This window comes from Rhodospirillales bacterium, assembly GCA_018666775.1.
Classification (GTDB): domain Bacteria; phylum Pseudomonadota; class Alphaproteobacteria; order SMXQ01; family SMXQ01; genus JABIXC01.
The window spans coordinates 1-56,153 of record JABIXC010000011.1; the positions used below are offsets into that span (position 1 = coordinate 1).

The 56,153-nt window shown below is 54.1% G+C and carries 57 protein-coding genes, 4 tRNA genes and 1 pseudogene (1 of these 62 running past the window's edge); 20 read left to right on the forward strand and 42 right to left on the reverse strand.

The genetic code is table 11. The features are described 5' to 3' along the window. Positions 1–127: 127 nt before the first annotated feature. The 3 genes from glmS to HOJ08_06410 all read right to left on the reverse strand — a co-directional run bounded on the left by glmS (position 128) and on the right by HOJ08_06410 (position 4,304). Positions 128–1,951, reverse strand: coding sequence for a glutamine--fructose-6-phosphate transaminase (isomerizing) (gene glmS / locus HOJ08_06400; protein MBT5673064.1), 1,824 nt, complete (start codon positions 1,949–1,951; stop codon positions 128–130). 6 nt (positions 1,952–1,957) lie between these two features. Continuing rightward, a complete protein-coding gene (gene glmU / locus HOJ08_06405; protein MBT5673065.1) occupies positions 1,958–3,310 on the reverse strand; it encodes a bifunctional UDP-N-acetylglucosamine diphosphorylase/glucosamine-1-phosphate N-acetyltransferase GlmU in 1,353 nt (450 codons plus the stop codon). A 124-nt stretch (positions 3,311–3,434) separates the two neighbouring features. Then, positions 3,435–4,304 carry a DUF3108 domain-containing protein gene (locus HOJ08_06410; protein MBT5673066.1) on the reverse strand — a complete coding sequence of 290 codons (870 nt, stop codon included), beginning with the start codon at positions 4,302–4,304 and terminating at the stop codon, positions 3,435–3,437. A gap of 155 nt (positions 4,305–4,459) precedes the next feature. Between HOJ08_06410 and HOJ08_06415 the strand changes: the two genes are divergently transcribed. The 5 genes and pseudogenes from HOJ08_06415 to HOJ08_06435 all read left to right on the forward strand — a co-directional run bounded on the left by HOJ08_06415 (position 4,460) and on the right by HOJ08_06435 (position 7,824). Further along, positions 4,460–4,534, forward strand: a tRNA-Val gene (locus HOJ08_06415). A gap of 429 nt (positions 4,535–4,963) precedes the next feature. Then, positions 4,964–6,196, forward strand: coding sequence for a cache and HAMP domain-containing protein (locus tag HOJ08_06420; GenBank protein ID MBT5673067.1), 1,233 nt, complete (start codon positions 4,964–4,966; stop codon positions 6,194–6,196). Positions 6,197–6,211: 15 nt separating this feature from the next. Further along, positions 6,212–7,261, forward strand: coding sequence for a chemotaxis protein (locus tag HOJ08_06425; protein ID MBT5673068.1), 1,050 nt, complete (start codon positions 6,212–6,214; stop codon positions 7,259–7,261). Positions 7,262–7,377: 116 nt separating this feature from the next. Next, a complete protein-coding gene (locus tag HOJ08_06430) occupies positions 7,378–7,515 on the forward strand; it encodes a redoxin domain-containing protein (GenBank protein MBT5673069.1) in 138 nt (45 codons plus the stop codon). A 3-nt stretch (positions 7,516–7,518) separates the two neighbouring features. Beyond that, positions 7,519–7,824, forward strand: a pseudogene (locus tag HOJ08_06435) (redoxin domain-containing protein). On the opposite strand, the gene HOJ08_06440 reads toward HOJ08_06435, so the two are convergent. The 3 genes from HOJ08_06440 to HOJ08_06450 all read right to left on the reverse strand — a co-directional run bounded on the left by HOJ08_06440 (position 7,808) and on the right by HOJ08_06450 (position 10,251). After that, positions 7,808–8,770 carry a DMT family transporter gene (locus tag HOJ08_06440; protein ID MBT5673070.1) on the reverse strand — a complete coding sequence of 321 codons (963 nt, stop codon included), beginning with the start codon at positions 8,768–8,770 and terminating at the stop codon, positions 7,808–7,810. The pseudogene HOJ08_06435 and the gene HOJ08_06440 sit on opposite strands and share 17 nt — an antisense overlap. Positions 8,771–8,884: 114 nt before the next feature. Then, positions 8,885–9,301, reverse strand: coding sequence for a response regulator (locus HOJ08_06445; protein MBT5673071.1), 417 nt, complete (start codon positions 9,299–9,301; stop codon positions 8,885–8,887). A gap of 119 nt (positions 9,302–9,420) precedes the next feature. Further along, on the reverse strand, positions 9,421–10,251 hold the full coding sequence (locus tag HOJ08_06450; GenBank protein MBT5673072.1) for an NAD(P)-dependent oxidoreductase: 831 nt from the start codon (positions 10,249–10,251) through the stop codon (positions 9,421–9,423). Between the two features lie 185 nt (positions 10,252–10,436). Here HOJ08_06450 and HOJ08_06455 point away from each other — a divergent pair, with 185 nt between their 5' ends. From HOJ08_06455 to HOJ08_06480, 6 genes are all read left to right on the forward strand, one after another. Further along, positions 10,437–11,501, forward strand: a complete 1,065-nt coding sequence (locus HOJ08_06455; protein ID MBT5673073.1) for an amidohydrolase family protein — start codon at positions 10,437–10,439, stop codon at positions 11,499–11,501. Positions 11,502–11,582: 81 nt separating this feature from the next. Continuing rightward, the gene (gene cysQ / locus HOJ08_06460; protein ID MBT5673074.1) at positions 11,583–12,377 is read left to right on the forward strand and encodes a 3'(2'),5'-bisphosphate nucleotidase CysQ; all 795 of its coding nucleotides are present in this window, start codon (positions 11,583–11,585) and stop codon (positions 12,375–12,377) included. Then, a complete protein-coding gene (locus tag HOJ08_06465) occupies positions 12,374–13,333 on the forward strand; it encodes a threonylcarbamoyl-AMP synthase (protein ID MBT5673075.1) in 960 nt (319 codons plus the stop codon). The genes cysQ and HOJ08_06465 overlap by 4 nt, the downstream gene beginning before the upstream one ends. A gap of 91 nt (positions 13,334–13,424) precedes the next feature. Further along, positions 13,425–14,852, forward strand: a complete 1,428-nt coding sequence (locus HOJ08_06470; protein ID MBT5673076.1) for an FAD-binding oxidoreductase — start codon at positions 13,425–13,427, stop codon at positions 14,850–14,852. Positions 14,853–15,006: 154 nt separating this feature from the next. Continuing rightward, positions 15,007–15,297 carry a VanZ family protein gene (vanZ, locus tag HOJ08_06475; protein ID MBT5673077.1) on the forward strand — a complete coding sequence of 97 codons (291 nt, stop codon included), beginning with the start codon at positions 15,007–15,009 and terminating at the stop codon, positions 15,295–15,297. 235 nt (positions 15,298–15,532) lie between these two features. Then, positions 15,533–16,252, forward strand: coding sequence for a response regulator transcription factor (locus HOJ08_06480; protein ID MBT5673078.1), 720 nt, complete (start codon positions 15,533–15,535; stop codon positions 16,250–16,252). Positions 16,253–16,328: 76 nt separating this feature from the next. Here the strand turns inward: HOJ08_06480 and HOJ08_06485 are convergent, their stop codons facing one another. Further along, entirely contained in the window at positions 16,329–16,694 is a 366-nt protein-coding gene (locus HOJ08_06485) for a response regulator (GenBank protein ID MBT5673079.1), read from the reverse strand. Between the two features lie 217 nt (positions 16,695–16,911). Here HOJ08_06485 and HOJ08_06490 point away from each other — a divergent pair, with 217 nt between their 5' ends. From HOJ08_06490 to HOJ08_06500, 3 genes are all read left to right on the forward strand, one after another. Then, positions 16,912–17,976 carry an amidohydrolase family protein gene (locus HOJ08_06490; GenBank protein MBT5673080.1) on the forward strand — a complete coding sequence of 355 codons (1,065 nt, stop codon included), beginning with the start codon at positions 16,912–16,914 and terminating at the stop codon, positions 17,974–17,976. Positions 17,977–18,111: 135 nt separating this feature from the next. Further along, a complete protein-coding gene (locus tag HOJ08_06495; GenBank protein MBT5673081.1) occupies positions 18,112–18,813 on the forward strand; it encodes a hypothetical protein in 702 nt (233 codons plus the stop codon). Between the two features lie 48 nt (positions 18,814–18,861). After that, positions 18,862–19,314 carry a VOC family protein gene (locus HOJ08_06500; protein ID MBT5673082.1) on the forward strand — a complete coding sequence of 151 codons (453 nt, stop codon included), beginning with the start codon at positions 18,862–18,864 and terminating at the stop codon, positions 19,312–19,314. A gap of 6 nt (positions 19,315–19,320) precedes the next feature. Here HOJ08_06500 and gluQRS read toward each other — a convergent pair whose 3' ends face one another. Further along, positions 19,321–20,181 (reverse strand): tRNA glutamyl-Q(34) synthetase GluQRS, encoded by an 861-nt coding sequence (gene gluQRS, locus HOJ08_06505; GenBank protein MBT5673083.1) that lies wholly within the window; start codon positions 20,179–20,181, stop codon positions 19,321–19,323. A 100-nt stretch (positions 20,182–20,281) separates the two neighbouring features. Here gluQRS and HOJ08_06510 point away from each other — a divergent pair, with 100 nt between their 5' ends. After that, positions 20,282–21,169 (forward strand): alpha/beta fold hydrolase, encoded by an 888-nt coding sequence (locus HOJ08_06510; protein ID MBT5673084.1) that lies wholly within the window; start codon positions 20,282–20,284, stop codon positions 21,167–21,169. A 5-nt stretch (positions 21,170–21,174) separates the two neighbouring features. Here HOJ08_06510 and HOJ08_06515 read toward each other — a convergent pair whose 3' ends face one another. The 14 genes from HOJ08_06515 to HOJ08_06580 all read right to left on the reverse strand — a co-directional run bounded on the left by HOJ08_06515 (position 21,175) and on the right by HOJ08_06580 (position 32,128). Next, entirely contained in the window at positions 21,175–23,025 is a 1,851-nt protein-coding gene (locus HOJ08_06515; GenBank protein ID MBT5673085.1) for an SLC13 family permease, read from the reverse strand. An 82-nt stretch (positions 23,026–23,107) separates the two neighbouring features. Further along, positions 23,108–23,644 (reverse strand): class I SAM-dependent methyltransferase, encoded by a 537-nt coding sequence (locus tag HOJ08_06520; GenBank protein ID MBT5673086.1) that lies wholly within the window; start codon positions 23,642–23,644, stop codon positions 23,108–23,110. Beyond that, positions 23,641–24,717 carry a PQQ-dependent sugar dehydrogenase gene (locus HOJ08_06525; GenBank protein ID MBT5673087.1) on the reverse strand — a complete coding sequence of 359 codons (1,077 nt, stop codon included), beginning with the start codon at positions 24,715–24,717 and terminating at the stop codon, positions 23,641–23,643. The genes HOJ08_06520 and HOJ08_06525 overlap by 4 nt, the downstream gene beginning before the upstream one ends. A 68-nt stretch (positions 24,718–24,785) precedes the next feature. Beyond that, positions 24,786–24,861, reverse strand: a tRNA-Phe gene (locus HOJ08_06530). 67 nt (positions 24,862–24,928) lie between these two features. Then, entirely contained in the window at positions 24,929–25,186 is a 258-nt protein-coding gene (gene yacG, locus HOJ08_06535; GenBank protein ID MBT5673088.1) for a DNA gyrase inhibitor YacG, read from the reverse strand. 78 nt (positions 25,187–25,264) lie between these two features. Continuing rightward, positions 25,265–26,473, reverse strand: a complete 1,209-nt coding sequence (locus HOJ08_06540) for an Rne/Rng family ribonuclease (GenBank protein ID MBT5673089.1) — start codon at positions 26,471–26,473, stop codon at positions 25,265–25,267. A gap of 3 nt (positions 26,474–26,476) precedes the next feature. Then, a complete protein-coding gene (maf, locus tag HOJ08_06545; protein MBT5673090.1) occupies positions 26,477–27,103 on the reverse strand; it encodes a septum formation protein Maf in 627 nt (208 codons plus the stop codon). A gap of 19 nt (positions 27,104–27,122) precedes the next feature. Further along, entirely contained in the window at positions 27,123–27,347 is a 225-nt protein-coding gene (infA, locus tag HOJ08_06550) for a translation initiation factor IF-1 (protein ID MBT5673091.1), read from the reverse strand. A gap of 86 nt (positions 27,348–27,433) precedes the next feature. Next, on the reverse strand, positions 27,434–28,738 hold the full coding sequence (gene hisD / locus HOJ08_06555) for a histidinol dehydrogenase (protein ID MBT5673092.1): 1,305 nt from the start codon (positions 28,736–28,738) through the stop codon (positions 27,434–27,436). Further along, a complete protein-coding gene (locus HOJ08_06560; protein ID MBT5673093.1) occupies positions 28,728–29,414 on the reverse strand; it encodes an ATP phosphoribosyltransferase in 687 nt (228 codons plus the stop codon). The genes hisD and HOJ08_06560 overlap by 11 nt, the downstream gene beginning before the upstream one ends. Before the next feature lie 101 nt (positions 29,415–29,515). Further along, a complete protein-coding gene (locus HOJ08_06565; GenBank protein MBT5673094.1) occupies positions 29,516–30,004 on the reverse strand; it encodes a DUF2948 family protein in 489 nt (162 codons plus the stop codon). A 44-nt stretch (positions 30,005–30,048) separates the two neighbouring features. Next, positions 30,049–31,335: a UDP-N-acetylglucosamine 1-carboxyvinyltransferase gene (gene murA, locus HOJ08_06570; protein MBT5673095.1), complete on the reverse strand. Its 1,287-nt coding sequence runs from the start codon at positions 31,333–31,335 to the stop codon at positions 30,049–30,051. 13 nt (positions 31,336–31,348) lie between these two features. Then, on the reverse strand, positions 31,349–31,903 hold the full coding sequence (locus HOJ08_06575) for a dCTP deaminase (protein MBT5673096.1): 555 nt from the start codon (positions 31,901–31,903) through the stop codon (positions 31,349–31,351). 36 nt (positions 31,904–31,939) lie between these two features. Continuing rightward, complete coding sequence (locus HOJ08_06580) at positions 31,940–32,128, reverse strand: hypothetical protein (GenBank protein MBT5673097.1); 189 nt, start codon at positions 32,126–32,128, stop codon at positions 31,940–31,942. A gap of 206 nt (positions 32,129–32,334) precedes the next feature. Here HOJ08_06580 and HOJ08_06585 point away from each other — a divergent pair. Continuing rightward, positions 32,335–32,409, forward strand: a tRNA-Thr gene (locus HOJ08_06585). Between the two features lie 35 nt (positions 32,410–32,444). Here the strand turns inward: HOJ08_06585 and HOJ08_06590 are convergent. From HOJ08_06590 to HOJ08_06625, 8 genes are all read right to left on the reverse strand, one after another. Then, positions 32,445–32,768 carry a DUF952 domain-containing protein gene (locus HOJ08_06590; protein ID MBT5673098.1) on the reverse strand — a complete coding sequence of 108 codons (324 nt, stop codon included), beginning with the start codon at positions 32,766–32,768 and terminating at the stop codon, positions 32,445–32,447. Positions 32,769–33,003: 235 nt separating this feature from the next. Beyond that, positions 33,004–33,876 carry a squalene/phytoene synthase family protein gene (locus HOJ08_06595; protein MBT5673099.1) on the reverse strand — a complete coding sequence of 291 codons (873 nt, stop codon included), beginning with the start codon at positions 33,874–33,876 and terminating at the stop codon, positions 33,004–33,006. A 24-nt stretch (positions 33,877–33,900) separates the two neighbouring features. Beyond that, a complete protein-coding gene (dxs, locus tag HOJ08_06600; protein MBT5673100.1) occupies positions 33,901–35,823 on the reverse strand; it encodes a 1-deoxy-D-xylulose-5-phosphate synthase in 1,923 nt (640 codons plus the stop codon). A 107-nt stretch (positions 35,824–35,930) separates the two neighbouring features. After that, positions 35,931–36,719 (reverse strand): squalene/phytoene synthase family protein, encoded by a 789-nt coding sequence (locus tag HOJ08_06605; GenBank protein MBT5673101.1) that lies wholly within the window; start codon positions 36,717–36,719, stop codon positions 35,931–35,933. A 10-nt stretch (positions 36,720–36,729) separates the two neighbouring features. Beyond that, a complete protein-coding gene (locus tag HOJ08_06610) occupies positions 36,730–37,731 on the reverse strand; it encodes an oxidoreductase (protein ID MBT5673102.1) in 1,002 nt (333 codons plus the stop codon). Next, entirely contained in the window at positions 37,728–38,798 is a 1,071-nt protein-coding gene (gene pyrC, locus HOJ08_06615) for a dihydroorotase (protein MBT5673103.1), read from the reverse strand. Before pyrC ends, HOJ08_06610 begins: the two co-directional genes overlap by 4 nt. Positions 38,799–38,871: 73 nt before the next feature. Further along, entirely contained in the window at positions 38,872–39,903 is a 1,032-nt protein-coding gene (locus HOJ08_06620) for a glycosyltransferase (protein ID MBT5673104.1), read from the reverse strand. Further along, on the reverse strand, positions 39,903–40,865 hold the full coding sequence (locus HOJ08_06625) for a glycosyltransferase family 9 protein (protein ID MBT5673105.1): 963 nt from the start codon (positions 40,863–40,865) through the stop codon (positions 39,903–39,905). Before HOJ08_06625 ends, HOJ08_06620 begins: the two co-directional genes overlap by 1 nt. Before the next feature lie 96 nt (positions 40,866–40,961). Here HOJ08_06625 and HOJ08_06630 point away from each other — a divergent pair, with 96 nt between their 5' ends. After that, positions 40,962–41,885, forward strand: coding sequence for a folate-binding protein YgfZ (locus HOJ08_06630; protein ID MBT5673106.1), 924 nt, complete (start codon positions 40,962–40,964; stop codon positions 41,883–41,885). On the opposite strand, the gene HOJ08_06635 is transcribed toward HOJ08_06630, so the two are convergent. Genes HOJ08_06635 through HOJ08_06655 form a run of 5 tightly spaced genes read right to left on the reverse strand, consistent with a single transcriptional unit; the run spans position 41,882 to position 46,142 of the window. Further along, positions 41,882–43,954, reverse strand: a complete 2,073-nt coding sequence (locus tag HOJ08_06635) for a glycine--tRNA ligase subunit beta (GenBank protein MBT5673107.1) — start codon at positions 43,952–43,954, stop codon at positions 41,882–41,884. The genes HOJ08_06630 and HOJ08_06635 overlap by 4 nt on opposite strands. Next, positions 43,947–44,813 carry a glycine--tRNA ligase subunit alpha gene (locus HOJ08_06640; protein MBT5673108.1) on the reverse strand — a complete coding sequence of 289 codons (867 nt, stop codon included), beginning with the start codon at positions 44,811–44,813 and terminating at the stop codon, positions 43,947–43,949. Before HOJ08_06640 ends, HOJ08_06635 begins: the two co-directional genes overlap by 8 nt. A gap of 37 nt (positions 44,814–44,850) precedes the next feature. Beyond that, positions 44,851–45,072: a hypothetical protein gene (locus HOJ08_06645; protein ID MBT5673109.1), complete on the reverse strand. Its 222-nt coding sequence runs from the start codon at positions 45,070–45,072 to the stop codon at positions 44,851–44,853. A gap of 57 nt (positions 45,073–45,129) precedes the next feature. Continuing rightward, a complete protein-coding gene (locus HOJ08_06650) occupies positions 45,130–45,891 on the reverse strand; it encodes a methyltransferase (GenBank protein MBT5673110.1) in 762 nt (253 codons plus the stop codon). Continuing rightward, on the reverse strand, positions 45,888–46,142 hold the full coding sequence (locus HOJ08_06655; protein MBT5673111.1) for a DUF2007 domain-containing protein: 255 nt from the start codon (positions 46,140–46,142) through the stop codon (positions 45,888–45,890). The genes HOJ08_06650 and HOJ08_06655 overlap by 4 nt, the downstream gene beginning before the upstream one ends. 186 nt (positions 46,143–46,328) lie before the next feature. Here HOJ08_06655 and HOJ08_06660 point away from each other — a divergent pair, with 186 nt between their 5' ends. Further along, positions 46,329–47,351 (forward strand): polyprenyl synthetase family protein, encoded by a 1,023-nt coding sequence (locus tag HOJ08_06660; GenBank protein MBT5673112.1) that lies wholly within the window; start codon positions 46,329–46,331, stop codon positions 47,349–47,351. A gap of 18 nt (positions 47,352–47,369) precedes the next feature. Here the strand turns inward: HOJ08_06660 and HOJ08_06665 are convergent, their stop codons facing one another. The 3 genes from HOJ08_06665 to HOJ08_06675 all read right to left on the reverse strand — a co-directional run bounded on the left by HOJ08_06665 (position 47,370) and on the right by HOJ08_06675 (position 49,941). Then, positions 47,370–48,440 (reverse strand): amidohydrolase family protein, encoded by a 1,071-nt coding sequence (locus HOJ08_06665; GenBank protein MBT5673113.1) that lies wholly within the window; start codon positions 48,438–48,440, stop codon positions 47,370–47,372. Positions 48,441–48,579: 139 nt separating this feature from the next. Beyond that, a tRNA-Pro gene (locus tag HOJ08_06670) sits at positions 48,580–48,656 on the reverse strand. Between the two features lie 133 nt (positions 48,657–48,789). After that, positions 48,790–49,941, reverse strand: a complete 1,152-nt coding sequence (locus HOJ08_06675; protein MBT5673114.1) for a DUF2336 domain-containing protein — start codon at positions 49,939–49,941, stop codon at positions 48,790–48,792. 321 nt (positions 49,942–50,262) lie between these two features. On the opposite strand from HOJ08_06675, the gene HOJ08_06680 reads away from it, so the two are divergent. Continuing rightward, a complete protein-coding gene (locus HOJ08_06680; GenBank protein ID MBT5673115.1) occupies positions 50,263–50,640 on the forward strand; it encodes a cytochrome c family protein in 378 nt (125 codons plus the stop codon). Between the two features lie 65 nt (positions 50,641–50,705). Here the strand turns inward: HOJ08_06680 and HOJ08_06685 are convergent, their stop codons facing one another. Continuing rightward, positions 50,706–51,380 (reverse strand): hypothetical protein, encoded by a 675-nt coding sequence (locus HOJ08_06685; GenBank protein ID MBT5673116.1) that lies wholly within the window; start codon positions 51,378–51,380, stop codon positions 50,706–50,708. 275 nt (positions 51,381–51,655) lie between these two features. Between HOJ08_06685 and HOJ08_06690 the strand changes: the two genes are divergently transcribed. Next, on the forward strand, positions 51,656–52,645 hold the full coding sequence (locus tag HOJ08_06690) for a hypothetical protein (GenBank protein ID MBT5673117.1): 990 nt from the start codon (positions 51,656–51,658) through the stop codon (positions 52,643–52,645). 65 nt (positions 52,646–52,710) lie between these two features. On the opposite strand, the gene HOJ08_06695 is transcribed toward HOJ08_06690, so the two are convergent. The 3 genes in view from HOJ08_06695 to HOJ08_06705 are tightly spaced (at most 34 nt apart) and all read right to left on the reverse strand, a layout consistent with a single transcriptional unit that may run on beyond the window. Beyond that, complete coding sequence (locus HOJ08_06695; GenBank protein ID MBT5673118.1) at positions 52,711–53,139, reverse strand: universal stress protein; 429 nt, start codon at positions 53,137–53,139, stop codon at positions 52,711–52,713. A 34-nt stretch (positions 53,140–53,173) separates the two neighbouring features. After that, positions 53,174–55,753 carry a TRAP transporter permease gene (locus HOJ08_06700; GenBank protein ID MBT5673119.1) on the reverse strand — a complete coding sequence of 860 codons (2,580 nt, stop codon included), beginning with the start codon at positions 55,751–55,753 and terminating at the stop codon, positions 53,174–53,176. 10 nt (positions 55,754–55,763) lie between these two features. Next, positions 55,764–56,153, reverse strand: partial view of a TAXI family TRAP transporter solute-binding subunit gene (locus HOJ08_06705; protein ID MBT5673120.1) — the 3' portion only. The gene runs 612 nt beyond the window's last position; 390 of the gene's 1,002 nt are visible here — the last part of the coding sequence; its start codon lies off the right edge, out of view; it ends in the stop codon at positions 55,764–55,766.

The window sequence follows — 56,153 nt, forward strand, 5'->3', positions numbered from 1 at the left end:
TCTTGGAACATTCCAAGACGATTGGTGCGTATGGAAACCTTGAAACAGAGGTAGTTGGAGTATTTTGGTATTTCACCAGTTGGGTCTAATCCGTCGTATTCTGGTGATGTTATTTCACCAGTTGGAACTACTCTACCGTGACGGATTTGGCGAGGTTTCGGGGTTGGTCGACATCGGTGCCGCGCAGGACGGCGGCGTGATAGGCGAGCAGTTGCACCGGAATGGTATAGAGGATGGGCGCCACAAACGGATCAACCTTAGGCAGTTCTATGGTTGCCGCGGCCAGATTGCCAAGGCGCGCAATGCCTTCGGCGTCTGATAAAAAGATCACCCGCCCGCCACGCGCGATCACTTCTTGCATATTGGAGGCTGTTTTTTCAAATAGCTCATCAAAGGGTGCCACCACGATGATGGGGATATCTTTATCGATCAAGGCAATGGGGCCGTGTTTCATTTCACCGGCGGCAAAGCCTTCGGCGGGAATATAGGTGATTTCTTTTAATTTCAGCGCCCCTTCCAAAGCCACGGGATAGCCCGTGCCGCGCCCCAGAAACAAAACGTGGCGCGCTTTGGATATTTCTTCGGCCAATTCTTTTAACCGTTCATCATGGCGCAACACCCCTGCTGCGCGCGATGGCACTTCGGCGATGGCCGCAGACAAGGTTGCTTCGCGAGCATGATCAATGGCACCGCGTGCGCGTGCCGCCGCAATGGCCAAACACGCCAGCACCGTCAATTGGGTGGTAAACGCCTTAGTCGATGCCACACCGATTTCAGGCCCTGCATGGGTTAACAAGGTGCCATCGGCTTCGCGGGCCATGGTGCTTTCGGCGACGTTCACCAAAGACAAGACCGTTTGTCCCAATTGGCCAGAAAGCCGGAGGGCGGCCAGGGTGTCTGCGGTTTCACCGGATTGAGAAATGCCCAAAGACGCGCCGCCTTCGGCCATCAAGGGCTGGCGATAGCGAAATTCAGAGCCGATATCCACGTCTACGGGCAAGCGCGCAATGCCTTCGAACCAATAACGCGCCACCAATGCGGCATGCCACGATGTGCCACAGGCCAACAATTGCAATCGCGACAATGTGGCAAAATCCACCTGCAAATCCGGCAAGGTGACCGTGCGCGTTGCGGGATTGAAAAATGAATTAAGGGTGTCACCAATGACGGTCGGTTGTTCGTAAATTTCTTTCAACATGTAATGAGCAAAATTGCCCTTGCCCACCGCATCACCGATGGCGGCCGTTTCCTGCACCGCGCGGGATACCTTTGCGCCATTACCGTCATAAACGGTTGCGCCATCACGAGAGAGTTCCACCAGATCGCCATCTTCCAGATAACTGAGCCGCCGGGTCAGGGGGGCCAACGCCAGCGCATCGGAGCCAATAAACATTTCACCATCACCATAGCCCACCGCCAGCGGGCTGCCCCGGCGCGCACCAATCAACAGTTCCCCATGGCCAGCAAAGATCATGGCCAGCGCAAACGCGCCTTCCAATGCCGCCACGGTTTTTTCGGCGGCTTCACGCGGGGTGGCACCATCATTCAAGTGGCGGGAGACCAGATGGACAATGACTTCGGTGTCGGTGTCGCTTTCGAACACATCGCCGTCTTTTTCCAACGCGGTTTTCAATTCCTGAAAATTTTCGATGATGCCGTTATGGACCACCGCCACATGGGCATTGGCATGGGGGTGGGCATTGGCTTCGTTGGGGATGCCGTGGGTCGCCCAGCGGGTATGCCCAATGCCGGTGGTGCCGCTTAAGGGCTCATCATCGACGGCGTGTTCCAGATTGATAATCTTGCCTTGGGCGCGGCGGCGATCAATATGGCCATTGACCAAGGTCGCCAGCCCGCCGGAATCATAGCCCCGGTATTCAAGCCGTTTCAGCCCCTCAATCAATTCCGGGGTTACTGCGTTTGTGCTGATGATACCAATAATGCCACACACGGCGCGCTAATCCTTTTTGCCGGATTTTTTATCGCGGTATATTGCACCGCCGCCGGGTTTGATTTTTTCATCGCCCCGGGACACATACAGGGCATCTTTAGGCACGTCCGATGTCACCACAGACCCCGCCCCGATCACCGCACCATCATGGACCACCACCGGTGCCACCATGGCCGTGTTAGAGCCAACGAAGACGCCAGCGCCGATATCGGTTTTGAATTTATTATAGCCATCATAATTGCACGTGATGGTGCCGGCCCCAATATTGGTGTCTGCCCCCACCCGGGCATCGCCGATATAAGACAGGTGGTTGATCTTTGCACCCGGTTCAATCAAGGCGGCCTTGATCTCTACGAAGTTGCCAATATGGGCGTTCTCGCGAACATCCGCACCGGGGCGCAGCCGTGCGAACGGCCCAATGATGGCACCTTCCCCCACACTTGCCCCTTCGATATGGCAATTGGGGCGAATTTCGACGTTATCTGCAATCACCACGTTGGGGCCAAACCACACATTGGGGCCAACCACCACATCCCGGCCAAGCATAGTGTCATGGCTGAACCACACCGTTGATGGATCGATCAAGGTGGCACCTTTGTCCATGGCCTGGGTGCGAAGGCGCGTTTGCATCACCCGTTCGGCCACGGCCAGTTCTGCCCGGGAATTAACCCCCATCAGGGTTTCCCCATCACCGATGGCCACCGCACAAGGCAGGTTATCGGTACGCGCCAGCCCAATCACATCGGTCAGGTAATATTCACCCTTGGCATTATCGGTATCAAGGCGCGCCACCAATTGGCTCAAAAGCGCCGCACTGGATGCCGCCATCAGGCCGGAATTGCACAAAGTAATGGCGCGCTCATATTCCGATGCGTCCCGGGCCTCAACAATGCGGGCCAATGCGCCATCGGGTTCTTGCACCAGCCGCCCATAAGCGTGATCGCCGGTTACCTGAAAGCCCAACACCGAAAGCCCGTCACCGGATTTTGGCAATGCGTCAAACACGGCTTTCAGAACCGCCGGGGTAATCAGGGGCATATCGCCATAGGCAATGACCACCGGGCCACCAAAATCAGCCAGACCCTCCAGCCCGGCGCGCACCGCATCCCCGGTGCCCTGGGGCTTTTTCTGAATGCAGGTGGTGACATGGCCATCAAAGCCCGCGACATATTCGCGCACGCTTTCTTGAGCCGGAGACGTCACCACCATGATGTTCGCAGGCGACAGTGCACGCGCTGCATCAATGGCATGGCCAATCATGGACTTTCCGCACACCGGGTGCAGGACCTTGGGCAGGGTTGAACGCATGCGCGTCCCCTCACCTGCGGCAAGAATGATAATGGCCATGGGGTTTGTCATATCAGCTCAGGCTTTAAGATTAACAATTGGCGGGAACTTGGCATGGGGGCTATGTCATTGCCAAATCAACATTTATTGCCAAAGGTTACAAGTCTTTGGCCGTTCCTTTTGAATTATTTTTGAATTATTTCTTCGGGCCTTTGTTGACCGCCATCAGGGTGCGGCCCTTATAGCTCGCCTTCACCAGATACAGCATCATGTAGCCCAGATTAAAATCTGCCTGAAATTGCACCGGCACGGCGGGCAGGCCCGGGGCCACAGATGCCATCCAGATGATGGGCTGTTCCAGCTTGTCATCATCCCAAAACCGCAATTTGATCTTTTGTTTGCGAAAGCCCGACACCTGTTTCATGACAAACCGACAGCGTCTGGCAGAACCAATAAAGGCCAGATACCCCGGCCGCTTTAAATGTTCATCACCAAGGTCTTGAAAATCCAGATTGTAGCGCCGGTCGCCATCGAAAACCGGAACCTGGCTGCCGCATGTCTGGCCTTGGCCCAATCTGTGGGAAACCACCATGGCCGCACTTAACGGATCAACCGCCAACCGTGGCAAAAAATCTGGCAGGTCGCGTTTTTGTGCCCGGTGCGGCGTGTCGACGGGCAGGCGCGTAATGCCGTAGGCCCCATCGCCCTTGAAGGCGACCTGCAAATGCTTGTCGCCTTTTCGCCTGGCCGTGATGACGTCATAGCGTTGTGCTTCGACCCCGTGGCCATTGATGATGCCCCGCGCCGTGGCATCCACCCCCCAGCGCCAGAACATCCGCACCACGCCCTTGGTCTTGCCGCCGCCCTTGATCCGATAGCGATCGCGATCAAAGGCAAAATCAGCATCAAAGCCAAAGATATTCAGCCCACCCAGATAAATCTCATAGCCAAGCTTCATCACCCGCTCCGCCGACACCGCAGGCGTGATCATCGGGCCAACCAACACCCCCCCCGAAAGCATGAGTGCTGCCAGCGGCCCAGAGAATTTAAACAGAGTTACTTTCATGGCGTTATCCTTAACCCAGATGATGGCAAAACCATGTGCACGCAGTATAACAAATTTAGCCCAATGCCGCCATCATCCCCCAAAACAGGGCGTTCCCTTGACAGCCCACCGGCCCCGGCTCTATATGAGGCCTAATCTTGCCTGTTTACGGGTAAGGGCGCTTAGCTCAGCGGGAGAGCACCGTCTTCACACGGCGGGGGTCACTGGTTCAATCCCAGTAGCGCCCACCATCCCCTTCCAGAATGATCCCCAGCTTGTGAGCCCAGCTTTATCTGGGCCCATGGCGCTTATGGCCACACGGCACATGTTTGGCCCGGGCAATCATCATCCTCGCAAAGATTGCGGGCAAAAATTTCACACAATCTAGGCATGTAGATCCACCCGGACAGGACAACTGCTATATTCAATTAGGAGTAATTCTCATTCCTATAATTGCTTAATACTAAATAAATATGCCGATGCTCTAATCATTTTTTTGGAGACCAACAAGTTTGTAAATCAATCACGCCCGGCAACAGACAAATAGATCTGCGCACCGGGGCAATCAATTGGAAGCCTGCCCAAGATTACATATCGCCATCAACCTCTGGGCCCGACCCCATCATCATCATGCGCTTTGTCAGACCCGCGACTGCGCCACTTTGCAAAAGGTCATCGTAATGCCAAAAATTTCAAATTTTATAAATTTAAAAATCTCAAAAAAACTTCCCATAATCCTTGTTGCTCTTTGCCTGACCACCGGGCTGATTGTCGGCTTGATTGCGTCATACCAATCCAGCAGTGAATTTCACCTCGCTGCCAACAGCAAACTTCGGGCCCTTCAAGAAACCCGGGCCAGTGAACTGAGCCGATATCTGGGAACCATCCGCGAAGATTTGAAATTTCAATCAACCAACCCGTTTGTTCGTGAAGCCTTAATTGCCTTCACTGCCGGATGGAACAAGGTTGATGGCGACAAAACGAAGACCTTGCAACGGCTTTACATCAAGGAAAACCCAAACCCGACGGGTAAAAAGGAAAATCTGGATTTCGCGCCTGATGGCTCTGCCTACAGTGCGGCCCATGGCAAATACCATCCGTGGATGCGCCAATTTCTGCGGGCACGAGATTATTACGATGTCTTCTTGTTCGATACCCGTGGCAACCTGGTCTATTCCGTATTCAAAGAACTTGATTACGCAACCAACGTTGTTCAAGGCCAGTGGAAAGATACCGATCTCGGCAAGGCGTTCACCGCCGCCAATGGGAAACCCGCAGGCCAACAGTCCTTCTTTGATTTCCGTGCCTATGCCCCCAGCGCAGATGCACCCGCCAGCTTTATTTCTGCCCCTGTCATGGATAGTAAAGGCACCACCATTGGCGTGTTGGCATTTCAGATGCCCATTGCCCGGATCAACAAGGTCATGCAGCAATCGGGCGGTATGGGAAAAAGTGGTGAGACCTATATCGTTGGCAGTGATTACCTGATGCGGAGCGATTCTCGCTTTTCCAAGGAATCAACCATTCTCAAAACCAAGGTCGAAAGCGATACCGTCAAACAAGGGTTGGCCGGCAAGTCCGGGGTTAAAATCGTTCCTGACTATCGTGGCATTCCGGTTCTATCTGCCTTTGGGTCCTTGGAATTTTTGGGCACCAAATGGGCTATTCTAGCTGAAATTGATAAATCAGAAGTGTTTGAACCAATTACCAATCTGCAGCTGTTCATGGCCTTTGCCGGGACCATCGTCTTGCTGATTATGGGGACCATTGGGTTTTTCTTTTCCAGATCCCTGACCGGACCCCTTTCTTCCATGACTGCCGCCATGGGCCAATTGGCCGAAGGGGACAAGACCGTCGAAATCCCTGGTACCGAACGCAGTGATGAAATCGGCGAAATTGCCGCTGCGGTTTAGGTCTTCAAGGAAAACATGATCAAAAACGAAGAAATGGCCGAACAACAAAAACGCGCCGAAGAAGAACAGCGACAGACCGAAGCCAAACACGCGGCAGAAAAACAAGCTTCAGAAGAAGCTTCCCGCCAGCGAGAAGAACAACGTGTCACGGAAAAACGTGCGGCCGAAGATATAGAACGGGCCAAAGAGGCCGCAGAAAACGAAGAGAAGGTCGCTCGTGCCACAGCCCTGGAAGAACTGAATGCCAACTTTGAAACGAAGGTGTCTGCGGTCCTTGAAAGTGTTGTGTCATCGGCAACCGAGCTGCGGTCTTCTGCAGAATCCATGTCATCGACGGCAGAGCAAACCAGCAATCAGTCCGCCGCCGTTGCAGCGGCTTCGGAACAGACCACCAACAATGTCCAGACCGTGGCCAGTGCCACCGAAGAGCTTACGTCTTCGGTGACTGAGATTTCTACCCAAGTGTCCAAAAGCACCCAGATTTCTCAGGATGCGGTGAATAAGGCATCGGCCACCAATGACCAAATACAGGAACTGGCCAACACCGCCCAGAAAATTGGTGAAGTGGTCAAGCTGATCAACGACATTGCCAGCCAAACCAACCTTTTGGCCCTCAATGCCACCATTGAGGCGGCCCGTGCCGGTGAAGCGGGCAAGGGCTTTGCTGTTGTCGCATCGGAAGTTAAAAGCCTTGCCAGCCAGACCGCCCAGGCCACCGAAGAAATTTCGGCCCAGGTGTCTGCGGTTCAGTCAGCGACATCCGTATCGGTCACGTCCATTGAAGAAATCACCGCCGTCATTGGTGAAATCAATGAAATCTCCAGCTCCATCGCTTCTGCGGTTGAAGAACAAGGTGCTGCCACCCAAGAGATTGCCCGCAATGTCCAGGAAGCGGCAACAGGCACCCAAGAGGTCTCAGCGAACATCACCGATGTGACCCAGGCGGCAGAAGAAACCGGCAAGGCCGCCGAACAAGTTCTGGATGCATCCAACGATGTGTCTTCCCAGGCTGATGTCCTTCGTAACGACATCAAAACCTACCTGGAACAAGCCAAGTCTGCGTAACAGTCAGACTTGAGTCCCCAAAACTGGCCCATTGATTTGTCCCCCGATAGATCAATGGGCTTTTATTTTGAGCAAGCCTTGCTATATTAAGGCAACGCAATGTTGAGGAAATGATCATGGCTTTACCAGAAATCGGAAGTAACCCACCGGGCTTTGCCCTGCCCAATCAGGATGGCAAGAGCGTCAGCCTTGAAGATTACGCAGGTCGCAATGTGTTGATCTGGTTTTTCCCCCGCGCCTTTGGCCGTGGGTGAACCAACGAGGCCCAAGGGTTCCGTGATCGAACCCAGGAATTCAAAGCTAAAAATACTGACCTGTTAGGAATAACCTTCAGCGCGCCAGAAGACCTCAAGACATGGTCTGATGACACCGGGTTGATGACCGATCTTTTGCAAGATGCAGATAAATCTGTGGCCATTGCCTATGGTGCCGCCGTTGATGCGGATCAGGAACGGCCAAAACGGATATCTGTGCTTGTTGGTCCGGATGGGGTGGTTCTTAGAACCTATGACAGCCCCGATGCCGTGCTTCACCCCGCTGAAGTTCTCAGCGATCTGGACTAGCGGCTTCCGGTTCTGTTTTTTCCGGTTTTTTCTTTTCGGTGCGCAGCAGATACAGGCTGGAGCAAATGATCACGCCTGCCCCTGCAAGGGACCAAATCCCCGGCACTTCGCCAAACCAGATCACCCCAAGCCCAAACCCATAGACAATACGCAAATAATCAAACGGCATGATAAAGCTGGTCTCACCCAGCCCAATGCCGTGGGTAAACATGCCTTGCCCGACAATGCCGAGCGCCCCGGTCAGCGCCAATAGCCCCAACTGACTCCAGCTTGGCTGCACCCAGACAAACAGGGCCGGGATCAGGGCGAATAACGATGTGAACAGGGCGAAGTAAAACATGATCACCAAGGTCGGCTCGGTCCGGCTTAATACCTTGATCGAGAGCACCACCAAGGTGCCAAAGAAAGTACCCCCCAATGCCACCAGCGCCCAGGGCTCGAACCCCTCACCAAAAGGCCGGGTAATCATCATGACACCGACAAAGCCGATCACCGTGACCAGCGCGCGTCTGGCCCCCACCACTTCGCGCAGCACCAGCGATGCAATCACCACCATAATCAAGGGTCTGGAAAATTGAATGGTGACGGTATCGCCAAGGGCCATGTTGATCAGGGCAAAGAAGAAAAAGATGTTCCCCATAAAGCCGACAAAGCCACGGGTTGCATGCAGGTGCAGTTTTTTGGTGCGCAAAACCCCAAATCCCATGCGCCAGATCACCGGTAAAATCACCAGAAAGCCTGCGAAAAACCGCACGAACAGAACCTCAAACGCCGGCAATTCCTGCCCCAATTGCTTTACCAAAGAGGCCATGACAATCAGAATAAACCCGCCAACAACGGCAAACCCCACGCCGCGAATGTTCGCAGGCAACCCATTCCAGGCTGTTTGCAGCCTGCCAACAAGGCCTGCTGGGGTGGCGTTAGATTCCGGCTCATTCATGGGCATCGGTTTTCATAAATCGGGGTGGGAAACAGAATAAGAAAATCCGCGCCAGATTGCGCAAACCACACGCGTCTTGTCAAACATGACGAATACGCAAGAAACGAAAAGAAAAGCTGATTAGTTGACGGAGAACCCGACGACTTCTTCAATCTTTTGAAGCAAGTCTCCGGCCGATACCGGCTTGGTCATGATGGCGACCGCGCCCACCTGCAGGGTGGTTTCATGAAGCAAGCGGTCACTGTCCCCGGTCAGGATGATCACGGGGATTTCAAGTTTTTTGCTGCGCCGCAAGGTGTTGCAAAATTCCATGCCATCCATGCCATCCATGTGCAGGTCCGAAATGATGACATCGGGGAGTTGCCCGCCCATTTTCTGGGTGCAGCCCTGAAGAATTTCCAGCGCCTTTTCGCCATTTTCGGCCTCAAGCACATTGTCAATTCCGACATTGGCCAAAAGCTGACGCAGGATTGAACGCATGGTGCCCTGATCATCGACGACCATAACCTGCAATAGACTTTGAGCTGTTGACGACATTAACGAAATTTCCTTAGCGCTGGCCACCCATTACGGTGCGCGCCTCATACAGACCAATTCTTGTGAACCATATGCCCTGAGAACAGTTAATTATTTAGTAATGGCCGGGCAATGCTGGGTTATTTCTTGCCTGTCCAGTTGGGGGCTTCACCCGATTGTTTCAAGGTCTTACCGGTCTTGACCAATTCCTTGATCGCACCCGCAATTGGCATGGTAATCCCTGCCTGATCGGCCATTTTGGAAACAATCTGCATATCCTTCAAGGCCCAGGTAAAGGTGATCATGTCCCAATCTTCCAGTGCCGCAGAATTGCCCGAGCTCATCAACAATGCTTCGCGCAATTTCGGCAGTTCAATGCCGGTACTTTCTGAAAGACGGCCCGCCTCCATCAATGCAATACCGTTCACCCATAACAGCATGTTGTTCATGGTCTTTGCGACCTGGCCGTGGCCAACCTGGCCCACGTGAACGATGTCTGATGAAAACGTCGAAAAGATAGGGCGGGATTTTTCCACCACATCATCACTGGCACCAAAAAGGGCCAATAACGTGCCTTCATCGGCGGCCCAGCCCCCACGACAAATGGGCGCATCCAAAACGCCGATTTTCTTTTTGGCGGCCTCTTCTGCAATTTTCTGCACCGTGTCGGGGGCTACGGTGGAAGAAACGGCAATCACAGATCCGGGCTTCATGGTTTCAACCAGACCGCCCTTGCCCAACGTGACATCAAGGGCTTCGTCGTCGAATCCAACGGCAATGATGACAAAATCAGAAACGTTACCCAGCGCACCGGGGCTATCTGCACTAAGTGCGCCAGCATCGGTGGCGCGCTTGACCATTTCGGCGCTGATATCGGTCACGGTGACGTCATAGCCCTTATTAATCATGTGCTTAAGCATGGCATAGCCCATGCGCCCCGGCCCAACCAAACCGATGTTTTCCTTACCCATGCCCTTATTCTCCCTTTAAATCCGGTGTTCAATTGCTGGGGCATTCTAGTCTCTGGCCCCACAAGCCACAAGAAGCCGCCCAAAAATCCAACTAGGCACCCACTTGCACGAACGCGGCTTTGGGCGTATTTATAAGCACATTCATTAGCATTCTATGCTTTTTTAAAAAGTCGCCGGAGGAAACAATGTCCACGAAGCTCAACGTCATCGACGCCGATGCCCATGTTATCGAACAACCCGCCACCTGGTCTTTTATCGAAGAGGCAGACCGCAAATACCAGCCCATGATCGTCAAATACGATTCAGGCGAAGAAAAGCTGGGCGCCCTTGGCAATGTGCAAAAGGAATTCTGGGTCGTCGAAGGCCGCATTCAGGCCAAGGAAAACAATCTGGGCATCGACAACACGTCCCGGGAATCGCGCGAGATGGTTGATGTCGGCGCACGCCTGAAACACATGGACGAGCTGAACATTGACGTTCAAGTCCTTTACCCCACCCTATGGCTGCGCCCCATTACGCTGAGCATGCGCGGCGAATTTGCCCTGTGCCGGTCGTATAATCGCTGGCTGGCAGAGATTTGGAAAAAGGGCGACGGCAGGCTTTTATGGGTTATGCAACCGCCGCTGTATTCCCCCATCAATGAACTGCGCAAAGAAATGGAATGGGCAAAGGACAATGGCTGCTGTGGCATATTCATGCGCGGGCTGGAATGTGAACGTCGGCTGTCTGATCCGTATTTCCACGAATTCTACGCCATTGCCGAAGAACTGGACCTGATGATGGGCATCCATTCCGGAAATGGCGCTTTTGGCATCCATGATTTCTATGGCGATGAAGCGGGCTTTAACAAATTCAAGCTGGCCTGTGTTGGGGCCGTCCACGATCTTTTGATGACCGGCACCCCCGCCATGTTCCCGAAACTGCGTTGGGGCTTTATCGAACTCAGCGCCCAATGGGTGCCCTATTTGCTGAATGATCTGGAATTGCGTTTCAAACGCCGTGGCACCCGTTTCAGCAAAGACATCATGAAAGAAAACAACCTGTATGTCGCCTGTCAGGTCACCGATGATTTTGACGCCATTTTGCAGCACATGAGTTCTGATAATCTGGTGATCGGCACCGATTACGGCCATCATGACACCTCCACCCAGATCGAAGCCCTGCGCATGATCCGCGAAGACGGCAAGGTTGCCGCCAACATCGTCGATGATATTCTGGGGGACAATGCGGCCAGACTTTACGGCCTTTAGGGTCAACTAAAACATGGCCCAAACGGGTATTGGGCCATGTTTTTTCCCCTTTCAGGGCTGTTATTGATAAAAAGACAGCCTATGAACGAAATTCGCATCACAGACAGTTTCATCCAGGGCCTATGCGCGCCGATCCGCGATATTGCCGACCGGGCCGGGCTTGCCATTTTGGATATCGTCGAACGCGGGTTTGACGTCACCACCAAGGAAGACCGCAGCCCCGTCACAGATGCCGACCATGCGGCAGAAGCCATCATTCTGCCTGCCTTGGCAAAATTGACCCCCGATATCCCTGTAGTTTCCGAAGAAGCCGCAGCACAGGGCGATGCCCCATCGGTGCAGGGCGACACGTTCTGGCTGGTTGATCCACTGGATGGCACCCGTGAATTCGTGCAAGGCGGGATCGACTATGCGGTCTGCATTGGACTCATTGCCGGGGGCAAACCTGTCTTTGGCCTGATCCATGGCCCGGCAAAGGGCATTACCTATTGGACCAGCACAATCAACACCCCGGTCCGGGCCGGGGCAGATGGCATCATCACGCCCATTGCTGCGCGCAAACCACCCGATGACGAGTTGATCGCCATCACCAGTCGGTTCCACGGCAAGGCAGGTGGGCGCCAGGCAACCTTTCTTGAATCCATTCCCATGACGGAACGCATCCTGATGGGCAGTGCTTTAAAATTTGGGCGATTGGCCGAAGGATCAGCCGATGTCTATCCCCGGTTTGGCCCGACATCAGAATGGGATACCTGCGCGGGCGATGCCATCTTGCGCGCAGCCGGGGGCTCCATCAAAACCCTTGATGGAAAAGACCTCACCTATGGCAAACCTAAATTCCTCAACCCCGATTTCATGGCCCGGGGTATTTCATGACCCCCAACATCAAAATCGCCAATGCGGCGATGGCAGAAGCGCGCGCAATTATTGCACAAGGCGGTCTGGTCGCCTTTCCCACAGAAACCGTCTATGGCCTGGGCGCCGATGCCACCAATGACGCGGCTGTCGCGGCAATATTTGACACAAAAAAACGCCCTGCCTTTAATCCACTGATCGTTCATTTTGCCAATTGCGAAATGCTTGCCCCCCACGTCATCATGACTGATCTGGCAACATCATTGGCCGATGCCTTCTGGCCCGGCCCCCTGACCCTGGTGCTGAAGCGCGCGCCGGACACCCCCATTTCCAAACTGGTCAGTGCTGGCCTTGAAACCATGGCTGTCCGCGTGCCCAAACACCCCATTGCGCAATCTCTGATCCGCGCGTGCAACACGCCCATCGCTGCCCCCAGCGCCAATCGGTTTGGCGACATCAGCCCGACCCGTGCCGAACATGTGGCAGCATCCCTTGGCGATGGCAAAGCCCTCATTCTTGATGGCGGGCAAACTGACATTGGTATTGAATCCACCGTTATTAATCTCAGTGAAAATACCCCTACCCTGTTGCGGCCCGGCTTTGTCACTCAGGAAATGATCGAACAGGTCATCGGGCCGTTGATGATTCCAAAAGATAACAGTGAAGATGGCGCGCATAAATCACCGGGCCGCGAATTGCGCCATTATGCGCCGAAGCACCCGCTGCGCATCAACGTGACCGAGCTGCAACCAGGCGATGTCCTGCTTGCCTTTGGTGAATCCATTCCAGATCATGGGGATATGGTCCTTAACCTCAGCCCCAAAGGGGACCTTCGGGAAGCAGCAGCCAACCTGTTTGCCATGCTTCACACCCTTGATAGGGCCGCCCCAAAGGCAATTGCCGTCATGGCCATTCCCGAAACCGGACTGGGGGTCGCCATCAATGACCGTCTGCGCCGCGCTGCCCATTCTGACTAGACCCTCTTGCCCAAACCCATCAGGCGGGATTAAATAAAGCCTGACCTTCACCGAAGACCAACCAATAAAAATACCACCACAGGGAAACATCATGGACAAAGCCATTCTTGACCAATTTCATAACGCCCTTGGCGATCGTGGGGTTCTGACAGAACCCGGTGATATGGCGCCTTTTGTCGAAGATCACCGTGAAATGTATGAAGGTTCCGCCGCCGCCGTGCTGCGCCCCGCCAATACAGAAGAAGTCTCCGCTGCTGTTACCATTTGTGCCAAACACAAAATCCCCATTGTCCCCCAGGGTGGCAATACCGGGCTGGTTGGTGGGTCCGTTCCCGATCAATCTGGCGATGCGGTCGTGCTCAGCCTTGGCCGCATGAACACCATCCGAAAAATGGACCCCCTTAACAACACCATGACGGTAGAAGCCGGGTGCGTTCTTGCTGATCTCCAATCTGCGGCCGCCGATGCGGACCGTCTGTTCCCATTAAGCTTGGGGGCAGAAGGCAGCTGCATGATTGGCGGCAATCTTTCCACCAATGCCGGTGGGGTTCAGGTGCTTAAATACGGCAATGCCCGTGAACTGGCCCTCGGCCTTGAGGTCGTGCTTCCCGATGGCCGCATCTGGCATGGCCTGAATGCCCTGCGCAAAGACAACACGGGATACGATATTAAACAGTGGTTTTTTGGGGCCGAAGGCACGCTTGGCATCATTACCGCAGCCGTGGTGAAACTGTTTCCCCGCCCCCGACAACAGGAAACAGCCTTTCTGGCAGTGCCAAAGCTTGATGATGTGCTCACTATTCTTTCCGATGCCCGCGCCGCATCCGGCGATTGCGTAACCGCCTTTGAATTGATCCCCCGCGTTGGAGTCGACCTTGTGATCAAACATTTTGAAGGCAGCAGGGTCCCCGTTGAAACCGTATCGCCCTGGTACGTTTTGATGCAATGGAGTGCCGGGGACAGCGACACAACCGAAGACGGTGAAACCGGCCTGCGCCACGGGTTGGAAAACTTTCTAGAAAGCCGGTTCGATGCAGGTAGTGTCACCGATGCGGCCCTTGCATCCAGTGAAGCCCAAACCAAAGACCTTTGGCATTTCCGGGAAGTCTTGCCCGAATCCCAAACCCGTGAAGGCGGCTCTATCAAACATGATGTCTCTGTCCCGGTGTCTCAGGTTGCCACGTTCATTCATGAAGGCACACGCCGTTTGGAAGAAAAACTGGATGGCATCCGGGTGTTTCCCTTTGGCCATGTAGGGGATGGCAACATTCATTTTAACGTGAGCCAACCGCTGGGCATGGACAAGACCGAATTTTACAAACATTGGGATAAAATGAACCGGGTGGTTCATGATCTGGTCATGGAAATGGGTGGCAGTTTTTCTGCAGAACACGGGATTGGGCGTTTGAAGAAAGACGAACTGGCCCATTATGCCGATCCCTTGAAACTGGAATTGATGCAGCGTTTGAAAAACACCCTTGACCCTGATGGGATCATGAACCCCGGCAAAGTTTTATAGCCATCAAAGAACGAACCCGGACCCAGCGATGAACACCCCCCAATTCCGGCCTCTCACCCTTCCGTGGCGACGGACAGCTTTGGTGCTGTGGGGTATTTCGATCACAGCCATTACAGTCTTGTCCTTGCATCCCAGATGGGGGCCGCCCGGGGGCATGCATTTGGACAAACTGTTTCATACCCTTGGCTATTTCACCGTGGCGGCCTTACCCTTTCTTGCCTTCACCACCCGGACGCGTGCATGGCGCGCGATGGTGTTGATGCTGCCCCTTGGGATTGGCCTGGAATTTCTTCAGCAATATGTCCCCGGACGATCATCAGATGTGATGGATATGGTGGCCAATACAGCCGGGGTCATTATGGGCGGACTTGGCGGGCCGTGGTGCCTGAAAGTGGCAGATAGTTTGATCCAGCAGATCAATCCCGGTGCAAAAAAAGAGCCCTGATTTCGGGGTTTGAAATACACGCACCGCCTTTGCCCTACCGGCCTTCATGCTAAAAAGCCCCGGCATCTGACCCGGGGCATTGCCCTTTTTTGAATATTTTCAGAATACCTAGTATTTTTAGTAGGGTTTCTTCATTTCCGGGCATTTTCATACATTGTTATGAAAACTAATCTATATCCCTCATATCCTTTGTGAATTTGTTTTTATGTTTTTTTATCTATGCCCTCGTGTATAATTGGCCACCACTCTTTCCAAGGTGTTTGTTCTGAAAATACTGATCGCAGATGACCATCCCCTGTACCGCGAAGGATTGTCACGTCTCGTTGCCGGTCTCGATGATGATCCAGTCATTGTCGAAGCGGGAGACTTTACCGAAACACTCAGCCGTATCCAAAATGATGGTCCCTTTGACCTCATCCTCTGCGATCTCAGGATGCCTGGTGGAGAAGCCATTCCTGCCATTCGCAATGTCATTTCCCAAAGTGGTGACATCCCAGTTGTTGTCGTTTCCGGTTTTGAAACCCGGCAAAATGTTGAGGGATCATTGGAGGCGGGTGCACGGGGGTTTTTACCAAAATCAACGCCACCTGCGGTGATGTTAAATGCGCTGCAATTGGTTCTGCTTGGTGAAATTTACGTCCCAAAATCTCTGATCACCAATGAATACGGCTCCGGGGAATCAGAGAACACCGGCAACCGCCCTGACATGAGCAAAATCCAGGTCCAGATCGACATGCTGACCCAGCGCCAACGCGGCGTGCTTGCCCTGATCGGACAAGGCATGTCCAACCGGGATATTGCTGGACGGCTCGATATCTCTGAGGGCACCGTCAAGGTCCACGTTGGGGCTATCTTGAAAACCCTGGATGTAAACAACCGCACCCAGGCGGCATTGGCGGCAACCGAGCTCGGGATCACGCCCTTGGATGATGACAGACAGGTCGTTGCTAAATAAGCAACCCGACGCCAAGCACGCCACCTCCAGACACTAGAGCCACCAAATACTAGAACCACTGTGGCCTTCCAGCTTTTTATTCCAGAATTTCGCGCAGCTCGGAAATGCTGACCGGCTTGGTCAAGGTCGTGACGCCTTTCAGCTCACCCTTTTCAGCAAGTTCGCGGGCCGAGTCCGTAAAATGAGGGTTGTGGCCCGTCACAAATACAATTTTTGCACGGCATTTTTCATGGGCAAGCCAATGGGCAAGTTCTACCCCGTCCACTTCCGGCATGACCAAATCCAGCACAACGACCGTCGGATCAAATTGCTCATAAATATCGGCAAATTCATCCGCCTTTTCTGCGACCCGCACCTCGTAGCCCAGACCTTCCGCTACAGCACGAACAATCTCAGCAAAGGCTGGTTCGTCATCAATGGCAAGCAACCTTTTATCGCCCATTGCCCCCTCCGAATTTGTTGCAAACCGTTCTCATACTTCTAGTACTACAACCTAACATGGCCACAAATGCAAACAGTCATGATAATCGAACAAATATTACCATAAATGAAATACCATATTTGTTGAATACCCCACCTTTTGCTATACTGGACGATAATTAGAATACAATCCATTAAAACACCTGCCCACGGAACCACGCGGGCAAGAGAGGGAGAGAATGGCCCAAAGCCTTAAAACCATTGATGCTGATGCGCATGTTGTTGAAACCCCGTTGACCTTCGAATTTATGGAGGAATCGGAAAAAAAGTTCACGCCACTGGTAACCAACCAGGTTTCCGGCGCCCAACAACTCAGCAATGAAGGCAACGTCCGATCCGAATACTGGATCGTTGATAACAACGTCTATGCCAAGGATCGCAATGTCGACAGCCGTTCCGCCACAGAATGGCGTGAAATGACCGACATCAAAGGCCGCGTCAATCACATGGATGAATTGAATATTGACGTTCAAATCCTGTATCCAACGCTGTTTTTGCGCCCCTGCACCGACAATTTCGAAATCGAATTTGCGCTGTTCCGTTCCTATAACCGTTGGCTCGCCAGCATCTGGAAACAGGCGCCCGAACGTTTGCCTTGGGTTGCCATGGCACCGCTGCATTCGCCAATCGAAAAAATCCGTGAAGAACTGGAATGGTGCAAGGCCAATGGCGCCAAGGGCATTTTCATGCGCCCATTGGAATGTGAAAAAGAAGCGTCTGATCCATACTTCTTCCCGTTCTACGAAGTTGCCCAAGAATTAAATCTTGGCATTTGCTTCCACGCGGGCAATGGCAGCTTCAAGGTCCATGATTTCTTCTTTCCAACCAATTTCCCGATCCATAAACTAAGCATGGTTGGGGCCTTCCACGGGCTGGTCATGAATGAAATTCCCCAGCGTTTCCCTGAATTACGCTGGGCCTTCATCGAGGCATCGTCGCAATGGCTTGGCTATGCCGCCCATGATTTGGCCATCCGCCAAAAGAAAAAAGGCAAACGCCCATCCAGCAACATTCTTGCCGATAACAATATCTGGATCGCGGTTCAGGTGGATGATGATCTTGATTACATCCTTGATCGGTATGCCGATGAAAACTATCTGGTTGTGGGCACCGATTATGGCCACACCGATACGTCAGCCGAAATTGAAGCCCTGCGCATGATCCGCGACGACGGGAAAATCCCGTCATCGGTGGTCGATAAAATCCTCGGCCCTAATGCCGCCAAACTTTACGATCTGGGTTAATCTTTTCGATTACAAATCATAAGCCACCGAACCCGGCAGGGTGCTGTTCGCACCTGCTGCTATTTTTTAAGAACAACAACACAAGAATGGGAGTTACATAACATGGCCTTCAAAAGCTGGAGAGGAACAGTCGGCATGATCAAACCGACGCGCCGTCCTGGATCACTGGAAGAGTTGATCCGCATGTTGCCAGAAGGCATTGGGGTTATCCCCCTGTTCCTGAGCATCAATCAGGGCACGACCGATGAATTCAAACGTGCGGTTGAACCCTTTATCCCATTGCTGGATGAACTAGCCGAAGAAGAAGTCGATCTCATGCATCCCGAAGGGGCACCGCCTTTCATGCTGTTGGGGTTTGATGGCGAAGCGGAACTGATCAAAAAATGGGAAAAACGCTACAACACGCCCATTTTCACCTCTGGCACGAACCACGTCACGGCGCTGCGTGCCTTGAAAGCCAAAAAAATTGTCGGTGCAACGTATTTCACCGGTGAGATTAACAACATGTTTGGCAACTACTTCAAAGAGGCCGGATTTGATGTGCTGGCCATGGAAGGCATCGACCAGCCCTTTGATAAAATCGGGCAACTGTCTTCGGAACAGGTCTATGCCCACGTCAAGGAAATCGCCCTGAGATATCCCGAAGCCGATGCGGTTTACCTGCTGGGTTCGGGCTGGCGTGTGTTGCCGGTGATCGATATTCTGGAACAAGACCTGGGCATTCCCGTCGTCCATCCAGTGCCCGCGCGGTGCTGGGAAATCCAGAAGCGCCTGAACGTTCACCAACCGGTTGAAGGCTTTGGCTATCTTCTGGCTGAAATGGTCGACATGGACTAAACCTACCCGGCCGGGGCAACCCGGCTGGATTATTCTGGAGAACACAGCATGGCCGGAAAAGGGTTTACCCCAACAGGCATCCTTCATTTTGCCATTGGTGTTGGTGATCTTGATGAAGGCCGTCGTTTTTATGAAGACGTGCTTGGCTGCACCTATTTGCGCCAAAACGATTCCACTGTTTTCTTTCAGGCAGGGGATCAGTATTTCGTCCTGACCAATGCAAAAAACCACACGCCCCCCAATCCGCCCGGGGAATATGAATTTCACCATGCCTTTACCGTCGAAGGTGATGGCTTTGATGATGCATTGAAATATGTCGAAGAACAGGGCTATCCCATCTTGATCTATGAAGAAGAAGGCCACCGCACCTTCACCGGACGCCACGCCTATATTCAGGACCCGTGGGGAAATTCAATCGAGCTCATCGATTTCCACGGCATCGGCGATTTCTCACGGCCCGATTTTCAAGGCCGGCAACGTCGCCAGAAGACAGCAGAGTAAAAAACCCTAATCGGGCAATCCGGCCATCTTTCGCACAGCACCGGGGCTTAAACCCTGATCGCGGAAATGCCTCAGGCTCAAGGCATCATTGCGCTTGGCAAGGCGCACCCCGGCACTGTCCTCGATCATGGGGTGATGGTAATATTCGGGCACATCCAACCCCAACAAGGCCTGCAAAACCCGGTGCAGATGGGTGACAGGGAACAGATCAATGCCCCGGGTCACCAAGGTCACACTTTGATCTGCATCATCAACGGTGACACTTAAATGATAACTGGTGCCAATATCCTTACGCGCCAGCACCGCATCCCCAAACTGATTTTGATCCACCGCAATGGGGCCACGTTCCCGTTCAACAAATTCTAGCGGCCCAACCAGCCCCGCCGCCTTCTCCGCATCCAGACGCATGGCATGCTCAACGCCTGATGCCATACGAGTTTGGCGTTCCCCATCACTGAGTTTCCGACACGTGCCGGGATAATCGATTAATCCATTTGAATGGGGCGCATCTGAATGGGGGGCACTGGCGGCGCGCTCAATCTCGGCATTAATTTCACGACGCGTGCAAAAGCAGGGATAAAGCACGCCCAAGCCTTCAAGCGTGTCCAAGGCGGCGCGATAGGCTGGATGCCTGGAATTTTGGCGCATCACCGGGGTTTCCCATGAAAGCCCCAACCAGGCCAGATCTTCAAAAATTGCTGCCTCAAAGGCATCGCTGCACCGGGTAATATCAATGTCTTCAATGCGCAGTAAAAACTGGCCCCCGGTTTTTTGGGCAATATCATGGGCAAACAGGGCCGAATAGGCGTGGCCCAGATGCAAATATCCCGTCGGCGATGGGGCAAATCGGGTTGTTTCGGGGTTCATGAATGCACTTTCTCAGTTGATCTTTTAATTATGCGGCCCCTCGCCCACAACGCAAGACTGTGATAAGTATTTGGGAAATTCTACACAAGGGAGAAACGCCATGGATGCGTCCACCGATCAAGGGTTCGAAGACCAATTCACAGAAGTTGAAGGATTTAAAATCCGCTATCTGGAACGCGGCACCGGCCCTGCCGTTATCATGCTCCATGGGGCATCGCTTGGATCCTCTGCCGATGTCTTTCGTCGCAACATTGCCGCCATTGGCGATGCGGGCTTGCGGGCCATCTCTCTGGACATGCCGGGCTTTGGCAAAAGCGACTATTCCGATGATGCATCCATGGGCCTTAAGGTCAAAATCGTCCTGGGCCTGATGGCCGCCCTTGGCATTGATAAGGCATCCATCATTGGCCATTCCCAAGCCGGCAACACCGCCGTACGCTTGGGCATTGATCACCCTGATCGCATCAACAGCGTGGTTATTCTGGGCACGGGCAGTTTGCTGCCCCCCCTTGAAAGTGGTGCGGGCCAACGCGAAGAAGCAGCGCGTGAACGGGTCGACCAACGCATGGCGCGCATTGAACCCGGCATTGAAGAAACCCGCAAGCTTTTAGAAGCAACCGTGTTTCACCACGACCTCATCACCGATGATGAACTGGCCTTGCGCCATTCGCTTTCCGTCGGCCAATGTTTCAAGGCCCATGTTGCACGCACCGAATTATCAGCGGCGGCCAAGCAAAAGGCCAAAGATGCGCCTGCAAAACCCGCTGGAAAAGCCATGTGGGAACAGGTTGCTGATTTAACCATCCCGTCCTTGATGATCTATGGCCGCGAAGACCGCGCCCGTGCCGCTGATCGGGCTGCCTTGTTGGTAGAAAAGCGCCCGGGCATTAATTTGCACATGGCAGAGGGCTGCAAACATCTGGTGCCATGGGATGCATCCGCTATGGTCCACGATTTGGCCATCCCCTTCATGAAGGAAAATTCCTGAACGGTCTAAAACCCGTAATACCAGGGCACAAACAGGGTGAAGGTGATCCACATCACCAGAACCAATGGCCCGCCGGTACGGATAAAGTCGCTAAAGGTGTAATGGCCCGGCCCCAAGACCAACAGATTGGTCTGATACCCGATGGGGGTCGCAAAGGAACAATTCGCCCCAAAAAGGACCGCCAGCACAAAGGGAAATGGATCAACGCCCAACCCATGGGCCAGACTGATGGCGATAGGGGTAAACAAAACGGCCGTTGCATTGTTGGACAACACGTTGGTCATCACGGCCACCACCAGAAAGAACCCTGACAACAGTGCCACTGGCCCTACCCCATCCAGGGCATGGATCAAACCTTCTGCAATGAACAATGCGCCCCCGGTATTGGTCAGCGCCGCATTTAACCCCAGCGCCGCCCCCACCAGAAAGAAGATGCGGCGATCCACCGCCTGAAATGCCTGGCGCAGGGTCAAAACATGGGTCAACACCATCAACACCGCGCCTGAAAATGCCGCAACGGCGATGGGCAAAATGCCGCATGCTGCCGTTATCACGGTGGCGGCAAAAATAATGCCCGCCAATTCCGCCAAATGGCGCGGCGGCAGGCTGAGCGCAGATGCATCCATCATCACAAAGCCCTGATGCCCCCGCACCTGATCCAGATCAGCCTCTGTTCCCTGCAGCACAAGCACGTCGCCTTCACGGATACGAACATCCGTGATGGCCTTTCGAAGCACATGGGCGCGCCGTTCAATGCCCAACACCAAGCAGCCGAAATTAGCATGAAACCCGGCATCTTTCAGGGTATGGCCAATAAAGTCCGACCCCGGTGCCACCAGCACCTCCACCAAAACCTGATCGGCCCGAAGGCGGGCTTTGCGCATTTCTTCATCCGCGGGCAGGTCTTCATCGCTCACCGCAAAATGCAGATGGGGATAGGTGGTCTGGGCTTCGGCCAAGGCATCGCGGGTCGCCAGCACCACCAGCGTATCCCCGGGCTGGACTGTCAATCCGTCAAAGGGCGGGGCGGTGGCCTGTTCATCGCGCTGGGATAAAATCACCCGGCTACCGCGAATGCCCAACAGATCAAAGCGGACATCTTCGCCAACCAGTTTGGATGATTCCGTGACCGTTAATTGCGCGATAAAGCGCCGGTGGGGGCCTTCGGTAAACTGAGCGATGGGGGATGTCCGGTCCTTCAACAGCTTGGGCGCAATGAACGCCAGATACAAAATACCCACCCCCACCAAAACCAGCCCCGGCACGGCAAAATCGAAAAAGCCAAGCGCGCGTTCCCCAGATTGGCTCAACGCACCAGAAATCAAAAGATTGGTCGATGAGCCCATCAGGGTCGTCATGCCCGCCAAGATGGCAACGAATGACAGCGGCATCATGATCCGGCTCACCGAAATATTGTGCTGGAGGGCGACCGATTCCAAAATCGGGATAAAGATGATCACCACCGGCGTGTTGTTGATGAACGGGCTGGATAGCAACACCGCCGCAAAGGTCAGGGCAATGGCGGCGTAACCATTCCCGCCAGTTATGCGCAAGATAAACCGCACCACCCAATCCAGTGCACCCGTGCGCACCAAACCCTGGCCCATAATCAACAGGCACAACACGGCAATTAATGCAGGATTGGCAAAACCGCTTAACAACAGCGCGGCATCAATTTTTTGAAACCCTGCCATGGGCGCCATGGGGACCAAGGAAAACCCCAGCAACAACAGCGCCAAAATGACCATGGAGCTGCGCTCGATGTTCAGCCGTTCAGACACATACAGATAAACCGCCACCCCGATCAAACCGATGCTCATCCAGATATGCAGCTGTGCAGACAATGGCTCGATCATGGTCACCGTTCAATAATAGGGGGAATACGCGCAACTGGCAGGGTTTTAGCCTAGACGAAGCCTTACTTCAGAGCAACGGGACCTAGCCAATCGCTACCACCCGGGTCTTGATGGCGGGGGTGGGTTCAGTGACTTCCAGAAAATCATCGGCCACCAGCCAAAACCCCAAATCCCGCGCAATTTCAGCAATTTCGCCCGGTTTTGCTAGAAAATCAGGATTGGATGGGCGGCCAAAATGGCCATTGCCTGACCCAAAGGTTTCATAAATCAACACCCCACCCGTATCGACCAATTTCATAGTCTGCAACAAGGTATCGCGGTGCAAATAATTCACCACCAACACGGCCTTGAATTTCTCATCCACAAATGGCCATGGCGTACCGTTTTCCAAATCCCATTCCAATACCTCCATCGCGCCCGCACGATCATCCAGCTGGGCCAATCCGCCACAATCGCGATCCACCGCCAACACCCGGTGCCCCCGATCCAACACGGCCATTGCATGGCGCCCCCGCCCCGCCGCCAAATCCAGCACGCGCGCTTCCCCCGCCCCAATCCGAGACAAATGCTCCACCACCCAAGGGGACGGTGCGGGGATATCATGATTGGGATCGGTCATTCTCCAACAGGCTCCAAACGCAAGACGGCACCGTTGGGCTCGTCGGTTAGAAGATAGAGAAACCCGTCGGGGCCGTTGCGGACGTCGCGGATGCGGGTGTTGAATTTTTTTAACAACCGTTCTTCCGATGTGATGGTTTTTCCCTTCACGGTCAGGCGAACCAGAATTTTAGCCGCCAGCGCACCGACGAATAAATTGCCCTGCCATTTTGGAAAGGCCTTGCCGGTGTAAAACGCCATGCCGGACGGTGCGATAGACGGCACCCAGAATTTCAGGGGCTGTTCCATGTCCGGGTGATGGTGGCTGCCGCTGCCGATGGGAAAGCCCGCATACGACACCCCATGGGTAATCACCGGCCAGCCGTAATTGATGGCGGGTTTGATCAGGTTGACTTCATCGCCCCCACGGGCACCATGTTCATGGGCAAAAATGGCGCCGGTTTTTGGGTCCAGTGCCATGCCTTGGGGGTTGCGGTGGCCATAGGAATAAATTTCTGGAAAGGCATCGGTCCGCCCCACAAACGGATTGTCTTTGGGAACCCTGCCATCATCCATCAACCGGATCACCTTGCCCCGGTGGTCTTTTAAATTCTGGGCCGCATCTGGGGTGCCGCGCTCACCGGATGTGATAAACAAATGCCCTGCCCGATCAAACACAAGACGCGATCCAAAATGGTGGCTGCTGTTGGTTGCGGGTTTGGCCTCAAATATATTGGTGACCTGGGTTAACCCCCCGCCAGATAATTTGGCGCGGATCACCCGGGTGGCACTGCCATCAGATTTAGATGCCGAATAAGAAAGATAGATCCATCGGTTTTTTGAAAACTGCGGATGCACCACAACATCCAACAAGCCCCCCTGCCCACCGGCCACCACCGGGGGCAGGCCGGGAATGGGTTTGGGCAACAATTTACCCCCCGAAATACGCCGCAACCGGCCTCTGCGTTCGGTCACAATCAGGTCCCCATTGGGCAAAAAAGCGAGCCCCCATGGGTGGTCAAGACCCCGGGTAATCGTATAAAGGCGAAATTTGTGATCCTGGGCGGTAAAAACCTGCGCCTGAATTGGCCGCACAAAGGCCATACCCGCCAGCATCATAGCCAAGGCACATATCGATAAAATATTGATTTTAAAGGGAAAAATGGTGCCCAGGGGCGGAATTGAACCACCGACACGAGGATTTTCAGTCCCCTGCTCTACCAACTGAGCTACCTGGGCATCGGGTGGCGTTATAGGGGCAATCTGGCCGCCTGTAAAGCCACCGTGAAGGGGACGGTTTGGATCATTAATTTGTGTCTGCGTCTGGGTCATTCCCAAAGCCCTGTTCATCGCCTTCCGGGGGCTCTTCTGCCGGAATTCGATAGTCTTCCCGGAACCACCGGCCAAGGTCCAGATCGGCGCAGCGCTTTGAACAAAAGGGCCGATAAGCGATTTCCATCGGCGCACCACAACTGATGCAAATCTTGCCCCGGGCCGCGGCCGGAAAATCAGCCACCACCGCGCCCTTGCCCGGTTTCTGCTTTGATTTGGTGTCTTTCGCCATGGAAAAATAATAATCAACCCTGTGTGTTTTCACAACTGACCTGTGTGCCTAGCACAGCTGGCCCGTGCACGGTCTCTCTTAATCTTCGACGCGGTCCAGTTGTTCGCGCAATGGCCCGGCCCCACGACGACGAGACAGTTCGACCAGACCAAGGGCCGAAAACCCTGTGGCTTCGATAAAGGCCGGGTCGCGCTTTAAGCCTTCCATGAGGCATTCAAGCACCTTTTCGCAATGGTCATCATTGTCCATATGAATGAAATCAATCACCACCATGCCGCCTTGATTGCGCAGGCGGAGCTGGCGCGGCAAATCATGGGCGGCTTCCATATTGGTTTCAAAGATGGTTTGCGCATGCCCACCGGCACCGTCATTGCGCCCGGTGTTGCGGCCTGAATTAATATCGATGGCCGTCAATGCCTGGGTTTCCTCAATCAACATGGACCCCCCGCACGGCAAGGATACTTCCGTAGACAGTGCCGCATCAATTTCATCTTCAATGCCCAGCGCTTCGAACAAGGGATCTTCTTCACCCCAAAGTTCAATCTTGGTCGCAGCACCGGAAAGATAGGTTTCGAAAAAAGCCTTTGCTTCATTTTCCATGCCCGCATCATCCACCACGACCCGACGCAAGTTTTCATGGCCATGATCGCGCAGAACTTCTGAAAGCCCGACCCCTTCGCCATAAAGCAACAGGGGTGGCGTAGCACCGACCTTTGCTTGCTGGATACCGGCCCAGGTACTGCGCAAATTTTCTGCGTCCGCCTTCAACGCATCAACATCGGCATCTTCGGCAACGGTGCGCACGATAAAACCCCCGTTTGCTTCATCCCCCCTAAAATCAGAGACGGTTTGTTCCAGCTTGGCGCGGGTATCATCATCGGTGATGCGCTTTGAAACGGCGATCCGGGGCTGGAACGGGGTGAACACCAGAAACCGCCCGGGAAGGCCAATGTTGCGCGTCAGCCCGGCCCCCTTGCCCGCCTGAGGGGCTTTGGTGACCTGAACCAGCACTTCAGCGCCTTCGTGGATGGCCGCATTGCGTTCGCTGTTCGCATCATCATTGTGACTGCGCTGTGACATAGACAAAAACCCTGATTTATCGGTGCCAAGATCGACAAAACAGGCTTCCATGCCCTTTAAGATGCCGGTCACCCGGCCCAAAACCACATTGCCCACATGATCATTGCCGCCATCGCTCACCACGACCATCTGGATCACCTGGCCCGCTTCGCGCAGGGCGACATCCATACCACCGTCAAAGCGGCTGCAAATTATTTCATCGATCATGGGTTACTCTTCCTTTTTAAACCGGGTTTCCGGCACATAACAACCAAGCCCATCAAGCAGGGCATTCACTTCAAATAATGGCAATCCAACCACGTTGGAATACGACCCGTTCAGGGCCTTCACAAAGATGCTGGCAAGGCCCTGTATGGCATAGGCCCCGGCCTTGCCTTCCCATTCCCCCGAAGCGATATAGCGATCAATCTCGCATGCTTCCAGACGTTTGAAAGAAACAGCGGTGGAGACAAGCCTTTCATGGGTTTTCCCATCGGGCGTGACCACGGCCACAGCACCCAGCACCCGGTGACGACGCCCCGAAAGCAACGCAAGACATGCGCGGGCGGTTTGAGCATCATCACCTTTTGGCAGAATGCGCCGCCCACAGGCAACAACGGTATCCGCCCCCAAAACAAACGCACCCCGGGATTCACTGCGCACCTCATCGCGTGCCGCAATGAGCTCAGCCTTTTCGCGGGCCATGCGCCCGGCATAAGCCACCGGGGTTTCACGCAGGCGCGGGGTTTCATCAATGTCGGGGGGTAAAATCAAATCAGGATCGCGACCGATCTGGACCAACAGGTCGCGGCGTCGCGGCGATGCGGAAGCAAGAACGAACGTCTCCGGTGGCGCCATGGTGCCCCCTCCGGGAGTTTTATTTGAAACGGAAAGTAATGCGCCCTTTGGTCAGGTCATAGGGAGTCATTTCCACATTGACCTTATCGCCCACGAGAACGCGGATGCGATGCTTGCGCATTTTGCCTGAGGTATAGGCAAGGATTTCATGATCATTATCGTCGAGCTTAACGCGGAACATCGCATTGGGAAGCAATTCGCTTACTTCGCCCGCAAATTCGATGGCATCGTCTTTTTTGGCCATTTTTACTCCAGTGGATTGTCAAGTTGGGGGACAATGAGCGGGCAAGGCCCCAGCGTCAAGTCCCAAACAGGTCTTTTTCGGCCTTTTTAGCGTGAAAGAGGCAAATTCAAACGAATGGCGATGGATAACGCGTGCGCATCCAGACCTTCGGCTTCGGCCAAGGCAACCGCGCTTGGCCCAATGGCCCCAAGTGCTGCCCCATCACAGGCAATGATGGAACTGCGTTTGATGAAATCAAACACCGAAAGGGGGGATGAAAAACGGGCCGAACGGTTGGTCGGCAAAACGTGATTGGGCCCGGCTACATAATCGCCCACTGCTTCAGGCGTAAAGCGCCCCATGAAGATCGCGCCCGCGTTGTTGACAGCATCGGCCAACGATTGCGGGTCTTCGACCGCCAGTTCAAGATGTTCCGGTGCGATGTCATCGACCAAGGCTGGCACCTGATCCAGACGATCCACGGTAATGATGACGCCATTTTCAGACCAACTGGTGCCCGCAATTTTTGCACGCGGCAATGTTTTAAGCCGTGCCGCAACCGCGTCTTCGACCCGGTCTGCAAACCCTGCATCATCGGTGATCAAAATAGACTGGGCGTTGGTGTCGTGTTCAGCCTGAGACAAAAGATCAATGGCAATCCAGTCGGGATCGTTTTCCCCATCGGCCACCACCAGAATTTCCGATGGGCCGGCAATCATATCGATGCCAACGGTGCCAAACACCTGGCGCTTGGCCGCCGCTACCCAGGCATTGCCGGGACCGGTAATTTTATCCACCGGGGCAATGGTATCGGTGCCATAGGCCAATGCACCCACGGCCTGTGCGCCGCCAATGCGATAGGCTTCGGTGACGCCACTGATGCGGGCCGCCGCTAAAACCAGCGGGTTAATCACCCCGCCGGGTGCGGGCACCGCCATAGCGATCCGGGGAACACCGGCAATGCGCGCTGGAATAACATTCATCAACACCGAAGACGGATAAGATGCCTTTCCACCGGGCACATAAACCCCAACTGCCCCAATGGGCCGCCAGCGCCAGCCAAGCCGCACGCCTTGCGCATCGACATAGCTTTCATCTTTTGGCATTTGGCGCTTGTGGTAATCTTCAATGCGCGACGCCGCCATTGAAAGCGCATCCAGAGCATCTTTGGGACAGGCTTTTTCAGCCGCCGCCATTTCGTCTGCGCTAATTTTCATGGTGTCCGGTGTCAGCGCCAAATCATCGAAACGTTCGGTGTATTCGATCACCGCCCCATCACCACGGGTGCGCACCCCATCCAGAATTTTGGCAACATCGCCATTTACATCTGATGCTGCATCACTGCGCGCCGAAAGTTTGGCGGAAAATTTTGCCTTAAAATCAGAATCGGAAAAATTAAGTCTAGTTACCATTGGCCGCACCATTGGCTGCACCCTTAACCGCAACACCAACGGCATCAATCAGGCTGTTGACCTCTTCGGTCCGGGTTTTCAATGCCGCGCGGTTAACCACAAGGCGCGAAGAAACCTCGGCGATGCGTTCCACCTCAACCAATCCATTGGCAGCCATGGTCGCACCGGTGGATACCAGATCGACGATGCGTTGGCACAGCCCCAGCGATGGCGCCAATTCCATGGCACCGTTCAATTTGATACATTCCGCCTGAACCCCGCGCGCGGCAAAATAGCTTCGGGTGATTTCAGGATATTTGGTGGCCACCCGAACGTGGGACCACCGTCTGGGATCATCGCTGGCCGCGGTTTCAATTGGTTCCGCTACCGCGATGTGACATTTGCCAATGCCCAGATCAAGGGGGGCATAAATTTCTGTGTAATCGAATTCATCCAAAACATCAGACCCTGCAATGCCCAATTGTGCGCCACCAAAGGCGACGATGGTCGCCACATCAAAAGACCGCACGCTGATAATATCGAGCATGGGATTGTTGGTGTGAAACCGCAGCTTGCGCGTTTTGGGGTTATCGAACTCTGCTTCCAGTTCAATCCCGGCAGCCGACAGCAACGGGCGCGCCTCTGTAAAGATGCGCCCCTTGGGCAGGGCCATTACCAATGGTTCGTTGTCACGCATGTCGTCACGCATTTTAGGTCTCTAAATCATTAAAAATTTCAGGGTATGCAATCAAAGCGCGGGATTATTAGCGCGTTATGGCTCTCTGATCCAGTTGATCTTTATGGTGCATCCTCATCGGGGTGATGGGGTTGGCGCAAGGTGGGCCAGAATTCGCCCATGTCCTGGGCAAAAATATCGATCCCGGCAACCTCAAGACAGACGGCAGCATCACCAGAAAAGATCAGAGTCAGGGCATTGCCTTCGACCTGTATGTCCAGCACTTCCAGAATTTGGTCGTCATCACGGGCAGCAGCCTGTGAAAACCCTCTAATCTTCGTTTTTTCGACATTTTCGAAGGTAATTCCACATAAAACACGCTCGAAAACAGGTTTTTCATCGATACCATCTATTTTTTGCGCGCCATCGGCGGGTTTTTCGGAAAAATCAACCCGTTCCCAGCAAAAACGGTTGGCAACCAGCACGAAACGGCGTTCATTGGGGATGAATTGCATGTCACAGACAGGCACCAGCGCATCTTGCAAGAATGCACCCAGCACGTCCAGATCATCGGAATCAATGGCGCGCAGTTTAAGCGGCTCTCGGCTCACCCTTCCCCCCTTTGACACGTATTACCCTCGACAGGGTTTTGAAATTACTGTTTGAGACGAACAATATCTGCACCACAGGCAGATAATTTATCTTCCAGTTTCTCATACCCTCGGTCCAGATGATAGACCCGGTTGACCACGGTTTCGCCATCGGCCACCAGCCCCGCCAGCACCAGGCTGACGGATGCCCGCAGGTCCGTTGCCATCACTTCGGCACCGGTCAGGCTTTTTTGGCCCCGCACCATGGCGGACCCCCCATGGACGGTAATATTGGCACCCATGCGGCTGAGTTCCGGCACATGCATGAAGCGGTTTTCAAAAATGGTTTCGGTAATCATGGCAGCCCCCGATGCAACAGACATCATGGCCATCATCTGTGCTTGGAGGTCTGTGGGGAAACCGGGATAGGGTTCCGTCATCACATCAACGCCCTTGATCCGCCCACGGCCCAGCGACACCCTGAAACCCTTTTTGGTCTCCGTCACTTTGATGCCGGCCATGCGAAGCACATCAATCAGGGCTTCATTGTGGGCGATATCGGGACCAACCAGCTCTACGTCGCCCCCCGTCATCGCCGCCGCCATGGCATAGGTGCCGGTTTCAATCCGGTCTGCGATCACATTATGGGTGGCACCGTGCAAAGATTTATTGCCCTGAATGGTCAGGGTATCGGTACCCAGACCATTGATTTCGGCCCCCATGGCAATCAAACATTTGCCAAGATCCGTCACTTCCGGCTCTTTTGCCACATTGGACAGCACGCTTTCCCCACGGGCAAGACATGCAGCCATCATCAGGTTTTCCGTAGCGCCCACAGAAATAAACGGGAAGACCACATGGCCGCCCTTCAATCCCTTTGGCGCGCGCGCCTCGATATAGCCATTTTGGACATCAATTTTGGCGCCCAGTTGTTCCAGACCTTTCAGGTGCAAATCCACGGGCCGGTTGCCGATGGCACAGCCGCCCGGCAAAGACACCCGGGCAACCCCTTCGCGGGCCACCAAACCACCCAACACCAGAACCGATGCACGCATCCGGCACACCAGATCATAGGGCGCCGTGGTCGATGCAATTTTACCTGCCTTCAGGCTCAACACCCGGCCAAAGTGCCCGCCATTGGGGGCATCGCCCTCCATGGCAATTTCCACGCCCAGCTCGCCCAGCAAGCTGGCCATGGTTGATATGTCTGCAAGATGGGGCAGATTGCCAAGCAACAATGGCTCTTCTGATAACAGGCTGGCCGCCATCAACGGCAGGCCCGCATTCTTGGCACCTGAGATGGGGATTTTACCCTTAAGGCGTTTGCCGCCCCTGATCCGAATTCTATCCATACGCGTCTGTGACCTAAAGCTTGGGCAGGGTCACGCCCTTTTGACCCATATATTTACCGGCGCGATCAGCATACGACACGTCGCAATCGCCCTCACCCTTGAAGAACAAGAACTGACACGCACCTTCATTGGCATAAATTTTTGCGGGCAACGGCGTCGTGTTTGAAAATTCCAATGTCACGTGGCCTTCCCATTCCGGCTCCAACGGGGTCACGTTGACGATGATGCCGCATCGGGCGTAGGTGGATTTTCCCAAACAGACCACCAACACGTCGCGGGGAATGCGGAAATATTCCACCGTGCGGGCCAGCGCAAAACTGTTGGGCGGAATAACGCAAACCGGGCCTGGGCGATCGACAAAGCCCTTTTGGTCGAAATCTTTTGGATCGACGATGGCCGAATCGACATTGGTGAAAATCTTGAATTCTTCGGAAACCCGGGCGTCATAACCATAAGAAGACACCCCATAAGAGATCACGCCATCACGCTTCTGGGCTTCAACGAAAGGCTCGATCATACCGTGATTTGTTGCCTGATCCCTGATCCAGGCGTCGGGCAAGATGCCCATAAAGCATTCTCCTGTTTCTAGCCAGTTACTGGCTTTTTATCGACCACCGCCACCGGGACGGCGGAGGGTCTTTTTCGCAGATAAGTTCATGGCGTGCTTTTGCGCCTTGCGACGATGCAAGTTGGTGCGCAAAGCCTCGCCCTGGCGCGATTTTCGTGCGGCCAGCAATGCTTCTGCATTTTTCTTGAGATTGCTTTTCTCGTCGGGCTTTTCATCATCACTCATGAAACGGAGAATACGCCGGGCACGCAGAACTGGCAACCGCAAGGGCGCAATTTTTTACCCCAATCCATGCCATTTTGAAAAACCACGGACCAGATCCGCGTTACGGCACAAATTGCGCCATATTCATGATCTATTTACCCAAATTTTCTATACATTAACCGTATTGCGCCGCCATGATCCTTATGGCATGTTGCGCAACTTCTCGGGCCGCAGTAGCTCAGGGGCAGAGCACTCCCTTGGTAAGGGAGAGGCCGGCGGTTCGATTCCACCCTGCGGCACCATTCTTTTTCTACAAATTCAAAGACATTCCGGGGCTTTAGCCAAGGTCGGGGAAGATGTGTGTGCCGTCCTCGTCCAAAGCCAAAGGGTCGGTTTTGGTGACGGCGGAAACGGGGAGACCGCCATAGACATGGGGGAATAAAATCCCGCCGCGGGCTTCTTCCCACTTTACCGCATCGCCCAGTGGGTCTGGATCAACGCTTAACAATATCAATCCATCCTGACCGGCACGGTGTTTTGCGGCGCTGGCAACGATGTGCTCAGCCGTTGAAAAATGGATGAAGCCGTCTGCGATATCCTGGGATGATCCGCCATACACCCCTGCTGCCTCTGCGGCCTGCCATTCTTCAGCCTTGCACATGTGATAGATGATCATTGTTTGTAATCCTGTTTTGAAATCTTGTGGTTCATTGTCCCCATTTTGGCCCTTTCTTCAATAATCTTTCCCCGTACGTTGATCCACAATTTATACGCGTACAACTGTGTATAAATTTGTGCAAAATAATTATAACACTATAATATATATAGATATTATTCGTACGCGTACTATCATAATACACGTACAGACTCAGCCCCATTCGAGGCGTGAAACGGGGTTATTCCAGGCAGGCCTTGATGGCGAGGATCAGGCGGCGAAACCGTGACAGGCGCAAGCGTTGGTCAATGACATCGGGGGCAAAGCCACGATGGCGAAGTCTGGCCAACAGGTCTTCATAGACCCCGATCATCATCCGGGCCGGGCGGGATGGGGTTTTGGGGCACGCCTTCAAAACCCGGCGTGCCGAATAGAACCGTTCATCGGCGATTTTCGCCATGTCCGCGGCCACTTTGGGAAAGTTGGGGTGGGCCAATACAGTCTTTGGGTCCCGGCTTTCAATACCATGGGCTTCCAGAAATTGTCGGGGCACGTACAGGCGACCCGCCACTGCGTCTGCGCCAAGATCGCGCAAAAAATTAGTAAACTGCAACGCTTGGCCCAAAGACAAGGCAAGGCTGCGCCCTTCGGGGCGCGGCAGGCCAAACACCGAGGCCGACAACATGCCAACGGCCCCGGCAGCCCTGCGGCAATAAAGCTCTAATTCCAAAATGCCCGGGGCGAGCATGCGTTCGGCCGCATCCATTTCCATGCCTTCAATGATGGCAAGAAAATCATCGGCATGAAGATCAAACCGTTTGATGACCGGGATCAATGCTTTTGCGGCCCCATGGCTGACGGGCTCATTTGCGAACAGGGCTCGGATTTCATTGCGCCAAAATTTTAGGCCCGCCTGTTTTTCAGGGAGCGACCCTGGCCCATCGGCAATATCATCGACAATGCGGCAAAACCCATACACCGCATAGATGCCATCACGGCGTTCGCGGGGCAAAATCCGCATGGCCCAGTAAAAAGAAGATCGGGTTGAGGCACTTTTGCCCGGTGCCACCTTCGGGGACAAGTTCGGGGATAAGTTCGGCTGAAGTTCTGTCACATCACCCACCCGTGCAATCCGGGGTCAGGCAATGGTTGTGTTTTGATGCCCGCTTTCGCCCAGGGCGGAAAGCACCGTGGCAACGATGCTGTCTGCATCCAGCCCGGCTTTGGCGTATTGGATTTTGGGCGCATCATGATCGATAAAGCGATCGGGCAACATCATCGGGCGCACTTTCAGGCCGCTTTCGGCCAAGCCCTGATCTGCCAGAAATTTCAGGACGTGGGCTGCAAAGCCGCCAACAGCGCCTTCTTCGATGATCACCAAAACCTGATGGTTGCGCGCCAATTGGGCGACCAAATCTTCATCCAGCGGTTTGGCAAACCGGGCATCGGCCACCGTTACGGACCAGCCCTGCGCGCCCAGGTCATCGGCGGCCTTGAGACATTCCCCAAGACGCGTACCAAAACTGAGCATGGCCACGGTATTGCCTTCGCGCAAAATACGGCCCTTGCCAATTTCCAGCGCCGTGCCGGTGGCGGGCAGTTCAACCCCAACCCCTTCGCCGCGCGGATAGCGCAGCGCGCTGGGCCGGTCATCAATGGCCGCAGCAGTGGCAACCATATGAACCAGTTCCGCTTCATCCGAAGGGGCCATCAACACAAAGCCCGGCAAACAGCCAAGATAGGCAATATCAAAGGCCCCGGCATGGGTTGCCCCATCGGCCCCAACCAGCCCGGCCCGGTCCAGCACAAAGCGCACAGGCAGGCCCTGAATGGCAACATCGTGCACGATCTGGTCGTAGCCCCGCTGCAGGAACGTTGAATAAATGGCACAAAATGGCTTCAGCCCTTCTGTGGCAAGCCCTGCGGCAAAGGTCACCGCATGTTGTTCGGCGATGCCCACATCGAATGTCCGTTCAGGATATTGTTCTGCAAACACATCCAACCCGGTGCCCGATGGCATGGCGGCAGTAATGGCGACAATTTTTTCATCGCGCGTGGCTTCTTCCACCAGCGCATTGGCAAACACTTTGGTATAGACCGGGGCGTTGGTTTTTGCTTTCACCTGTTTGCCGGTGACCACATCAAACCGGCTAACGCCGTGATGTTTGTCAGGGGCTTCTTCTGCCGGGCCATAGCCGTGGCCTTTTTTGGTCACCACATGGAGCAAGACCGGGCCTGTTTCTTTTGAATCGCGGATGTTTTTCAGCACCGGCAAAAGATGATCCAGATTATGGCCATCGATCGGGCCGATATAGAAAAAGCCAAGCTCTTCGAACAAAGTGCCACCGGTCACCATGCCACGGGCGTATTCTTCTGCCCGTTGGGCGGCCTGTTTAATGGGCCGGGGGAATTTATCTGCCATCACCTTGCCGAAGTGGCGAAGGGAGCGATAGGATTTCGATGAAATCAGCCGCGATAAATACGCGCTCATGGCACCAACGGGTGGGGCAATGGACATATCGTTGTCGTTCAAAATGACGATCAGGCGCGAATCCATAAAGCCCGCATTGTTCATGGCTTCATAGGCCATGCCGGCACTCATGGCGCCATCGCCGATCACACAAATCACTTCGTTGTCGCCACCGGCCAGATCGCGCGCAACGGCCATGCCCAGCCCGGCGGAAATTGATGTAGAACTATGCGCCGTACCAAAGGGGTCGTATTTGCTTTCAGACCGTTTGGTAAACCCGGACAGGCCGCCGCCTTGGCGCAAGGTGCGGATGCGCTCACGGCGTTCGGTCAATATCTTGTGGGGATAGCTCTGATGGCCAACATCCCAGATTAGGCGATCATCGGGGGTGGAAAAAACGTAATGAAGGGCCACGGTCAATTCCACAACCCCAAGCCCGGCCCCCAAATGGCCGCCGGTGATGGAAACCGCATCAATGGTTTCGATGCGCAATTCATCAGCGACCTGGCGCAGGTCACTTTCTGCCAATTCGCGCAAATCGGCGGGCGATGCGATGGTATCCAGCAATGGTGTGGTGTTGGTTTCAGTCATGGTCCACGGAGTATCAAAAAAGCCAAAGAAAACCTAGGAAAAAGACCATAGCAGATTTTGGCCATCCCCCCGGCACATAACACGAAACCTGCTGATTTTTAAAGGTTTTATTGAATTTTACGGCAATTTGCGATCAAACCCCAAAGCCCGCCAAACACAACCGCCAGCCCAAACCCAATGCGCGACAGGGCCACCCTTTGGGAAAGGGGGTCTTTGCGCATAAGCATCCAGACAAGCCCACGGCCGACGGCCACAAAAACGCCGGCCTCCATCGCAAGACGCCGCCCCTTCACAACACGGGGCAAAACCATGGCATCATCAAGCAAGGCCTCTACGTCTATCAAAACGCGATCAAAAACCTTTTTGAGCCCGGGCGTTGACCGATCTTCTCCAAGGGCCGCCACAGAAACGCATTCGTCCGAAAACCAGGGTTCCGGGATATAGACGCGATCCAGCGTTTTATAATCATCCCCGCAATCTTGAAGATGATTGAGAATTTGCAAGGCCGCGCACAACGCATCGACCGCGTGTTTGGCACGCCAATCGCGTTCACCATAAAGATCGAGAAAGAAATGCCCGACCGGGGCTGCAGAAAGCGCGCAATAAGCCAGCAATTCATCCCAGTTTGAATAACGATTTTTATAAACGTCCTGAACAAAGGCCTTGATCAGGTCACCGCCAAAAATTTGGCGCTCCGGGCTTAAGCTCGCGCGCAGGGCATCAAGGCGCGCAAGTTTTTCTTCCTTCTTTAAGCTGGGGTCATCGGCGATATCATCGCCGGTGCGGGCAAAGGTGTAAAAATTACGGATGGCGTCACGGGCCCAAACCGGGGTCAAAAACGAAGCTACGGGAAAGTTTTCTTCCCCTGCCTGTTTGCTGGGAAATGCCCTATCCATTTTTAATCCGTTATTGATCCACCATAATCACCGTGCGCCCGCGCACCCGGCCGCCGATGATTTCATCAGCAAGTCCCAAAACATCCGATAGTGGAACCACCGTCCGCATGGCAGCAAATTGATCAGAGGTAAGCGTCGATGCAATCCTGGCCCAGGCTTCTTTACGTTCTTCAATGGGGCCATACCCCCCATCGATGCCCACCACCCGGGTGCCACGCAATAAAAACGGCAGCAATGAAATTTCAGACTGGTTGGATGCCGCCAATCCACAAGATGCAATGACGCCGCGTTTGTGCAGCGATGACAACACAGTTGAAAAAGTGCCCCCACCGACAGAATCAATACACCCCGCCCAACGCCGGACCATCAAGGGCCGCTCGGGCCCATTTTCCAGCTCAGACCTAGAAATAACCGATGCCGCACCCAAAGACTTTAGGTAATCGGCCTCTTCCATGCGGCCCGTCGATGCTTCGACCCGGTAGCCAAGTGCCGATAGGATGGTAATGGAAACAGACCCAACCCCACCGGCCGCACCGGTGACCAGAATATCGCCAGATTTGGGGCTTACCCCTTCATGCTCCATAAACATAACCGACAACATGGCTGTTAAACCTGCGGTGCCAATGGTCATGGTGTCCTGGGTTGTCATGCCATCGGGCACAGCCACCAGGCAATCACCGCGCGTGCGCACATGGGATGCGAACCCCCCGGACGTGCTCTCTCCCGTGCCATACCCGTTCAACACAACCTTATCGCCAGCTTTAAAATCGGCGTGATCGGAATCTTCCACCACGCCCGCAACATCAATGCCCGGAATAAAGGGGAATTCTTTCAGGTTATAACCCAGACCCTTCAGCATCATGGCGTCTTTGTAATTGAGCGACGAACATTCAACCCGGATCAACACATCGCCATCGGCCAGAACGGAGCCCGGAATATCACCCAGTTTGCAAACCGGCGGCGTGCCACCAGATTCCAGATAAAGCGCGCGAATGGTTTCAGGTGTTTTCATAACACGGGTCCTTTGTTTGTCGGCCCAATGCCCACCACCCGCCAGCCAAGGGTTTCCCCTGCCATAAAGGGTCGCACGGCATCTTCGCCCGAAACATCAACCTGTTCGGGCACTGTAAAATCAGCCCGTTCCAAAATCAGGGATTCTTCATTCACAGGAAGGCCATAAAATTCCGCACCAAAATGGGATGCAAAATTTTCCAGCCGGGCCAAATGCCCTTCTTCTTCAAAAACGGTTGCGTAAATTTCCATGGCGATGGGCGCGTTAAAAATTCCGGCACAGCCACACGCGCTTTCCTTTGCCCCAATGCCATGGGGGGCTGAATCGGTGCCCAAAAAGAATTTTGGATTGCCCGAAACGGCAGCTGCACGCAGGGCCAACCGGTGGCTTTCACGCTTGGCCACGGGCAGACAATAAAGATGGGGCCGAATACCGCCTTTAAACATATCGCTGCGGTTAATCACCAAATGATGGGGCGTCACGGTCGCGGCCAGCGTTTCGGGGCCATCGGTCACAAAATCCACCGCGTCTTTGGTGGTGATGTGTTCAAACACGATGCGAAGTTTTGGGAAATCTTTCATCACCCCGGCCAGGACGCGTTCAATAAAGACCGCTTCACGGTCAAACACATCGACATCCCCGTCCACCACTTCGCCGTGGACCAGCAATGGCATATCAATCTTTTCCATCCGGGCCAGAACGCCAGCGATTTTGGCAACATCGGTTACCCCGTGTTCGGCACCGGTTGTGGCATTGGCGGGATACAGCTTTGCCGCAATGACCACGCCGCCCTTATAGGCCTTTTCCAGATCATCGGCGTTGGTGTCATCGGTCAGGTACAGCGCCATCATCGGCGTAAACCGCGCGCCGCCAAAGCCAGCCTTTTTGATCCGGTTGCGATAGGCGGCGGCATCTTTGGCGGTAACCACCGGATTTTTGAGGTTTGGCATGACCATCGCGCGGGCGAAAACCCGGGCGGTTTCAATCGTCACCGCGCCCAGCATGGCACCGTCGCGCAAATGCACGTGCCAATCATCAGGCCTGCGAATGATCAATTGTTCGCCCATCATGTCTTATCCCGTTTTTGTGCATTCCATGGATAAATCAGTTTTGCCCCCGGTGCAAATTCGGCCAAGCGCATCATGAAAGGATATCGTTGTAAAAAGCCAAATACCGGGCCGCCACCGCCCCTTCGGTAAAGGTTTCATCGAATTCCTTGCGCGCATTGGTGACAAGGGATGCGCACAGGGCATCATCATCCATCAATTGGTCCATGGCAGCTGAGAGTGCCTCTGCATCATCCATGGGCACCATAAGGCCATTTTCGCCGTTTTTGATCAAGCCGAGCGGCCCTTTGGCATCGGCCGTGATCAACGGGGTATTCTGGACCCAGGCCTCAATCATCACCGTGCCAAACGGCTCATACCGCGATGGCATGACACAGTAATCAACGGCGGCAAACAAGGCTGCGCGATCATCGCGCCAACCCAGGATGCTTACCCGGTCCCCCACATCAGCGCTTTCAATCTGGCGGATCAATTCGTCTCTCAGTTCCCCCTCCCCGGCGATCCAGACATGGGCGCGCGGGGAAAGCGTTGCCGCTTCAATTAAAATATCAAAGGCCTTTTTGGTATGCAGTCGGCCCAGGGCCAGAAACAACGGCGCATCCGGCGGCGTCCCGAATGCCGCACGGTCAACGGGTGGGGCACTTTCCAAATGGGCAAAGGTTGGGATGTAATGGGCGTGGGAAACATCTCTGCCGCCAGCAATTTGATGATCGCGAATATCCGGGGTCACCCCAACCAGATGATCACAGTGTGTGTAATTGCTGACTTTGTAATAGCCGCCGAACCAGCCAACATGAACAAAGGCCGCATTGTTTGGCCGGGACACGAAACGGGTGGAACGGTTCATCCAGCTTTGCACCACATCGGGGGCGAAATCATCAATGATGGTCGCCAGTTTTCCCTTGGTCGTGAAATCAAGCAAGCCACCGAACGCAAGTTCTGCCACATCCAGCCCGGCGTCTCGCAACTGGGCAGCCCGGGCCGCGTTTTTACGGATGACCACTTTTTGTTCAAGGCCGACCCGATGCAGGGCGATCACCATATCGACAAAATAGGTTTCCGCCCCGCCATGTTCGGCACCGGCCATAATTTGCAGCACCCGCATCACGCAGCGCCTTTCGTTTTTTCAAGCAATTCAAGGGCGGCGCGCTCAACCGCATCAACGCCAAGACCGCCCATCAAGGACCCGGTATTTTTGACATCTAAATCGGGGGCAAACAATTCTTCAAATGATTGGGGTGTGCGAACCACCGCACAATGGGGGCCAAAGGGCGCATACAGATCATCGCGCGTTGGCCCAAAAAGACCAAGGGTCGGCGTTTGGGCCGCCGCTGCCATATGCATCAACCCGGAATCATTGCCAACATATAACGCTGCCCTTGCCATGCAGGCATAGGCAGACAAAAGCGACACGCCATCAAATACCTCAATCACATCGCTGCCTTGATCCTTGATGTCCTTTATCAAGGGCGCTGCGGTTTCCCGCTCCCCCGGTGCGCCCAGCACCATGACACGGGCACCGGCCAGCGGTGCATTTGGTGCGGTTAAGCGACGGGTGAGGTCGATAAAGTTTTCAATGGCCCATTCCTTGCCCCGCCAATTGGCTGTGGGGCCAAGGGCCAGCACCGGGGTGCCATCAGGCACCAGTTGCTTTGCTTCTTCTTCGTGGGACGGTAAGGGCCATAATTTGGGTGCAGCGACATCATCCAACCCTAAAAATTTTGAAAGCTGGATTACTCTGGCCACAGGCGCGCGGTTGGTGTGATAGGCATAGCGTTTGCCCCGCATTAAAATCAGGGTTGCCAAAGACCCCCGCAAATCAACCACCACATCCCAATATTGGGTGATGGTTTCCCCGATAAAATCCAGCCAATGGCCGTTAAAGCGCTTCTTTTTAAGGGCAATCACCCGTTCCAACCCCGGAACGCCTTCAAACAAGGGTGCCGCCACCGGCCCACAGGCAACGGTGATCGCAGCGCCCGGATGCATCGCAATCAGGCGGTTTAAAAGCCCCGTAGACAATATCGCATCGCCTATCCGGGTCGAGGTGACAAACAAAATTCGCATTGATCGGGTTATACAGGCACCGAGGACCCCTTGCCAAAGGCTTTTGGGTCCATTACCTGATGGGGGGTTAAAAAGCGGCGGAGAAATTTGATGTTAATGGATAGCCAAAAATGCCTCATCGTGATGGATGATCGTGGCGTCATCAGCCTTGGGGGGGACGATGTGCGCGATTTTCTCCAAAACCTGATCACCCAGGATATCGCAACCCTGGAACCGGGCCATGGCGCATGGGCGGCCCTTTTAAGCCCTCAGGGCAAATACCTGTTCGATTTTTTCGTGGTCGCCATGAATGATGGTTCCCTGATGCTCGATTGCGAAGCATCAAGGGTGTCCGACCTGATTGCCCGGCTTGAAACCTATAAATTGCGTGCAGATGTGGAAATTACCGATGCCTCCACGCCCTGGACGGTCGCGGCCCTTTTGGGCACAGAGGCTGATTCCCGAGCACTTGTCGGGTTTGAAGGCCGGGGTGGACCATTTGGCGGCGGGGTATGTTATGTCGATCCCCGGTTTGGTGCCATCGGTGCGCGCGCGCTTTTACCCCGCCCTGCCCTTGCCGCACTTTTGGGGGCTGGCTTTGAAGAACAAGACCGCGATGCCTATGATCACGCCCGCATCTGTCTGGGCCTGCCCGATGGTGCGCGCGATTTGGCAATCGACAAAGCATTGCCCCTTGAAAACGGGCTGGATGTGCTGAACGCCATCAATTGGGAAAAAGGCTGTTATGTGGGCCAGGAACTGACCGCGCGCATGCGCTATCGCGCCACCGTGAAACGCAGGCTATTGCCGGTGGCCATCGAAGGCGATGCACCAAAGCCCGGGACCCTGATTATGTTGGGCGATAAAGAAGCCGGTGAAATGCGTTCATCCTTTGAAGACATCGGCCTTGCCCTGTTGCGGCTAGACGCCCTTGCCACCCTGCACGAAAAAGGCGGCGTGTTGACCGCAGGCGACACCACCCTGTCGCCCCTGCGCCCACCCTGGATGACCGCATCCAGTGAAGAACCGCCTATTGGCTAGCCTTCGATTTTTGAGAAATCCGCGACCTGATTGACGGCCGCGCGAATGCGCGCCAAAAGGTTCAAGCGGTTGGCCCGAAGCTTTGCGTCATCATCATTGACCGTCACATCATCGAAGAATTTATCAACGGCTGCGCGCAGATGCGCAAGGGCACCCATGGCTGCGGTGAAGTCTTCGAATGACAAGGCCATAGCCAGCGCTTTTTCTTCCAGATCCAAAATCTTGTTCAGATCTTTTTCAGGTCCATCCACCAAAAGGCTTTCATCGATGGTGCCTTCATAGGTGTTCTTATCTTTCTTTTCTTCGATGGCAACGATATTGGCCGCACGCTTGTAAGCGATCAAAATATTGGCGCCATCATCGGTGTCCAAAAATTTAGCCAATGCATCGACCCGGGCAAGCAAGCGCACCAGATCATCTTCCATGCCGCCTTCTTGTTTCGGGGTCGCAAACACGGCCTCAATCAAATCATGGCGCACGCCCAAACCCCGCATTTGGACCTTTAGGCGATCTGCAAAGAAGGTAAGCAATTCAGATTCATCAAGGGCCATTTTTGAGCCATACCCACTAAGGGCTGCCGGAATAATTTCTGACAATGAAATCCGCAAATTATTTTCGGTAATGATGCGGATCACGCCAAGGGCGGCACGGCGCAGCGCAAACGGGTCACGGGACCCTGTGGGCTTTTCATCAATGGCAAAGAACCCAACCAGAGAATCGATTTTATCGGCCAAGGCAACGGCCATGGTGATGGGTTCTGTCGGGCACGCGTCACCCGGGCCTTGGGGTGAATAATGGCCGGCAATGGCCTCGGCAATATTTTTATCTTCACCATCATGAAGGGCGTAATAGCGCCCAATCAGGCCTTGTAAATCGGGAAATTCGCCAACCATGCCGGTCACCAGATCGGCTTTGGCCAGATGGGCTGCGCGGGTGGCTGCATTGCGATCTGCATCGGGGATGTATTCGCATAATTCTGCGGCCAGACTTTCCATGCGGTCCACCTTGTCGCCAACGCTTCCCAATTTCACATGGAAGGTGACGCCCGAAAGACCGGCGGTGCGGCTTTCCAGTTTTTGCTTGCGGTCTTGGTCCCAGAAAAAACGTGCATCGGACAGGCGCGCGCGCAGTACGCGTTCATTGCCTGCCGCCACCATCTTGCCGCCATCATCGGTGCGCATATTGGCAATGGTAATAAAACGCGGCGCCAAAGTGCCATCGGCATTTTCAAGGGAAAAATATTTCTGATGGGTCCGCATGGAAGATGTCAGAACCTCTGCCGGGACTGCCATAAATTCATCATCAATGCCCCCGATCAAGGCTTCGGGCCATTCCACCAGTCCTGCGACCTCTGCCAAAAGGGCGGGGTCATCTTGCAATGCCAGGCCTTCTGCTTCTGCCAATCGGGTGGCATCTTGTGTGATGATCTCTGCCCGTTCCCCATGATCCAAGACAACAAAGGCGCTGCGGAGTTTGGCCTGATAATCGGCAAAATCTGTCACAGTGATAGGGTCCGGTGCCATAAAACGGTGGCCCCGGGTGGTGTTCCCGGACGTTTTTCCCGCAAAGGAAAAATCAACCACGGAACCCGCGAACAGGCAGGCAATGGCATGAAGCGGGCGCACCCAGCGGGTATCATTGGCCCCCCAGCGCATGGATTTGGGCCAAGGCAATTTTGCAATGGCTTGAGGCATAATATCTGACAACACATCACGTGTTGGGCGACCTTTTTGTTCAATCACCACAAAGTAAAATTCTTTGCCCTTTATTTCGCGCTTTTCGCATTGGTCCAGCGTAAGACCATTGGCCTTTAAGAACCCGGCCATAGCTTTTTCCGGCGCACCTATTGGCGGGCCTTTGCGTTCTTCGGATACATCGGGCTGTTGTTCGGCCAAACCATCGACCACCAGACACAAGCGCCGGGGCGTGACATAGGCCCGGGCATCATCGAACGCGAGGCCTGCGTCTTTCAAACCGTCACACACCAACCGCTTCAGATCATCGGCGGCGCGCACCTGCATGCGGGCGGGAATTTCTTCGGACAAAATTTCCAGTAATAATTCAGCCATTGGCCCGGCTCTCAATCCAGGCTTCACAGCAGCCCTTTGACAGATCGCGTACTCGCCCGATATAGGCGGCGCGCTCCGTGACCGAAATCACGCCGCGCGCATCCAATAGATTAAACAAATGGCTGGCCTTGATGCATTGGTCATAGGCTGGCAGGGCCAAACCTTGGTCCAGCAATGCCTTGCATTCGGTCTGGGCCTTGGTGAAGCCTTCGGTCAAACCCGTTGTGTCGGCATGTTCAAAATTATATGCGGAAAATTCGCGTTCATTTTGCAAAAACACGTCACCATAGGTGACGCCTTCGCCATTCCAATCCAGATCATAAACATTTTCGACGCCCTGGACGTACATTGCCAACCGTTCCAGCCCATAGGTGATTTCTGATGTCACCGGTGAACATTCAATGCCGCCCACTTGTTGAAAATAGGTGAACTGGGTGACTTCCATGCCATCACACCAAACTTCCCAGCCCAGCCCCCAGGCACCCAATGTCGGGCTTTCCCAATCATCTTCGACAAAGCGGATATCGTGCAATGCGGGCGTAATGCCAAGGGCCGCCAAAGACCCCAGATACAAATCCTGAACATCTTCGGGGGATGGCTTTAACACCACCTGATATTGATAGTAATGCTGCAATCGGTTAGGGTTTTCACCATAGCGCCCATCGGTGGGCCGCCGGCAAGGCTGCACATAGGCCGCGCGCCACGGATCAGGACCAAGGGCGCGCAACGTCGTTGCCGGATGAAAGGTGCCAGCACCCATTTCCATGTCATAGGGTTGCAAAATGACACAACCCCGTTCGGCCCAATAGGCCTGGAGTGTCATTATCAATCCCTGAAAGCCGGGTTTTTCCCCCGCCATCGTTTCCTAACCTTTCACCATCAGGCGCGCATGCCTGTTATTTAATCATTGGACAGTCATCACGCCCATCGGGGCATTCCGCCAAATTCCTTGGGCCATAGCTGTCACAAACCGGGCACTGGACAAGATCAAGCTGGGCATCTTCATTCCCATCATCAATTTTTTCCGTGCCGCCCTTACTTTTCAGTTCCAGCCATTTAAAGCCATACCAAACGGCCCCGATAATCAGGGCGAGGACAAGAAGCTTAGGGATGCTCAATCCAAACATGGCAGAGTTTTAATCGGACAACGGCAAAAGGGCAAGGAATGGCATGACTTAGAGGACAAGATTAGCCCCTTTACGAAGGATTTCTTCGGCCCGATCTGTATATTTGCCATCCGCACCGTGCAAAACCATCCCCCGGGCCAGCCGTAAGCCGCCCTTGAGGCCTTTACGGCCTTGAACAATCACCCGTTTTGCAGGGGTTTCGCCGCTATCGGGCCAAAGCGGAAAAACCACGATCTCTCCGATGCACCCCGATAAATGGGCCAATAATCCGTCCAGCCGATCGGCGCGGTGGATCAGGGTCATGGTGCCCTTTTCACGCAACATCCCGAGCCCAAAACGCAGCCAGGCATCCAGACCTTCACGTTCCATATTGGCGCGCGCCCGCCCCCCATGGGGTGAAACCGTGCCGTGATCTGCTTCCAGATAGGGTGGATTGGCCAAAACGTGATCAAACGATGCTGGCAACAAACGCCCCGGGGGCCGTGACAGATTGCCCACCATAAATTCCACCCGGTCATCCAGCCCGTTGAGGCGCGCGTTATCGCTGCCAAGGCGAACAAGATCGGGGTCAATTTCCAGCCCTGTTACCTTCAATCCTGAAACCCGCCATGCCAGCATGATGGCCGCAGCCCCCACCCCGGTGCCGATATCCAGCGCACTTTCACCATTTTGGGCTGGAATGCTGGCCGACAGAAAGACAGGATCAATGGCCGCGCGATAGCCAGTACGGGGCTGGCGCAGGCGCACTTGATTATCCAGAAACCCGTCTTCTGTAACCCCTGAATTTTCGGATTCTATCGGTTGGGTCATGCTTCGTCTTCCTTGTTTCCCCACCGAATATCTGCAGAAAGGTCTAACTCGGCCCGGGCAACATCCACCAATGCGCGCGCGGCCTCAAAATCTGTGTCATCCACCATCATGCGCCTTGGGATGGCATTGGCGCTGCCTTCCAGTACCGACATATTGCCATCAAGGACAAAGGTCTTGATGCCATCGCCCAAGAGCAAGGCTTCGGCCCAGGAAATCAACACAGGATCGTTGGTCCTGAAAAGTTCTTTCACGTGGCCTCTCCGCCAATAAACCCACAAATTTGCCCCCCCTCAAAACACCGCCACAAGACTTGCGGTCCTAGGGGGGTGCTTCTATGCTCCGCCACTCCATGCGCCCCGTCAAGGCTGCATCGGATTCAGCAACGCTCCCCTACTGTCCCAAACAGGGCAGGTCTTGTTAATTTAAGTGAGGTTCTCTTGGCCATCGTCGTCAATCTGGATGAAAAACGTGGAAAACCCGTACAGCCATCGCTGGATGGATTGCATCAGCTTGTGGCCGATGATCTTGGCCGCGTCAATGAAGCCGTTCTGAAAAACATGGAAAGCTCCGTGGCGCTAATTCCGCAACTGGCCGGACACATCATTGCCGCCGGGGGAAAACGAATCCGGCCCATGCTGTTGCTGGGGACTGCCAAACTGTGTGGCTATGAAGGCACCCGCCAAGTGGGATTGGCAGCGGCGGTAGAATTCATCCATACCGCAACCTTGCTTCACGATGATGTGGTTGACGAGTCTGATCTCCGCCGGGGCAAAAGCACCGCCAATGCGCTTTGGGGCAACAAATCAAGCGTCCTGGTTGGCGATTTTCTGTTTTCGCGGTCTTTCCGCCTCATGGTCGCCGATGGATCTTTAGAGGTTCTTTCTATTCTTTCCAACGCCGCCGCGGTCATCGCCGAGGGTGAGGTCATGCAGTTGACCACCGCAAATGATACCGCCACGTCCGAAGATGATTATCTGGAAGTCATCACCGCCAAGACGGCCACCCTGTTTGCAGCCGCCACCCAATTGGGTGCCGTTGTCGCTGGCCGGCCAAAGGTCGAACAGGCAACGCTGGAAGCGTTCGGACGCAACCTTGGCATCGCCTTTCAGTTGACCGACGACGTTTTGGATTATGTGGCCGCATCAGAAGATATGGGCAAAGACCCGGGTGATGATTTCCGCGAAGGGAAAGTAACCCTGCCCGTGGTTCTGGCCTTCAGGCGTGGCGATGAAACCGAACAGGCCTTTTGGCGGCGAACGCTGGAAGATCTGGAACAAGATGATGCCGATTTTGACCATGCCAGAGCATTAATGGAACGCCATGACGTGTTGACCGACTGTCAGGAACGGGCGCGGCACTACACACAAATCGCAAAAGACTCCCTTGATCCATTCCCTGATGGCGAGATCAAGGATGCGCTTTTAGAAGTGGTCGCCTTCTCCGCAGCGCGCAGCCACTAAACCGGTTCTAAGCAGCCGTTAAATCACCAGCTTATACAGATCGATGACATTCTGGCTTAAGACCCGTTTCTGGGCTTCGGGTGAAAGTTCGCCGCACTGGCGTCCCACAAAAGCTCTGGAATTGGGCCAGGTCATATTGGGGTGGGGATAGTCGCTGGACCACATGCAGTTTTTATCACCCCAGAATTTGAGGGTTTGTCCACCCACGTAATCATCCATAAACGTGGCATGAACATGATCCATAAAGATTTCGCTGGGCAATCTGGAAATCAAAAAATCTTCATTGGAATGGCCGGGCTTTGTATTGCGAAGATAATAATAATCCCACTGCTGCAAAATAAAGGGGATCCAGCCAATTTCGCCTTCGACGATTTCCACCGTCAGTTTGGGGTGACGTTCAAACACGCCAGACCAGATCAAATCGAACACCGTGGTCACCACCTCTGAGGTTTTGATGTTGACGGAACCGCGCACTTTTTCCATGCCCGCGCGTTTTTCACGGAAATAATTAAACCCGGTCAGAATGTGGAAATTAAGCGGATAATCCATTTCAGCCGCAGCCGCCCAAAGCTTTTCATAATGGGGCGAGGTCAGCGGCAATTTCGGATCCGGCACCTGCCAGACCAGCGCACCCTTAAGGCCCATATCATTGCAGCGATGCATTTCCTTGATCGCGCCATCGATGTCGTAAACCGAAATGCAAGGAATGGCGAACAGGCGCTTCGGAGACGTATTACAAAAATCAGCGATCCAGTCGTTGTAAACCCGAAAGGCTGCTTCTTGCACATCAGGCTCGGATGCAAACAGGCCGAGGGTAAAGGTTGGATACAGCACCTCTGCGGCAACGCCATCAATATCCATGTCGGTGATCCGGACGGCAGGGTCGCTGCCCCCCTTTGGCCGGGTATCGGGCTGAACCTTTGGGCGGGTCATCCGGTCAAGAATGCTTGGTGGCAATTCATTGAACATATCGGCCGGTTCATCCACATGGCCATCTGCGGAAACAAGAAAGCTCGGGACCTTTTCGCCCGCCGCTTTCATCTCCGGATCAACATAGCGCGCAGACATTTCATCGATTGTCATGGACATCGCATTTCTCCCATCTGTTAAGCGCTCAGGTTGGCCCTGAGCATTTTCGAAATTATGATTGGCTGGATTATATGGGAAAATACCGGCCCTTGGGAACCGTTTCGGGAATTTAAGGGTCCGACCATTGGCCTTGATGCATTGGTCGGGGAGAGAGGATTTGAACCTCCGACCCCCACGTCCCGAACGTGGTGCTCTACCAGGCTGAGCTACTCCCCGAAATGGCGGGTGCCAGCAACAAAGGCCGAACCCGCTTCAAGGCCGCCCTTATAGACCGCCCTTGACCCTTGCGCAACGCCACACAGCCCCAATGAGGGCCGGGACAGTCAATAAATGAGGGGTTCTGGCGGGGTTAGCCCGAAGAACGGTTCAGGGTCTCTTCGCTTGAACAAGTCTCAAGCTTGCTCAGCAGGTATTCCAGACTTTCTTCATCGATGGGGATTGCGCCGCCTTCTTTGTTTTCAAAATGGGTCAGAACGCGTTCCAGCATCCGGCGACGGAACCGCTCACGATCATATTTTTCACCGTCATAGCCCATTTCCTCAGCAACCTTTACGCCCACCAAGGTCGCAGGCAACAATTCCTTGCCCAAGCCTGCCTTCCCCCATAATGCCTGCAGACCCAGCTGTCCTTCGTCATGGATTAGAATCTGGGCATTGATCAACGAGATTTTGGCAAGATGGGCGAGGGATGATTCAAAAAAGGCAATATCGCCCATGCAAAGCGCCCTGAAGATGATCGAATCTGTCAGGCGATTACTTTCCGACAGGCTTTCCACCAAAGACGTCACTTCGCCGATGCCAAAACGGGGGTCCACAAGCCCCAATGTCGCCCGTTCGCGCACCTGAAGCACCAAATCTGCGGTATGATCGGGGGCTCCTTCGCCTTTATCTGCAAGAAGCGCTTCCAGGCTGGTTGTCACCATCGTGACCAACCGCTCGGCGATGTTGATGGGCACATGAGGGCGCCGGGTTACGGCTGTCGAAATTTCTTCCGAGTCACCAAACCGATCCAGGGCCCGCGCCAGGGTCGTTTCCCTGACATCAGCAGTGGTATTATGCATCAAGGTTGCGACTGTTTTTTCATTGCCTTGCTCAACCAGCGTATCGGCAACATTGGCTGAAATGCCTTCGCGCCGGGCAATGGCATTCTGTTTGTCTTCCCCTGTGGTCATAACAATTTCGATCAAATCCTGATCGGTCAGGATTTCCGAAAATTCCAAAACAGGGATCGCCACAGAATCAACGTCTTTAGCCAAACTCAGTGCCAATTCATGGGGGATATCGGGACATTCTTTGAGATGGTCAGAAAGGGCTTGGCGCACACGAATTTCCGCATCCTCGACCATGATCGAGAAAATTTCGAGCGCCATACCCCGTTCTTCTTCATTGAAAGTTTCTGCCTGGAACTGACCAGCCATCTTCTCAACCGTTTCCACCCGGGCTTCGGGGGATGGATCAGTTAGCAGACGCTCAACATCCTGTGCAGTAAGACGATCGACCATAAAACCTCACATATTAGAGCAAGCGGAAGCCGTCATTCTTCAAACTTCGAAAACGGCCCCCACCCCAGGGAAAATCGTTCCCGTCTATTCGGATTTTCTATTGTCAGGGGAACCTGTTAACCAAGCCTTAATATCAATCTCTAGGCCCCTGCCACAAAATGGCCAAAAATGTATGGCCTCTGTTGAATTGCTTGGCCGAAAGTGATACTGGAACACCAGCAAATTCGGGAAGCGGCATGCCGCTTATCAGTGGGGGTGGTCCTCTCTGGGATAACCCCCGGTAATTTCAGTTCTAAATTACAGTTCAAGGAGATGAACAACATGGCTAAATTTCGTTTTTTATCGGCATTACTGGCACTTGGCATTGTGTTTACAGGCACCAATGCAATTGCCGCAGGCGATGCCGCCAAAGGCAAGAAGGTCTACAAAAAATGCGCCATCTGCCATTCGACCAAAGCTGGCAAGAATAAAATCGGCCCGAGCCTTCATGGCATATTTGGGCGCAAGGCTGCCAAGGGCAAGGGCTTTCGCTATTCAAAGCCGATGAAAAAATCCGGCCTGACCTGGGATGCAGCCACCCTCGACAAATTCCTTAAAAAGCCCCGCAAAGTGGTCAAGAAAACACGGATGACCTTCCCCGGCCTGCGTTCTGCATCTCAGCGCGCTGACGTTATTGCGTATATCAAATCGCTTAAGTAACCACGAATACCTTTAAACGCATGCGAAAAAGGCCGGACATATGTCCGGCCTTTTTTCATTTTGCCCTAACCCAGAACGGCCCGTATTCGATCAACTCGGTCCGGCACGGAAATCATCTTATACGATGTAACCTCCAGGGTGCGATCTTCAAAGACCGTTGGGGCGGAACCGTCTTCTGCCGGGGCTGGGACCCATTTTTCAACCACCCCATCGCGCTCTTTGATCAAGGCGGCAATTTCAAATGCATACAAACGAACCATGGCGTTTAACCACCGATTGACCGGCCAGGATGGTTGGGCATGGGTGATTTCAAACATCCCGGTTAGTTCGATGACATCCTCACCTTTATACCAAATCTCGCCCGTGACCCAACGGTTGGTCGTGAACAAGCAAATCGGCTCACCCGCTTCATTCATGGAAATTCCAATGAGATGACTGAGCGCGTCAGTGGGATCATCCGGCATTTCAAAATCAGTTACCTCGGCCGGGCTCACATGATCAGGCATGCCTGCGGGACGCATAAATGTATGGAAATGCCCGTGTTCGCCAACCCTTAGATCAGCCGGATGCGCATGATAGAAAAACTGGCTGCCGCTATCCTTGTCATAGACATCGCCATCGGGATAATGATTCCATTCGTAAAATGTGCCCTTATCGCGCAGCAATTCACCGACGACATTGTCCCCGGTCTTTGCCAACACCGCCTTGATTTCCAGCGCCGTTTCACCCGCAACCCGCATTTTTTCAAGGGCGTCACGGTCCAGTTGTTCAAGAGCCACATCGAAGGCGCTTTCTTCAATGTTATCTGCCTTATCTGCTGGTTTTACCACCATGATGCCTTGCCTTCATGCCATTACAAATACAGTCACTCGGGTTTTAAACACGCCCATCCCCTTTGAACAGTGCCGGGAACGCAGATCACGAATTTGTGACCCATTGTGCATTTTACGACGTTAAATCAAACGATAGGATTATGTCATACACTGGTTGCACATAAAAAAATGAGGATAAATTTATGAAAACCTACCGCGATGGATTGCTTTCCGGCACCGTGCTTTCTGCCATCATTGGACTTTCCGGTTTTGGGATCAGTATTGGGATGGCCACCAATGCCCAAAGTGCTGGTCTGAACCTGCCCGCCCAACCCCGTGCAGAATCGACCCTGGTTGCGGCAAACAACCCCTGTAATCCCTGTGCCGCAAAAAATCCATGCGCGGCTAAGAACCCCTGCGCCGCTAAGAACCCCTGTGCGGCTAAGAACCCCTGTGCGGCTAAAAATCCCTGCGCCGCGAAAAACCCCTGCGCCGCGAAAAACCCGTGCAACCCGTGTGCCGCAAATCCATGCAACCCCTGTGCAGCAGGCGCATCGGCCAAAGCATCCAACTGTTTTGTCCCACGCCTGACAAAGGCCAAGGCCAACCCCTGTGCAGCCAAAAATCCCTGTGCCGCTAAAAATCCCTGTAACCCCTGTGGGGCCAAGAACCCTTGCGCCGCATCCGATGACATCGCAGTTTCCAATGCCGAAGCCGTCAAGGCTTACGCCTGCATCAGGCCTGTGTTGCAAACAGCCTATGGCAAATCAGGAAATTCAGTCGCGCTGGCCTATACGAAATGGAAAGATTACAGCGCGGTCCCCTATCCATCATCCACCCATGGCGGCCGCTTTGTTCGCAACTACGCCAACCCCAAGGGGGCCAATTACGGAAAATTTGAAAAGTCCGGGATCATGCCCCAGGGCACGGTTCTGGCCAAAGACAGTTTTTCGGTTACCAAAACCGGTGCCGTCGCCCCCGGCCCCTTATTCTTGATGGAAAAAATGGGCCGTGGCTTTAACAAGGCATCGGGAAATTGGCGCTACACCATGATCATGCCCAATGGGACAACATTCGGCGTTACCAAAGGCAAAAATTCGGCCGGAATGAAATTCTGCACCGAATGCCACGCGGCTGTCGGTGAAAATCAGGATCACATGTTCTTCCTTCCCGAAGAATTCCGATCAAAGTAACCTTTATACCCAAAATATGTTGATTCAAGATCGGGCGGGAACAATGTTCCCGCCCATTTTGTGAATTAGTCTCTCACCACCAAAACTGAAACATCGGCATGGCGCACCACCTGCGCCGCATTCGGCCCCAACAGATAATCTTTCAATGCCGGGCGATGGGACGCCATGATGACAAGATCAGCGCCAATTTCGTGCACGGTATCCAAAATTTCCTGATAAATGGTGCCCTGGGCAACGTGGCACGCCACCTTGATGTCGGCGGGCACCTGATCATCGATCAGCTTTCCCAATCTTTGGACGGTTTCGGTTTGCGCTTTTTCCATAAAGCCCGGTGGGAAATATCCCCCAACCAAACCTGTGCCAAAATCAGGGAGCACCGTCAGCGCATGAAGTTCCGCACCAAAAGCCTTGTTGTATTCGATCGCCACCGGAAACGCGCTGGCCCAGGAACTTTCCTGATCAATATCCACAGGAACCAAAATTATTTTGTACATGGCATCCTCCTTTATTTAACCCGTGCGGGACTGGTTATTTCTTGATTAAGCGCGCGCGCCGACGCTGCAAAACAACAACGCCCCCCAACAACAACAACGCCAGAATAAACATCCATTCCTTTGATGGACGATCAACAGGGACACTGACCGAACGAACCAGCCACCCTGCCTGCAAGCCTGCTTTTTCCGCCGAAGACCCGAAACCAACACTGGCAACACGCACACCATCGGGGCCAGCATTAATGCGAAGCCCGGCACCCTGAAGACGCTTTTTTGCCGACTGTTTTCTGCCCATGGGCAAAACGACAGACCGGGAAACAATGCCGCCGGTCGCTTTTTCACCCCGAGCCAGAAGCCGTAGAAAACCATCATCTGGCAATGATCCCGCAATCTTTTCTAGTTCCACTGCCGGTCGGGCCTGATAGGGCGGATAAACCTCATCCCAGAAAAATCCGGGCCTGAACAGGGTAAAGGCCACCAGAAATAGCACCGCGGTTTCCCAGAGACGGCTTTTGGTCATAAACCAGCCCATGGTCGCGGCCGCAAATACCAGCATAGCAATAAACGCACTGGCCACGGTTAAGACCAGATGCCAACCCCCATCAATGCCGATCAAAAGAATTTGGGTATTGAAGATAAACAGGAAGGGCAAGGCAATGGTCCGGGCAGAATAGAAAAATGCCTGAATGCCGGTTCGAATGGGATCGGCACCGGATATGGCCGATGCCGCAAAGGTGGCAAGGCCAACAGGCGGCGTCACATCGGCCATCAATCCAAAGTAAAACACAAATAAATGCACCGCGATCAACGGCACCATCAACCCGCCCTGGGCAGCCAATGCCACCACCACCGGTGCCATCAAGGTGGCGACCACAATGTAATTGGCCGTGGTTGGCAAGCCCATGCCAAGGATAAGGCTGATGATGGCGGTGAACACCAGCATCAAAACCAGATTGCCGCCGGAAATTAATTCGACAAATTCTGTCATGACAAGGCCAAGCCCGGTCAACGTGACGGCACCAACCACGATGCCCGCCGTGGCCGTGGCAATGGCAATCCCCACCATGTTCCGCCCACCGGAAACCAGCCCGGCCACAAGATCCCCAACACTGGCAGAAAACGTATCGCCCCAGGAAACTCGGCCCGTCGCGAACAGCATTTGCAAGGGCCGCTGGGTCAGTAAGATGCCAATCAGGCAAATGGTCGCCCAAAAGGCGCTTAGCGACGGAGAGAACCGCTCTATCATCAGGCACCAAACCAAAATCACCACGGGGATCAAATAATAAAGCCCGCCCTTTACTGTTTCGCCAAGGGGTGGCAATTGGGCACCAATGGGCGCATCCGCTGCCGGCTGGGGATAGCGCGATGCAAGCCGCAACAGCCCCAAATACGCCCCAAGTAAGATGGCCCCCGCAACCCAGGGCAGTGCATCACCCAAAAGCCCACGGGTCCAGGCCAGCCCCCAGTAAATGGCACCGGAAAAAGCCAGCACGCCTGAAAGAATCAGGCCATTGGAAATGACCCGGTCCCGCCCGCGAAGCCTGCCCTCGTGGCGAGGCAAGCCCACAAGCCCGGTTTTCACCGCCTCCAGATGCACAATGTAGAGAAGGGCTGCATAGGAAATGATGGCGGGCAAAAATGCGTGTTTGATCACCTCGATATAGGGAATCCCCACATACTCGACCATCAAAAATGCAGCCGCCCCCATAACCGGCGGCATGATCTGTCCGTTGACCGAAGAGGCAACTTCTACCGCCCCGGCCTTATCTGCCGGAAAACCAACCCGCTTCATCAGTGGAATGGTGAATGTGCCGGTGGTCACCACGTTGGCAATGGAAGACCCCGAAATCAGGCCCGTTAATCCAGAAGACACCACCGCCGCCTTGGCCGGCCCACCGCGCAGATGGCCCAACCCCGCATAGGAAACGCGAATAAACCATGCGCCCGCCCCAGCGCGTTCCAGCAACGCGCCAAACAACACAAACAGGAATACAAAATTGGTGGAAACGCCCAAAGCCACCCCAAAGACGCCTTCACTGGAAAGCCATTGGTGCGACATGGTCTTGGCCAGCGATGCACCCTGATGGGCGATCACCGCAGGCATCCACGGCCCGGCAAACCCATACCCCAGAAAGACAATGGCAACAATTGCCAGCGGCAGCCCCAATGCGCGCCGGGTGGCTTCCAACAGCAAAACCATGCCCACCGAAGCAATTGCGATATCGGTCAGGATTGGCGCCCCCGGACGCGATGCCAACGCATCCTGAAAAACAAGAATATAAGCCGCAGCAGATGCCGCCAGAATAGCCAGCACCCAGTCTATCACCGGCACCCGGTCGCGGGGCGAATGCGCACTGGCGGGGAATGCTGCAAAGGCCAGTAAAAGCGCGAATGTTAAATGGGTTGATCGTGCTTCTACAAAATTCAGATTAAAGACGCCAAACACAAATGGCAGCGGGGATGCATACCACAGCTGGAACAAAGACCACCCAAGTGCCAGAGAAAACAAAACCCGTTCAGCCATGCCCTTTGGTGCCCGCGCACCACTATCTGCGGCATGGACCAGTTCATCGACACCAGAACCGGGATTTGTTGTTTCTGTAGTTTCCGTCATTATCCGGAAACTACATCATGCCCTTTTCCTTGAAGTAACGGGCAGCCCCATCATGAAGCGGGGCAGAATTGCCGTCTTTGGCAAGGCGTTTCGGATCAAGATGACCAAATGCCGGATGCAATTTTTTGAACGCGGCAAAATTATCAAACACTGATTTGACCACATGATAAATGATATCTGCACTGGTCCGGGTCGATGCAACAAAGGTGGCTTTCACCCCAAACGTTGGAACGCCGCTGGCATTGCCCTTGTACATGCCGCCAGGAATGGTGGCCTTGGCATAATAGGGTGCCTTCGCAACCAATTTATCAATGGCAGCCCCTGTTACCGGGATCAATGCCGTATCACAGGCTGTGGTTGCTTCCTGGATCGACCCATTGGGATGGCCCACCACATAAAC

What these genes read in the sequence shown, in the direction of transcription:
- HOJ08_06620 (MBT5673104.1), bottom strand. Translation starts at nt 39,903, where the DNA reads ATGCGGGTGCTGCAAATTATGGCCGGTGCCGAACATGGCGGGGCGGAA.
- murA (MBT5673095.1), bottom strand. Translation starts at nt 31,335, where the DNA reads ATGGATAGAATTCGGATCAGGGGCGGCAAACGCCTTAAGGGTAAAATC.
- cysQ (MBT5673074.1), top strand. Translation starts at nt 11,583, where the DNA reads ATGAACGAAATTCGCATCACAGACAGTTTCATCCAGGGCCTATGCGCG.
- infA (MBT5673091.1), bottom strand. Translation starts at nt 27,347, where the DNA reads ATGGCCAAAAAAGACGATGCCATCGAATTTGCGGGCGAAGTAAGCGAA.
- maf (MBT5673090.1), bottom strand. Translation starts at nt 27,103, where the DNA reads ATGGCGCCACCGGAGACGTTCGTTCTTGCTTCCGCATCGCCGCGACGC.
- HOJ08_06500 (MBT5673082.1), top strand. Translation starts at nt 18,862, where the DNA reads ATGGCCGGAAAAGGGTTTACCCCAACAGGCATCCTTCATTTTGCCATT.
- HOJ08_06635 (MBT5673107.1), bottom strand. Translation starts at nt 43,954, where the DNA reads ATGGCTGAATTATTACTGGAAATTTTGTCCGAAGAAATTCCCGCCCGC.
- hisD (MBT5673092.1), bottom strand. Translation starts at nt 28,738, where the DNA reads ATGGTAACTAGACTTAATTTTTCCGATTCTGATTTTAAGGCAAAATTT.
- HOJ08_06455 (MBT5673073.1), top strand. Translation starts at nt 10,437, where the DNA reads ATGTCCACGAAGCTCAACGTCATCGACGCCGATGCCCATGTTATCGAA.
- gluQRS (MBT5673083.1), bottom strand. Translation starts at nt 20,181, where the DNA reads ATGAACCCCGAAACAACCCGATTTGCCCCATCGCCGACGGGATATTTG.
- HOJ08_06465 (MBT5673075.1), top strand. Translation starts at nt 12,374, where the DNA reads ATGACCCCCAACATCAAAATCGCCAATGCGGCGATGGCAGAAGCGCGC.
- HOJ08_06430 (MBT5673069.1), top strand. Translation starts at nt 7,378, where the DNA reads ATGGCTTTACCAGAAATCGGAAGTAACCCACCGGGCTTTGCCCTGCCC.
- HOJ08_06510 (MBT5673084.1), top strand. Translation starts at nt 20,282, where the DNA reads ATGGATGCGTCCACCGATCAAGGGTTCGAAGACCAATTCACAGAAGTT.
- HOJ08_06450 (MBT5673072.1), bottom strand. Translation starts at nt 10,251, where the DNA reads ATGGGTAAGGAAAACATCGGTTTGGTTGGGCCGGGGCGCATGGGCTAT.
- HOJ08_06420 (MBT5673067.1), top strand. Translation starts at nt 4,964, where the DNA reads ATGCCAAAAATTTCAAATTTTATAAATTTAAAAATCTCAAAAAAACTT.
- glmU (MBT5673065.1), bottom strand. Translation starts at nt 3,310, where the DNA reads ATGACAAACCCCATGGCCATTATCATTCTTGCCGCAGGTGAGGGGACG.
- HOJ08_06410 (MBT5673066.1), bottom strand. Translation starts at nt 4,304, where the DNA reads ATGAAAGTAACTCTGTTTAAATTCTCTGGGCCGCTGGCAGCACTCATG.
- HOJ08_06610 (MBT5673102.1), bottom strand. Translation starts at nt 37,731, where the DNA reads ATGAAAACACCTGAAACCATTCGCGCGCTTTATCTGGAATCTGGTGGC.
- HOJ08_06470 (MBT5673076.1), top strand. Translation starts at nt 13,425, where the DNA reads ATGGACAAAGCCATTCTTGACCAATTTCATAACGCCCTTGGCGATCGT.
- HOJ08_06690 (MBT5673117.1), top strand. Translation starts at nt 51,656, where the DNA reads ATGAAAACCTACCGCGATGGATTGCTTTCCGGCACCGTGCTTTCTGCC.
- HOJ08_06640 (MBT5673108.1), bottom strand. Translation starts at nt 44,813, where the DNA reads ATGGCGGGGGAAAAACCCGGCTTTCAGGGATTGATAATGACACTCCAG.
- HOJ08_06425 (MBT5673068.1), top strand. Translation starts at nt 6,212, where the DNA reads ATGATCAAAAACGAAGAAATGGCCGAACAACAAAAACGCGCCGAAGAA.
- HOJ08_06490 (MBT5673080.1), top strand. Translation starts at nt 16,912, where the DNA reads ATGGCCCAAAGCCTTAAAACCATTGATGCTGATGCGCATGTTGTTGAA.
- HOJ08_06695 (MBT5673118.1), bottom strand. Translation starts at nt 53,139, where the DNA reads ATGTACAAAATAATTTTGGTTCCTGTGGATATTGATCAGGAAAGTTCC.
- HOJ08_06520 (MBT5673086.1), bottom strand. Translation starts at nt 23,644, where the DNA reads ATGACCGATCCCAATCATGATATCCCCGCACCGTCCCCTTGGGTGGTG.
- HOJ08_06515 (MBT5673085.1), bottom strand. Translation starts at nt 23,025, where the DNA reads ATGATCGAGCCATTGTCTGCACAGCTGCATATCTGGATGAGCATCGGT.
- HOJ08_06560 (MBT5673093.1), bottom strand. Translation starts at nt 29,414, where the DNA reads ATGCGTGACAACGAACCATTGGTAATGGCCCTGCCCAAGGGGCGCATC.
- dxs (MBT5673100.1), bottom strand. Translation starts at nt 35,823, where the DNA reads ATGACTGAAACCAACACCACACCATTGCTGGATACCATCGCATCGCCC.
- HOJ08_06590 (MBT5673098.1), bottom strand. Translation starts at nt 32,768, where the DNA reads ATGTGCAAGGCTGAAGAATGGCAGGCCGCAGAGGCAGCAGGGGTGTAT.
- HOJ08_06630 (MBT5673106.1), top strand. Translation starts at nt 40,962, where the DNA reads ATGGATAGCCAAAAATGCCTCATCGTGATGGATGATCGTGGCGTCATC.
- HOJ08_06605 (MBT5673101.1), bottom strand. Translation starts at nt 36,719, where the DNA reads ATGGATAGGGCATTTCCCAGCAAACAGGCAGGGGAAGAAAACTTTCCC.
- HOJ08_06665 (MBT5673113.1), bottom strand. Translation starts at nt 48,440, where the DNA reads ATGTCCATGACAATCGATGAAATGTCTGCGCGCTATGTTGATCCGGAG.
- pyrC (MBT5673103.1), bottom strand. Translation starts at nt 38,798, where the DNA reads ATGGGCGAACAATTGATCATTCGCAGGCCTGATGATTGGCACGTGCAT.
- HOJ08_06650 (MBT5673110.1), bottom strand. Translation starts at nt 45,891, where the DNA reads ATGACCCAACCGATAGAATCCGAAAATTCAGGGGTTACAGAAGACGGG.
- HOJ08_06685 (MBT5673116.1), bottom strand. Translation starts at nt 51,380, where the DNA reads ATGCGGGTTGCGGGTGAAACGGCGCTGGAAATCAAGGCGGTGTTGGCA.
- HOJ08_06575 (MBT5673096.1), bottom strand. Translation starts at nt 31,903, where the DNA reads ATGGGCATCTTGCCCGACGCCTGGATCAGGGATCAGGCAACAAATCAC.
- HOJ08_06680 (MBT5673115.1), top strand. Translation starts at nt 50,263, where the DNA reads ATGGCTAAATTTCGTTTTTTATCGGCATTACTGGCACTTGGCATTGTG.
- HOJ08_06445 (MBT5673071.1), bottom strand. Translation starts at nt 9,301, where the DNA reads ATGTCGTCAACAGCTCAAAGTCTATTGCAGGTTATGGTCGTCGATGAT.
- HOJ08_06580 (MBT5673097.1), bottom strand. Translation starts at nt 32,128, where the DNA reads ATGAGTGATGATGAAAAGCCCGACGAGAAAAGCAATCTCAAGAAAAAT.
- HOJ08_06440 (MBT5673070.1), bottom strand. Translation starts at nt 8,770, where the DNA reads ATGCCCATGAATGAGCCGGAATCTAACGCCACCCCAGCAGGCCTTGTT.
- HOJ08_06625 (MBT5673105.1), bottom strand. Translation starts at nt 40,865, where the DNA reads ATGCGAATTTTGTTTGTCACCTCGACCCGGATAGGCGATGCGATATTG.
- vanZ (MBT5673077.1), top strand. Translation starts at nt 15,007, where the DNA reads ATGCATTTGGACAAACTGTTTCATACCCTTGGCTATTTCACCGTGGCG.
- HOJ08_06485 (MBT5673079.1), bottom strand. Translation starts at nt 16,694, where the DNA reads ATGGGCGATAAAAGGTTGCTTGCCATTGATGACGAACCAGCCTTTGCT.
- HOJ08_06540 (MBT5673089.1), bottom strand. Translation starts at nt 26,473, where the DNA reads ATGATCGATGAAATAATTTGCAGCCGCTTTGACGGTGGTATGGATGTC.
- yacG (MBT5673088.1), bottom strand. Translation starts at nt 25,186, where the DNA reads ATGGCGAAAGACACCAAATCAAAGCAGAAACCGGGCAAGGGCGCGGTG.
- HOJ08_06700 (MBT5673119.1), bottom strand. Translation starts at nt 55,753, where the DNA reads ATGACGGAAACTACAGAAACAACAAATCCCGGTTCTGGTGTCGATGAA.
- HOJ08_06495 (MBT5673081.1), top strand. Translation starts at nt 18,112, where the DNA reads ATGATCAAACCGACGCGCCGTCCTGGATCACTGGAAGAGTTGATCCGC.
- HOJ08_06675 (MBT5673114.1), bottom strand. Translation starts at nt 49,941, where the DNA reads ATGGTCGATCGTCTTACTGCACAGGATGTTGAGCGTCTGCTAACTGAT.